Annotated in this window: 59 protein-coding genes and 1 pseudogene; 25 read left to right on the forward strand and 35 right to left on the reverse strand. The window is 67.5% G+C overall.

Going from position 1 to position 53,465, the window contains the following annotated elements; all coding sequences use genetic code 11:
- Positions 1-165 precede the first annotated feature (165 nt).
- A complete protein-coding gene (locus ACWIGI_RS38605) occupies positions 166-324 on the forward strand; it encodes a hypothetical protein (protein ID WP_454208577.1) in 159 nt (52 codons plus the stop codon).
- Between the two features lie 66 nt (positions 325-390).
- A complete protein-coding gene (locus ACWIGI_RS38610) occupies positions 391-1,263 on the forward strand; it encodes a GNAT family N-acetyltransferase (RefSeq protein WP_454208578.1) in 873 nt (290 codons plus the stop codon).
- Between the two features lie 99 nt (positions 1,264-1,362).
- On the opposite strand, the gene ACWIGI_RS38615 is transcribed toward ACWIGI_RS38610, so the two are convergent.
- Positions 1,363-1,833, reverse strand: coding sequence for a hypothetical protein (locus ACWIGI_RS38615; protein WP_454208579.1), 471 nt, complete (start codon positions 1,831-1,833; stop codon positions 1,363-1,365).
- 105 nt (positions 1,834-1,938) lie between these two features.
- Here ACWIGI_RS38615 and ACWIGI_RS38620 point away from each other — a divergent pair, with 105 nt between their 5' ends.
- A complete protein-coding gene (locus ACWIGI_RS38620; protein ID WP_454208580.1) occupies positions 1,939-2,295 on the forward strand; it encodes a YegP family protein in 357 nt (118 codons plus the stop codon).
- 1,168 nt (positions 2,296-3,463) lie between these two features.
- On the opposite strand, the gene ACWIGI_RS38625 is transcribed toward ACWIGI_RS38620, so the two are convergent.
- The gene (locus tag ACWIGI_RS38625) at positions 3,464-3,682 is read right to left on the reverse strand and encodes a hypothetical protein (RefSeq protein ID WP_454208582.1); all 219 of its coding nucleotides are present in this window, start codon (positions 3,680-3,682) and stop codon (positions 3,464-3,466) included.
- Between the two features lie 245 nt (positions 3,683-3,927).
- On the opposite strand from ACWIGI_RS38625, the gene ACWIGI_RS38630 reads away from it, so the two are divergent.
- The 4 genes from ACWIGI_RS38630 (at position 3,928) to ACWIGI_RS38645 (ending at position 6,984) form a co-directional block, all read left to right on the forward strand.
- A complete protein-coding gene (locus tag ACWIGI_RS38630; protein ID WP_454208583.1) occupies positions 3,928-4,509 on the forward strand; it encodes a nitroreductase family deazaflavin-dependent oxidoreductase in 582 nt (193 codons plus the stop codon).
- Between the two features lie 287 nt (positions 4,510-4,796).
- Positions 4,797-5,438: an LppP/LprE family lipoprotein gene (locus tag ACWIGI_RS38635; RefSeq protein WP_454208584.1), complete on the forward strand. Its 642-nt coding sequence runs from the start codon at positions 4,797-4,799 to the stop codon at positions 5,436-5,438.
- Between the two features lie 696 nt (positions 5,439-6,134).
- The gene (locus ACWIGI_RS38640; RefSeq protein WP_454208585.1) at positions 6,135-6,287 is read left to right on the forward strand and encodes a hypothetical protein; all 153 of its coding nucleotides are present in this window, start codon (positions 6,135-6,137) and stop codon (positions 6,285-6,287) included.
- A 211-nt stretch (positions 6,288-6,498) separates the two neighbouring features.
- Positions 6,499-6,984 carry an NUDIX hydrolase gene (locus tag ACWIGI_RS38645; protein WP_454208586.1) on the forward strand — a complete coding sequence of 162 codons (486 nt, stop codon included), beginning with the start codon at positions 6,499-6,501 and terminating at the stop codon, positions 6,982-6,984.
- Positions 6,985-7,104: 120 nt separating this feature from the next.
- On the opposite strand, the gene ACWIGI_RS38650 is transcribed toward ACWIGI_RS38645, so the two are convergent.
- Entirely contained in the window at positions 7,105-7,434 is a 330-nt protein-coding gene (locus ACWIGI_RS38650; protein WP_454208587.1) for a DUF397 domain-containing protein, read from the reverse strand.
- 9 nt (positions 7,435-7,443) lie between these two features.
- Complete coding sequence (locus tag ACWIGI_RS38655; RefSeq protein ID WP_454208588.1) at positions 7,444-8,307, reverse strand: helix-turn-helix domain-containing protein; 864 nt, start codon at positions 8,305-8,307, stop codon at positions 7,444-7,446.
- A gap of 187 nt (positions 8,308-8,494) precedes the next feature.
- Between ACWIGI_RS38655 and ACWIGI_RS38660 the strand changes: the two genes are divergently transcribed.
- The 4 genes from ACWIGI_RS38660 to ACWIGI_RS38675 all read left to right on the forward strand — a co-directional run bounded on the left by ACWIGI_RS38660 (position 8,495) and on the right by ACWIGI_RS38675 (position 9,846).
- Entirely contained in the window at positions 8,495-8,917 is a 423-nt protein-coding gene (locus ACWIGI_RS38660; protein ID WP_454208589.1) for a DUF4254 domain-containing protein, read from the forward strand.
- A gap of 33 nt (positions 8,918-8,950) precedes the next feature.
- Positions 8,951-9,151: a hypothetical protein gene (locus ACWIGI_RS38665; RefSeq protein ID WP_454208590.1), complete on the forward strand. Its 201-nt coding sequence runs from the start codon at positions 8,951-8,953 to the stop codon at positions 9,149-9,151.
- Positions 9,148-9,324 carry a hypothetical protein gene (locus ACWIGI_RS38670; protein ID WP_454208591.1) on the forward strand — a complete coding sequence of 59 codons (177 nt, stop codon included), beginning with the start codon at positions 9,148-9,150 and terminating at the stop codon, positions 9,322-9,324. Before ACWIGI_RS38665 ends, ACWIGI_RS38670 begins: the two co-directional genes overlap by 4 nt.
- A gap of 225 nt (positions 9,325-9,549) precedes the next feature.
- Positions 9,550-9,846, forward strand: a complete 297-nt coding sequence (locus ACWIGI_RS38675) for a DUF4193 domain-containing protein (protein ID WP_454208592.1) — start codon at positions 9,550-9,552, stop codon at positions 9,844-9,846.
- Positions 9,847-9,976: 130 nt separating this feature from the next.
- On the opposite strand, the gene ACWIGI_RS38680 is transcribed toward ACWIGI_RS38675, so the two are convergent.
- The 4 genes from ACWIGI_RS38680 to ACWIGI_RS38695 all read right to left on the reverse strand — a co-directional run bounded on the left by ACWIGI_RS38680 (position 9,977) and on the right by ACWIGI_RS38695 (position 13,659).
- On the reverse strand, positions 9,977-10,831 hold the full coding sequence (locus ACWIGI_RS38680; protein ID WP_454208593.1) for an alpha/beta fold hydrolase: 855 nt from the start codon (positions 10,829-10,831) through the stop codon (positions 9,977-9,979).
- A 182-nt stretch (positions 10,832-11,013) separates the two neighbouring features.
- Complete coding sequence (locus ACWIGI_RS38685) at positions 11,014-11,862, reverse strand: class I SAM-dependent methyltransferase (protein ID WP_454208594.1); 849 nt, start codon at positions 11,860-11,862, stop codon at positions 11,014-11,016.
- A 303-nt stretch (positions 11,863-12,165) separates the two neighbouring features.
- Entirely contained in the window at positions 12,166-12,930 is a 765-nt protein-coding gene (locus ACWIGI_RS38690) for a PRC and DUF2382 domain-containing protein (protein ID WP_454208595.1), read from the reverse strand.
- A 291-nt stretch (positions 12,931-13,221) separates the two neighbouring features.
- On the reverse strand, positions 13,222-13,659 hold the full coding sequence (locus tag ACWIGI_RS38695; protein ID WP_454208596.1) for an RICIN domain-containing protein: 438 nt from the start codon (positions 13,657-13,659) through the stop codon (positions 13,222-13,224).
- 487 nt (positions 13,660-14,146) lie between these two features.
- Here ACWIGI_RS38695 and ACWIGI_RS38700 point away from each other — a divergent pair, with 487 nt between their 5' ends.
- Positions 14,147-15,841 (forward strand): hypothetical protein, encoded by a 1,695-nt coding sequence (locus ACWIGI_RS38700; protein WP_454208597.1) that lies wholly within the window; start codon positions 14,147-14,149, stop codon positions 15,839-15,841.
- Here ACWIGI_RS38700 and ACWIGI_RS38705 read toward each other — a convergent pair.
- Entirely contained in the window at positions 15,822-16,859 is a 1,038-nt protein-coding gene (locus ACWIGI_RS38705; protein WP_454208598.1) for an MEDS domain-containing protein, read from the reverse strand. The genes ACWIGI_RS38700 and ACWIGI_RS38705 overlap by 20 nt on opposite strands.
- 338 nt (positions 16,860-17,197) lie before the next feature.
- Here ACWIGI_RS38705 and ACWIGI_RS38710 point away from each other — a divergent pair, with 338 nt between their 5' ends.
- Complete coding sequence (locus tag ACWIGI_RS38710; RefSeq protein WP_454208599.1) at positions 17,198-17,845, forward strand: arsenate-mycothiol transferase ArsC; 648 nt, start codon at positions 17,198-17,200, stop codon at positions 17,843-17,845.
- Between the two features lie 24 nt (positions 17,846-17,869).
- Here ACWIGI_RS38710 and ACWIGI_RS38715 read toward each other — a convergent pair whose 3' ends face one another.
- From ACWIGI_RS38715 to ACWIGI_RS38750, 8 genes are all read right to left on the reverse strand, one after another.
- Entirely contained in the window at positions 17,870-18,175 is a 306-nt protein-coding gene (locus ACWIGI_RS38715) for a hypothetical protein (RefSeq protein WP_454208600.1), read from the reverse strand.
- A 71-nt stretch (positions 18,176-18,246) separates the two neighbouring features.
- Positions 18,247-19,161 (reverse strand): alpha/beta hydrolase, encoded by a 915-nt coding sequence (locus ACWIGI_RS38720; protein WP_454208601.1) that lies wholly within the window; start codon positions 19,159-19,161, stop codon positions 18,247-18,249.
- A 14-nt stretch (positions 19,162-19,175) separates the two neighbouring features.
- Entirely contained in the window at positions 19,176-19,844 is a 669-nt protein-coding gene (locus tag ACWIGI_RS38725; protein ID WP_454208602.1) for an HAD family hydrolase, read from the reverse strand.
- 323 nt (positions 19,845-20,167) lie between these two features.
- Positions 20,168-20,989 carry a SigB/SigF/SigG family RNA polymerase sigma factor gene (locus tag ACWIGI_RS38730; RefSeq protein WP_454208603.1) on the reverse strand — a complete coding sequence of 274 codons (822 nt, stop codon included), beginning with the start codon at positions 20,987-20,989 and terminating at the stop codon, positions 20,168-20,170.
- Positions 20,990-21,102: 113 nt separating this feature from the next.
- Entirely contained in the window at positions 21,103-21,909 is an 807-nt protein-coding gene (locus tag ACWIGI_RS38735) for an MBL fold metallo-hydrolase (RefSeq protein WP_454208604.1), read from the reverse strand.
- Positions 21,906-23,513, reverse strand: a complete 1,608-nt coding sequence (locus ACWIGI_RS38740; protein ID WP_454208606.1) for a zinc-binding dehydrogenase — start codon at positions 23,511-23,513, stop codon at positions 21,906-21,908. Before ACWIGI_RS38740 ends, ACWIGI_RS38735 begins: the two co-directional genes overlap by 4 nt.
- A 20-nt stretch (positions 23,514-23,533) precedes the next feature.
- Positions 23,534-24,097 carry an ester cyclase gene (locus tag ACWIGI_RS38745; RefSeq protein ID WP_454208608.1) on the reverse strand — a complete coding sequence of 188 codons (564 nt, stop codon included), beginning with the start codon at positions 24,095-24,097 and terminating at the stop codon, positions 23,534-23,536.
- Positions 24,098-24,107: 10 nt separating this feature from the next.
- A complete protein-coding gene (locus tag ACWIGI_RS38750; RefSeq protein WP_454208610.1) occupies positions 24,108-25,217 on the reverse strand; it encodes a hypothetical protein in 1,110 nt (369 codons plus the stop codon).
- A gap of 93 nt (positions 25,218-25,310) precedes the next feature.
- On the opposite strand from ACWIGI_RS38750, the gene ACWIGI_RS38755 reads away from it, so the two are divergent.
- A complete protein-coding gene (locus ACWIGI_RS38755) occupies positions 25,311-26,033 on the forward strand; it encodes a TetR/AcrR family transcriptional regulator (RefSeq protein ID WP_454208611.1) in 723 nt (240 codons plus the stop codon).
- Here the strand turns inward: ACWIGI_RS38755 and ACWIGI_RS38760 are convergent.
- The 4 genes and pseudogenes from ACWIGI_RS38760 to ACWIGI_RS38775 all read right to left on the reverse strand — a co-directional run.
- Positions 25,978-26,118, reverse strand: a pseudogene (locus tag ACWIGI_RS38760) (SAM-dependent methyltransferase); the annotation flags it as partial. The gene ACWIGI_RS38755 and the pseudogene ACWIGI_RS38760 overlap by 56 nt on opposite strands.
- Positions 26,119-26,130: 12 nt before the next feature.
- On the reverse strand, positions 26,131-26,523 hold the full coding sequence (locus tag ACWIGI_RS38765) for a hypothetical protein (protein ID WP_454208612.1): 393 nt from the start codon (positions 26,521-26,523) through the stop codon (positions 26,131-26,133).
- A gap of 207 nt (positions 26,524-26,730) precedes the next feature.
- Positions 26,731-27,348, reverse strand: a complete 618-nt coding sequence (locus ACWIGI_RS38770) for a class I SAM-dependent methyltransferase (RefSeq protein ID WP_454208613.1) — start codon at positions 27,346-27,348, stop codon at positions 26,731-26,733.
- A 131-nt stretch (positions 27,349-27,479) separates the two neighbouring features.
- Complete coding sequence (locus tag ACWIGI_RS38775; RefSeq protein ID WP_454208614.1) at positions 27,480-28,565, reverse strand: S-(hydroxymethyl)mycothiol dehydrogenase; 1,086 nt, start codon at positions 28,563-28,565, stop codon at positions 27,480-27,482.
- A 217-nt stretch (positions 28,566-28,782) separates the two neighbouring features.
- Here ACWIGI_RS38775 and ACWIGI_RS38780 point away from each other — a divergent pair, with 217 nt between their 5' ends.
- Positions 28,783-29,868: an NAD(P)H-dependent amine dehydrogenase family protein gene (locus tag ACWIGI_RS38780; RefSeq protein WP_454208615.1), complete on the forward strand. Its 1,086-nt coding sequence runs from the start codon at positions 28,783-28,785 to the stop codon at positions 29,866-29,868.
- A 63-nt stretch (positions 29,869-29,931) separates the two neighbouring features.
- On the opposite strand, the gene ACWIGI_RS38785 is transcribed toward ACWIGI_RS38780, so the two are convergent.
- Both ACWIGI_RS38785 and ACWIGI_RS38790 read right to left on the reverse strand, forming a co-directional pair.
- Positions 29,932-31,014, reverse strand: a complete 1,083-nt coding sequence (locus tag ACWIGI_RS38785) for an NAD(P)H-dependent amine dehydrogenase family protein (RefSeq protein ID WP_454208616.1) — start codon at positions 31,012-31,014, stop codon at positions 29,932-29,934.
- Positions 31,015-31,046: 32 nt separating this feature from the next.
- Positions 31,047-32,093 (reverse strand): Rieske 2Fe-2S domain-containing protein, encoded by a 1,047-nt coding sequence (locus ACWIGI_RS38790; RefSeq protein WP_454208617.1) that lies wholly within the window; start codon positions 32,091-32,093, stop codon positions 31,047-31,049.
- A 115-nt stretch (positions 32,094-32,208) separates the two neighbouring features.
- Between ACWIGI_RS38790 and ACWIGI_RS38795 the strand changes: the two genes are divergently transcribed.
- The 3 genes from ACWIGI_RS38795 to ACWIGI_RS38805 all read left to right on the forward strand — a co-directional run bounded on the left by ACWIGI_RS38795 (position 32,209) and on the right by ACWIGI_RS38805 (position 34,034).
- Entirely contained in the window at positions 32,209-32,862 is a 654-nt protein-coding gene (locus tag ACWIGI_RS38795; protein ID WP_454208618.1) for a TetR/AcrR family transcriptional regulator, read from the forward strand.
- 76 nt (positions 32,863-32,938) lie between these two features.
- Positions 32,939-33,679, forward strand: coding sequence for a glucose 1-dehydrogenase (locus tag ACWIGI_RS38800; protein WP_454208619.1), 741 nt, complete (start codon positions 32,939-32,941; stop codon positions 33,677-33,679).
- Between the two features lie 121 nt (positions 33,680-33,800).
- Positions 33,801-34,034, forward strand: a complete 234-nt coding sequence (locus ACWIGI_RS38805) for a hypothetical protein (protein WP_454208620.1) — start codon at positions 33,801-33,803, stop codon at positions 34,032-34,034.
- A 226-nt stretch (positions 34,035-34,260) separates the two neighbouring features.
- On the opposite strand, the gene ACWIGI_RS38810 is transcribed toward ACWIGI_RS38805, so the two are convergent.
- Entirely contained in the window at positions 34,261-34,827 is a 567-nt protein-coding gene (locus ACWIGI_RS38810) for a hypothetical protein (RefSeq protein ID WP_454208622.1), read from the reverse strand.
- Positions 34,828-35,091: 264 nt separating this feature from the next.
- Between ACWIGI_RS38810 and ACWIGI_RS38815 the strand changes: the two genes are divergently transcribed.
- Positions 35,092-35,274 (forward strand): hypothetical protein, encoded by a 183-nt coding sequence (locus ACWIGI_RS38815; protein WP_454208623.1) that lies wholly within the window; start codon positions 35,092-35,094, stop codon positions 35,272-35,274.
- A 124-nt stretch (positions 35,275-35,398) separates the two neighbouring features.
- Positions 35,399-36,238, forward strand: a complete 840-nt coding sequence (locus ACWIGI_RS38820) for a SigB/SigF/SigG family RNA polymerase sigma factor (protein ID WP_454208625.1) — start codon at positions 35,399-35,401, stop codon at positions 36,236-36,238.
- A 125-nt stretch (positions 36,239-36,363) separates the two neighbouring features.
- On the opposite strand, the gene ACWIGI_RS38825 is transcribed toward ACWIGI_RS38820, so the two are convergent.
- On the reverse strand, positions 36,364-37,242 hold the full coding sequence (locus tag ACWIGI_RS38825; protein WP_454208626.1) for a hypothetical protein: 879 nt from the start codon (positions 37,240-37,242) through the stop codon (positions 36,364-36,366).
- 82 nt (positions 37,243-37,324) lie between these two features.
- On the opposite strand from ACWIGI_RS38825, the gene ACWIGI_RS38830 reads away from it, so the two are divergent.
- A complete protein-coding gene (locus ACWIGI_RS38830) occupies positions 37,325-38,032 on the forward strand; it encodes a hypothetical protein (RefSeq protein WP_454208627.1) in 708 nt (235 codons plus the stop codon).
- A gap of 17 nt (positions 38,033-38,049) precedes the next feature.
- Here ACWIGI_RS38830 and ACWIGI_RS38835 read toward each other — a convergent pair whose 3' ends face one another.
- Both ACWIGI_RS38835 and ACWIGI_RS38840 read right to left on the reverse strand, forming a co-directional pair.
- Positions 38,050-39,297 (reverse strand): alpha/beta hydrolase family protein, encoded by a 1,248-nt coding sequence (locus tag ACWIGI_RS38835; protein ID WP_454208628.1) that lies wholly within the window; start codon positions 39,295-39,297, stop codon positions 38,050-38,052.
- Between the two features lie 142 nt (positions 39,298-39,439).
- On the reverse strand, positions 39,440-40,573 hold the full coding sequence (locus ACWIGI_RS38840) for a helix-turn-helix transcriptional regulator (protein WP_454208629.1): 1,134 nt from the start codon (positions 40,571-40,573) through the stop codon (positions 39,440-39,442).
- A 111-nt stretch (positions 40,574-40,684) separates the two neighbouring features.
- On the opposite strand from ACWIGI_RS38840, the gene ACWIGI_RS38845 reads away from it, so the two are divergent.
- Together ACWIGI_RS38845 and ACWIGI_RS38850 are read left to right on the forward strand one after the other, a co-directional pair.
- The gene (locus ACWIGI_RS38845) at positions 40,685-41,155 is read left to right on the forward strand and encodes a grhN (protein WP_454208630.1); all 471 of its coding nucleotides are present in this window, start codon (positions 40,685-40,687) and stop codon (positions 41,153-41,155) included.
- A gap of 6 nt (positions 41,156-41,161) precedes the next feature.
- The gene (locus ACWIGI_RS38850; RefSeq protein ID WP_454208631.1) at positions 41,162-41,959 is read left to right on the forward strand and encodes an MBL fold metallo-hydrolase; all 798 of its coding nucleotides are present in this window, start codon (positions 41,162-41,164) and stop codon (positions 41,957-41,959) included.
- Between the two features lie 138 nt (positions 41,960-42,097).
- Here the strand turns inward: ACWIGI_RS38850 and ACWIGI_RS38855 are convergent, their stop codons facing one another.
- The 8 genes from ACWIGI_RS38855 to ACWIGI_RS38890 form a co-directional block, all read right to left on the reverse strand.
- Complete coding sequence (locus ACWIGI_RS38855) at positions 42,098-43,327, reverse strand: hypothetical protein (protein ID WP_454208632.1); 1,230 nt, start codon at positions 43,325-43,327, stop codon at positions 42,098-42,100.
- Positions 43,328-43,430: 103 nt separating this feature from the next.
- The gene (locus ACWIGI_RS38860) at positions 43,431-44,453 is read right to left on the reverse strand and encodes a prenyltransferase (RefSeq protein WP_454208633.1); all 1,023 of its coding nucleotides are present in this window, start codon (positions 44,451-44,453) and stop codon (positions 43,431-43,433) included.
- Positions 44,440-45,171, reverse strand: a complete 732-nt coding sequence (locus ACWIGI_RS38865; protein WP_454208634.1) for a class I SAM-dependent methyltransferase — start codon at positions 45,169-45,171, stop codon at positions 44,440-44,442. Before ACWIGI_RS38865 ends, ACWIGI_RS38860 begins: the two co-directional genes overlap by 14 nt.
- 28 nt (positions 45,172-45,199) lie before the next feature.
- On the reverse strand, positions 45,200-46,435 hold the full coding sequence (locus tag ACWIGI_RS38870; RefSeq protein WP_454208635.1) for a glycosyltransferase family 4 protein: 1,236 nt from the start codon (positions 46,433-46,435) through the stop codon (positions 45,200-45,202).
- Positions 46,426-48,054, reverse strand: a complete 1,629-nt coding sequence (locus ACWIGI_RS38875) for a GMC family oxidoreductase (protein ID WP_454208637.1) — start codon at positions 48,052-48,054, stop codon at positions 46,426-46,428. Before ACWIGI_RS38875 ends, ACWIGI_RS38870 begins: the two co-directional genes overlap by 10 nt.
- A 7-nt stretch (positions 48,055-48,061) precedes the next feature.
- On the reverse strand, positions 48,062-49,306 hold the full coding sequence (locus tag ACWIGI_RS38880) for a cytochrome P450 (RefSeq protein WP_454208638.1): 1,245 nt from the start codon (positions 49,304-49,306) through the stop codon (positions 48,062-48,064).
- Positions 49,307-49,348: 42 nt separating this feature from the next.
- Entirely contained in the window at positions 49,349-50,701 is a 1,353-nt protein-coding gene (locus ACWIGI_RS38885; RefSeq protein WP_454208639.1) for a cytochrome P450, read from the reverse strand.
- Between the two features lie 130 nt (positions 50,702-50,831).
- On the reverse strand, positions 50,832-51,428 hold the full coding sequence (locus tag ACWIGI_RS38890; protein WP_454208640.1) for a TetR/AcrR family transcriptional regulator: 597 nt from the start codon (positions 51,426-51,428) through the stop codon (positions 50,832-50,834).
- Between the two features lie 185 nt (positions 51,429-51,613).
- On the opposite strand from ACWIGI_RS38890, the gene ACWIGI_RS38895 reads away from it, so the two are divergent.
- Positions 51,614-53,083, forward strand: coding sequence for an aldehyde dehydrogenase (locus ACWIGI_RS38895; RefSeq protein ID WP_454208641.1), 1,470 nt, complete (start codon positions 51,614-51,616; stop codon positions 53,081-53,083).
- 34 nt (positions 53,084-53,117) lie between these two features.
- Positions 53,118-53,465 (forward strand): SDR family NAD(P)-dependent oxidoreductase (locus ACWIGI_RS38900; protein WP_454208642.1); only part of this gene is annotated, 348 nt, incomplete at its 3' end.

The following is a 53,465-nucleotide window of genomic DNA, read 5'->3' on the forward strand; positions in this document are numbered from 1 at the left end:
GGGCCCCCGCCCTCGCGCGCCCCCGGGGCCTGTAATACCCCCGCTGGGGGGGGGGCCACACCCCCCCCCCCGCCCCCGCGGCGATGCCCGGACTCGTTGTGCGCCCGCACCGCCCGTATCGGCACCGACAGCCAGTAGACGGCTGAACCCGGTGCACTGCTGCAGTTGCTACGCGACTGGCTGGCCGCCGACCGAACCGCCCGCACCAGCCTGGACACCTTCGCTGAGGCACCGTTCACCTCGGGTCGCCTGGGTGAGGACCTGATCGGGTTCACCTATCTGCTCGGCCATTTCGACCAACCCTCACGAATCGACCGGAGTTGAAAAGTGCTTGCCCGGCGCCGGGACTCGCCTCGAGGATATGACCACCGGTACGAGCAGAAGGACTCCATGGCCATACGACGTGATCTCGACGGGGCCCGGCACCTCGTTCGTCCGCAATCGTTGGTGCAGCGTGTCTGGTCACCCGAGCGCCGGTTCCACATCGGCGACATCGCCTGGGGCTGGCATTCGATTCCCGGTGCGCAACAGGCATTCCGCATGTCGTTGTGGGAGGAGGGCGGCGTAATCGTCGCCTGGGCTTGGATCGAATTACCTGGTCACCTCGAGATGCTCGTCGACCCGGCCGCCACCGAGCTGCTGCCGCAACTGCTCGACTGGTTCGAGATCGCCGCGGCGGGTTCCATGCTGTCGTGCCTGGTGATGGAGACCGACCGCCACGAACGCGCGGCATTGTCCCGCCGCGGCTACACCCCGCTCGAGAACGGGCCGTTCTTCCGCCGTCACGTCCACGACCTGGTCGAGCTACCGGAGCCGCGACTGCCGGGCGGGTTCGCGATCACCACTATCGCCACTGACAACGCCGAGCAGCGGGCCGCGGTCCACCGTGCCGGATGGTCGGACTTCGGGTCCCGGGTCACCACCGACAGCTATCGAAACATCATGGCCACCTACCCCTACCGTGAGCAGACAGACCTGGTCGTCGTCGCGCCCGACGGCCGGTGGGTGGCGTCGGCGCTCGGCTGGTACGACGAGGTCAACCGGGTCGGGCTGGTCGAGCCGGTCTCCTGCTCTCCCGCATTCCGCGGCAAGGGCCTGGCCAAGGCGGTCAATATCGCTCTGCTGCATGCATTCCGGTCCCTCGGCGCTACTCACGCGGTGATCCTGCCCCGCGGCGACCGCGCCTATCCGGCACCCGCACGCCTATACCGGGCCATCGGCTACCAACCGGGTCCGCGCACATTGCTCTACACACGGCACTGACGCCCAGCCGACATCGCCGTGGAATTCGCATACAACCCGCATGAGGCACTTTCGCTCACCCTCGGCCACCCGGACAGTCCGGTGCAGAGGTTTTCTCCACTACTCGGGAGAGATCAGCAGACCGTCTCGCGTCGCCCGCACGGTCACACCCGGCATCGGCTGCCCGCGATCAATAAACGATGCGGCCCACCCATCCGGGCCATCCGCCCAGTGCAACAACCAGGTCCCGGGATGCCTCGTGTCTACGGCAACACCCGGCGAGCGCTGCGCGTCGTGAAACGTGTAGCCCGGAAACGCTGCCCACACTGCCCGCAACACCTCCCCCGCCTGGTCCGCGGTCACCCGCCGATCCAACCCCGCGAGGAATGCGGCCTGCCCAACATTCGTGTGCTGCGCCGCCCTCCGCAGCTCGTTCCACACCGCAATCACATGATCCGGATCCAGGTCTGGCCATGCCGCGCCAACCGCCGCTGCGAACGTGCGCTCCGCCGTCCGCAGCGCGTACTCCGCCGCCTCATACGCGCGGGATGCCAGCAAGGCGTGTTCGCTCAACCGGCGTTGCTCATCCATGGCGGCAAACCTAGACGATTGGGGCGAGCGTCAGGCTTCCACGTCCGCGGGGTCTCGCCAAGGCGCGGACGGTCCAGGCCATGACCGAGGCCAGCTTTCACCGATGTGGCAGGCGAGTTCCGGTGGCGGCTCGAGGCCGCCAACGGGCAGATCACCGCCCAACCCCAGGGGTACGCGAGCAAGGATTCGGCCAAGAAGGGCATCGCCTCGGTGCAGGCGAACGCCGCCGGGGCGACGAGGGCACCACCACCTGAATCCCGTCCACGAAGGCGGGCCGAAGCACGATGTCCCGGAACCGATCGGTTCCGGGACATCGTGGCTGTTCGGGGTGTCGGCGTTCGACAAGCGCGTCTCGGCGGGTGGTCGCTCGTAGCGACGATGGGGTGGGGCCCGGGGCTGTCCGAACGCCGACACCCCATTCAACAGGCCGGTCTCCGAAGTGATTCCGAGAGCGGGGTGTGATCCGGACCGCGACCACGCCACGGCCTTGCGGCCCGGACCGTGCCGGCGGCCTCCGGCAGCTCGCGGGGGACCGCCGGCACGGTGCGGGTGCGCCCGGTCCTGTTACAGGCCAGAACCCGGCAGGAACCCGCTACCGCGAAGGATCGGCCTCCCGGCAGCGAGACCGGGAGCGGGATATCCCTGCGATCGCAGTTCAAACACCCTGCGCGCGAAACAGTTCCGAATGTCCGTTTCAGCGATCCTCAGGGCCGCGAACGCGGGCGACGTGCCTGCGTGGCAACGGTGCTGGAGGGGGTGTCGTCTCTAAGATCGCTGCAGGCCGCTGTCTGGGGCGGCCTTCTGTGGAACGTGTCCCGCCCAGTTCTTCTCCCGGAGGCCGGGCGGGATGCCGCGCGGCGCGGGCCGCGCGCACCGTGGGACGCCGAGCGGAGTTCCGAGCCGGGCAGCGCCTGCGGGCTCCCTTGCCCAGAATGCCGAGCCCGGAAATTGTTCATACGCGTGGACGAGGGCCCCACCCCAGGTCTTCGGACAGGCGCACAGGGGGCGTGACCCTCGTATCGGCTCGGACACCGGGAAGGGCTTCCTCGCTGCGCCGATACCTCCATCGCACACCCATCGCCCCTCCGCACACCAGCGCGATAACTCGATCGTTGCCTAATAGACGTTGCGGCGTAGCCGCGCGAAGCTGATGCGCCGCCGTGCCCGCGCGAGCGTGTGATCAGGTGAGTGCGGCAGTCGCCCCGGTGGGCCCGCCCGGATCACCGGATGTGCGACCCGGGCAGGCATATAACCGGGACCGCGTTGCAGGCACGGCCCACTTAGAGGGTAGAAACCACCACCGCGACGGTGCGCGCGCCACACCGAACAACCAGCTGCCGACGCCTCAACCCGGCCCGAGGTGTAGCGGCCGGGCGTATCGGGAACCCTCAGAGGTTGCAGCCGCCCGGTGTGGTCGCCGCGCGGGGCGCGGAACCGTCGGCGTGCCTGCTGCCGGCGAGCAAGCGGGCCCGACTGCGCCCCTGCGGGTTTCGATTCGGTGGACGGTTTCGGTCTACGGCGAGCGGGTGATTCGTTTCCCGCGTGTCGTCCAGCCGCAGAGGTGAGCCGGACCCTGACAGCCCATTTCGCATTTCTCCGGCGCACCGCGGTTTTCGGCTCGGTCCTAGCGTCAGCGGGTGGCGTCGGCTACCCACTTGTATCCGGTGGCACCGGTGTTCACGCAGATGACGGGTTTGCCGGTGCGTACGTCGTAGGTCTGGTGCATCGCTTCGCTGCGCGGGCACGAGGTGTTCACGATCGGTGTCGCAGACGCGGCCGCGGGCCCGGCCAGCCCGATGACCGTCGCGACAGCGCCGGCGATCAGTGCGGTGCTGGTGAGTGCCTTCATCGTGTTCTCCTCTGGTCGTGTGTTGTGACCAGGGTGCGGGTGCGGCGTTAACGATCTCTTGGCATCGCCTTGTGAACGAGCGCCAGGGTGTCCAGTGGCTGGGTTACACCCAAGATCCGAACTTCGCCTTTCTCGGAACAGGAAATGCACTCCCGGTCCAGGCCGCGAACAGGGGAAAATTGCCGCAGTCGGGCAGCGCGTATTGTCATGGTCGCCAGGCGTGTCCACACAGCAGGGGGTACACGATGAGCGAGTCGCCCGTGCCCGTCCCGCACGAGCTGCGTTACCGCGACGGCGACTATGTCCCTGAACGAGTCCGCCGCCGTGACGCCCGACCGACGTTGCGGCAGATTCGCCGTATTACCCGCCCACTGCGGGTCCTGCACACCGTGTGGTTCGCGATCCGGCTTCCGCACGGGGTCGGTGTGCTGACCACCACCGGCCGTGTCACGGGGAGGGCGCGCACCACCTACGTCAAGGCCGCCCAGCTCGGGGACCAGGCGTATCTGGTCTCGATCCGTGGCGAGCACGCGTTGTGGCTCAAGAACATTCGCGCACACCCCTCGGTCACCCTGCGCCTGCGCAGCGGTACCTACACCGGCGCCGTTCGCGACCTGCGGACCCCGGACGAACGCGCCGCCGCTGCCGCTGCGCTGTGCACGCGGGTGCGCCCCTTCGACTATGCGGAGAATCTGTTTCACCGCCGTGGCATGCCCACCGCTGCCAAGATCCGCGAACTGCATAGCGCCTGGTTCGAGGGCGGCACCCCGCTGGCCGTCGACCTTCACCGCGCATCGGATACGCGTGAGCGCCCCGTGCCCGAGTAGATTGCCGTGATCGAGCGGGGCTTGCACTCCAAAGCCTGCGGTGATCGTGTTGTTTCGTTGTTTCACAGGGGGTTTGATGGCCGGCTATGCCGACCGCACGCGTGGCGCAGATGGCGAGTCGTTGCGACGAGCGCCTCTCGGGGGGTGGTCGCTCGTAGCGACCATGGAGTGGGGACCGATCGCGCGATAGCGCCCAACTCAACTTCCGTTAACACGTGCCCGCGCCCCGACAATTCGGGTCGGATGCCCGATACCGTTGTGCCGGAATCGTTTCTACGCTGGTTCCCATGAAGAGAATCGTCGGCATTGTCGCGGCCGTGGCCGCACTCGCCCTGACCACCGCCTGTCAGGACGATGTGACGAGCCAGCCGCAGCCGTCCGCGCCGGGCTCGACCGTGGCCACCCAACCCGGTGGGTCCGCACCCGGCGGTTCCGGGTCGGGGGGCGGTGGGTCCGAACCGGGTACCACTTCCCCCGCCGGGAACAAGGCGCCCGCCACCGCCGGGCACGGCCTGTGCCTGGATGTGAACTCCGGGGTGGTCAATGCCGCGCTGCAGAAGCTCGGGCCGGGAGTCGGCGGCGAGAACTACACCGTGGAGAGCGGTACCGATGCCGCGCTCGGTGAGTGCCCGGATCTGCTGTGGGCGTTGGCCGGAACACCGCGCGGGACCGCCAGCTCGCCGTGGCACGTTCTGCTGTTCAACCACGACGGCTACCTGGGGACCGCCACCAAGAAGGCGACCTCGTACACCTCGGTGGTCGGCTCCGGCGATCGCACCGTCCAGGTGCAGTACCGCTGGCTCACCGGCGACGACGCCAACTGCTGTCCGTCCGGCGGACCGACGGTCATCACCCTCACGCTGGGCTCGGACGGCCGGACCATCACCCCGGATCAGGACTTCCCGGCCGAGGTGACCGCGCCGCGCTAGCGACCGCCGCGCAGCCGAATGGTTCGGCCCGGCAGCATGATCGACGACAGCACCCGGATGGGGCATGCATCCGGGTGCTGTTCCGTGTCCCGGGCCGCTCACAGGGCCACGGATCTACACCACACGCTCGCCACCATCGAAGCCATCGACCCCGCCGGACGAGTCACGCCCGGGCAGATACGCCACCGACCGCCGTGGATGCCAAAATGCTCACCACCGCAGCGCAATTCGCCGATGGTTCGCGCAGGCGGTCGGCTAACCAATCGCGACACCAGTCTGGGTCTGAGGTCGGGTGCGCGAAGGCTACTTTCCAGTCACCTGACACGCGCGGGATCGGACACACTGACATCGCGTGCCGAACAGCACCGATTTCCCGGCGTTGACGGGGGAGTTCGTTCTAGCCTGTGCGCGGGTGCCACATGATCATCGAACCCTCACACGGCGGATTCGCCGGGCGAACGGCTACCGCCGGGCGTGCGATGGTCGGCAGGTATTCCCGGGTCGCCCCGCCCAATGGTGGTCCCGGGGAGGCCGGCCTGCAACCGGCCCCCGCGGTTAACCCTGTCGGCGGGCGCGAGGACAGAACAGGCAGAACGCTCGACCCTCGCGTCCGTCGACGGCATGTCCAGCATTTCACGTATGCCCCGTCAGATCTGCGGATATCGGGGCTGTCCACCCACCTTGGGGGTTTGCGCGATGACGGCAGTGAACACCACCGGCGCGGGCCGGTTACTGATCGAGATCCTGGACCGCTACGACACTCTCGACGAATTCTTGGCCCACATCCGGGCGGGCGTCGACGCGCCCACTGATCAGTTGCCGCAGGTGTATTCCGACCGTTGGGGTTGAACAGTCAACGGACCAGGTGTGCCAGCATCGATGACCGCTCAGGCGGGTGACCGCGTCTTACCGGCCGCGTTGAAGCTCGGCCCGCATCGCTTCGTGCAGTCTCTGGCGCAACGCCACGCCGCAGCTGTACAGCTCCCGGTTGCGTTCCTCTGCAGCCTGGGCGAGATCCCACAGCCCCCTCTGGCATTGGGCGTGCGGCATCGTGGGGTACATGAGCGAATTGGTGGAACGTGTCGATGAGCATGACCGAGTTCTCGGTGTCGTCGACCGGGACATGGCCATTCGGGCCAGATGGTTGCATCGGGTCGCGACCGTGGTGTGCCGTGATGGTGAGGGGCGAGTGTTCGTGCATCGGCGCCCCGAGGGCAGTGCGCGGTTCCCTGGCTATTACAACTGGTTGATAGGCGGCGCGGTGGCTGTCGGTGAGTCATATGAGGAAGCAGCCAGCCGCGAGTTGATCGAGGAACTCCGGGTCGTGGGCCGGGCGCGGTTCGTCCTCAAGTTCCTGTGCCAGGGGACGATCGCACCGTATTGGCTGGGTGTTCATGAGGCTGTCATCGATCGGGAGGTTGCTCCGGATCCGACGGAGATCGGTTGGTATGGCTGGCTTTCGGAGGCTGATCTGCGGGAAGCGATGCGGCAGTGGCCCTTCGTGCCCGACAGCATCGAGGCTTTCGGCAAATATGCGGCTGGTTGAAAGGCAAGCTCGACGGTTCATTCGCTGTGAGTTGTCGCCGTTTCCAGCCAGTGGGTGAACGGAACCTCGGGGCGGTCTGGTAGCGGCCGACCAAGCTAGCCGCCGACGCGGGTTGCGTCATCAGCGATCGAATTGGCCGTCCGCTACGCCCTTCGTGAAGGCATCCCATTCGTCGGCCTCGTACGCCAAAATGGTTCCGGGGCACGCGATTACGGCGCTGCCCTCGACACTCACGGTGATCCGCGCGCTGCCCACCACCCCGGATTCGCCACTCAGTACAAGCCCGAGCAGGTCGGGCCACAGCGCGGGCGGAATCGACACGATCGGCTGATCGCCGGCGGGTCCGGTGTACTTGCTGTCGCGAATGCGCACGGCGTCGCTGTGGTGAGCGACCTCTACGCAGGTCTGGTCTCCGCCGCTGAATGTGGACTTGAAGAAGTTGGTGCGCACGGTTTTACCCTACCCATTGCCCGCCACTCGATTGATTACGTCGAGGGACCGCTTCGGGTCGAGCGCGATCGCGTGGATCTGGTTGAAGAGGTAGTCGAGGGCGGTGACGCGCTTGGGATCTTCGGCGATCTCGCCATAGGCGGCGGACTCCACCCAGCCGATGGTGGGGAGCCTCGAGCTCTGGAAGTCGAGCAGGTGGAATGTCGCGGAGTTGAGACTCGCGATCGCGCCGCCCGCCGAAAAGGGAATCACGCGTATGTCCAACGTATCGGGATGCTTCTCGGCGAGCGCGATGACGTGCCGCAACTGTCGGCGTTGCACGTCGGCACTTCCGACCTGGTACATCAGCGCGGCTTCGCCCATCACCACTGAGAGCTGCAGAGCATCGGGACCATCGAGCCGTCGCTGCCGCCGCAGGCGCGCATTGACTCGCTGCTCGACCTCCGTCGGGCGGCCGGTTGTCACCCTGGCCTTCATGAGAACGCGGATGTAGTCCTCGGTTTGGAGTAGACCGGGGATGACGCCGTTCTCGAAGCTTCGGATGCTTTGCGCGCCGGCTTCCAGGCCGTAGAACCGCATCAAATGTTCGTTGAACAGTGCCGAGTACTCGGCAAAAGGACTGCGCCCCTTCGCGATATCGCGAAGGGTAAGTAGCTCGGCCTGCTCGTCCCGATCGACTTCGAGCAGGTTGAACAGGATCTTGAGCTTGTCTTCGGCGAGCGTGCCCTTTCCCCGGGTGAGCGCGGACCAGTACTGCTGACTCACATCGAGGGTCTTCGCGATCAGGCTGGTCTTCACGCCGCGCTCATCGGCCCGAGTGCGGATTCTCAGCATCAACTCCCAGTTGGCGACCGTGGGCGACGCTTCAGTCATCTCGCTCCTTCCTCCTGGTCAGGCGCCAATACCGTACAACAACGCGGGCCTGCGTAGGAGTATCTCCACGCGTATTGCGTAGTTGTTACAACTAGGCGTACCGTGTGAATCGCGCCACATCGCTATCCGGCCACTTCGACCGGAATCCCGCAGCATCCCGTCTTCACCTGATGAAAGGTGATTCCCGATGGACCCGTTACCCCCCAAGCGTCTGGTCCTCGCCGCATGCCGGGGCGATGTGCCCCAGGATGATCCGCTACTCCGCTGGGTCGGCGAGCTGGCCGGGATCCATCGGCGGCTACTGGGTTGCGGGGAGTTCGTGCCCGTGGAGCTCGATCGGTTGCGTGCCGGACTGGTGCGCGACATCGATCTGTGGGTGGCCAGGCAACTGCCGCCGGCCCCGGGCGGTGCGCGTCTGCACACCGAAACTCTCGGGATGGTGATCGATCGCCTGGCGAGATTCAGCGCGTCCGCGCACGCGGCACTGGCCGGCACCGTCGACCTGGAGTTGTGGGATGCGTGGGAACGGTTGGCGGAGTTGGCCGTCGGCTATGAGGACCTCACCGACGAGGTGTCCTCCGGGCGGCGCAGACTGCCCTGCGCTCAATGAGAAGTCCTGAATTCCACACGTTCGGAGGGCGTGATGATCACAACGATATGGACATTCCTGATCGGCCTCGGTCTCGGCGGTGCGGCGGTGTGGGCGCTGTTGTCCGATGCCGTGGTGCATCCGCGTCCCTCTGCGCCGAGGGACGCGCGCTGGACCGTGAGCGGCATTGCGGCGCGGATCGAGCGCGAAAGACTCGAAGCGGCCCACCTGCCCGCCCTGCCGAGTCACCGATGACCCCCACGTCGGGTCACATGTTCGTCCACGCGGACGGACGGCTGGCCGAAATCCTCTGCAACGTAGAACTTGTGGCCCTGACCCCGCGTCGCGCCGAACAACTGCGCCGCATCCATCACGGGCACCGATCCGATTGCCGCGTCCTGGCCGCGGCCGTCGCGTATTTCACCTGATCGTTCGCTCACGACGCACGTCTGCGACGACCGCAAATGTGTCGGACCGGCGCCCTCGCGGAGCGAGCCAGCCGGGGCAGGTAAATCCCATAGGACACGCCCGCGCGGAAGGTCGAATAATCCCGTATGTCCGGGTATATACGGTGTGGTGATTCAAGGGGGTACCGGCTCGGCTTCGGCGGTCGCGGCGAAGCGGGGCCGGTCCGGACACGATGAGGGGAAACGATGGCAACCGATTACGACGCGCCCCGACGGACCGAGATCGAGGGCGAAGCCCAGAACTCGGTCGATGAACTGAAGTCTCGCCGTGAGGAAGCCGCGGCCGCGGTGGTCGATGTCGACGAGACCGATATCGCGGACCTGTTCGAGCTGCCCGGCGCGGATCTCTCCGACGAGGTCCTGGCGGTGCCCGTGGTCCCCAAACGGCCCGACGAGTTCACCTGCTCGAGCTGTTTTCTGGTCCACCACCGCAGCCGCCTGGCGAACGACGCCACGACGGAGTGCGCCGATTGCGCGGCATGATTCCAGCCTGAACCCCGCATGCCGCGCGCGACCGGACTACCCCCGCGCTTCCTGCTGCCGAGTGTGGTGAGAAGCGGCGGGGTTCCGCCGCCTCGGGTGAAGCCGCCGGTCTACTGCTGGAGTGCGCGAATCAGTTCGAGCCGGGTTCCTTTTCGATGGCGGCGCAGAACTCGACGATCCGCCTGACGGGTTCCGCGCTGTGGGTGCTGAGCCCGCCGTGTGCGGCGTGCGGGATCAGGACGTGCTTGCAGCCCGGGATACGTTGTGCGGCATCCCGTTCCGTTTCAGGCGGGAAGTACAGGTCGTGTTCGAAGGCGATGGACAGCGACGGGATATCGATCCGGGAGAGCTGATCGAGGTGGGACTCCCTGTCGCTGGTCCAATCGCGGGAGGCCGTCAATTGTCCTGTGAGCCCATCGATCCCGGTCCAACGGATGGTGTCGTCGGCGAGGACGGCGTGCCAGTCCCGCACCGCGTCGGGGTTCTGGAGCATCGTGCTGGGCAGCGTCGTCATGAGCAGCTCGAAGGTGCTCACCGAGGCCGGAAGGGTGCCGGTCGTCTCGATGAGCTCGAGCGCCATGTCGTCGGCGATCTCGACCAGTGGTGACGGATTCAAGCCGGCGACGAACACCACCGCCCGGAAGTTGTGCGGCCGGGCTGCGAGCAGTGCCTGCGCGGTGAACGCTCCGAGCGAGTAGCCGATGACGATCACGTCGCTGAGCAGATCGAGTTCGTCCAGGACCGCGGCTACGTCCGCCGCGAGATCGGAGACCGTGTACGGCGGCGGTGGCGCGGACGCCGGGGGGATGCCGCGCGCCGTGTGGGTGATGACTTCGAAGCCTGCCGCCACGAGTTCGGTGGTCAGCCCGGAGAGTTCCCACACGATCGAGGGCATCCCCATGCCGCCCAGCAGCAGGACCGGGGGTCCCGATCCGGTGCGGTCGACGCCCACCGTCACGCCGGTTCGTAGCTCTATCAGACGCACGGATTCCTCGAGGTAGTCGGACGGGCCGGAGTCCACCGCGCCCGTTGCGGCTCCAGTGGAAAGCGCTCTGCGCGTGCGGCTTTGTCCGCTGGCGTATGCGGCAGAAGTCTGGGTCGCATCGCAACTGTAGACATGTGTCCAGGAGGTCGTAAAGACATTCTGGCTCGATGCGGTATCTACAGTCAGCCCAGCGTGTTCGCGGCATCAGGTTCCGAGCGCATCGGCTTGCGTCCCGATCCCAGCCAGGCGGTCGTGGCCAGCGGCGTACCGGGCCGGTAGTGCTCGGCCAAATACTCGATCATGGTCCGCTCCTGCGCCGCCCACACCGCCGCCGGAGTCCGCGCGCGCGTGAGCCGCAGCGGGGCATTGCCGTAGGTCATCTTGTGCCAGAGCTGCTCGGCGCTGTCGTAGGTGAACTCCGCCGTATGCGCCTGGACCGACACCTCGGCGAAGCCCGCGGCGTGCAGTTCGGCCGCGAAGACCTCCGGGTTCTCCAGACTCGACGGATTGCGCCGCAGCGGCGGAAAATCCGGGATGCCCGCCTGGAACGCATCGAAAAGCAGTGTCATGAGCGAGGATTCATCACCCGGAGCCCAGCTCGACACCACCGCGATGCCGCCGGGGCGCAGCACGCGCGCGAGTTCGGCAAATCCTTTTGCGCGATCGGGGAAGAACATGAGGCCGAACAGGGAGAAGGCGGCGTCGAATTCCGCGTCGGCGTAGGGCAGCGCCTGACCGTCGCCGACCACGGCCTCGATATTGCCGTGCCCGGCCGCCGCCGCGTGCACGCGTAGCCGCTCGATCATCGAGGGCGAGAAGTCGATTGCCCGCACCGCGGCCACGCGTCCGGCGGCGGGAATGCTCAGCGTGCCGGGTCCGGCGGCGACGTCGACAACCCGCGCGCCGGGCGCCGGATTCGCGATGTCCAGCGCGTGCGCCGCGAACGGCAGCATGACCTCGGTGGTGACATCGTCGTAGCCCTCGGCTACCTCATCCCACGGCCCGGCGGCGGCGAGCGGACTTACGGACATCGGTCATCCTTTCGACCGCCCCAGCCTACGCACGGCGGGGACGGTCACGGAAACCTCAACGCCCGAGCAGGAATTCGGCATTCTCGTGGTCCTGGCCGGACTGGCAGTATTGGTCCGCGACGTTCTCGTCGACGAAGCGACAGCGTGTTCGGGTCCCGCTCGTAGGACCTTCCCCAGCATTTCCAGCCGCTTCGGACAACGAGCCCTGATCGGTAGTCACTCGACGTCGTATCGAGCGCCCGCGCCGCAGACGCCGCGGGTTCCGGAGCCTTCCCTGACCCCGGAACCGTTGCGGCCGATGATCTATCGCTTACGCTTCGGGTCCTCGTCGACTCCTTCGGTCTCGAACCGTTCCTTGCGCACGGTGCCTTCCACGGTCTGGCTGTCCTGTACCTCGTCGACCGCGAGGCGGACCCGCTCGACCGGCACCGCCTCCGTGGTCACCGTGACCCGGTCCTCGTGCAAGGTCACCTCGGTCTCCTGTTCGCCGAAATCCACGGCCGAGACCGCGTCGGCGTCTGTGATCGGCTCCCGTACGACGTGCACCTCTTCGTGGGTGGTGGGCACCGTGATGGTTTGCTCCTCCGTGACCACGTACTTGCGTAACTTGGCCGTGCCGGTCTCGGTGCGCTGCTTGTTCACCTCGAGGTGCTCCTCGGAACGCACGAGGCCCTCGTCGCTGACGCGCGGACGTCGTTGCTCGTCCGACCGCGCTTGCTGACCTGTCGGGTCCGCGAACGCGTTCCATCCCGCCCGCTGCGGGTCGACGTGGTAGTGCACGAACAGTTGCTGCTCCTCGTCGGCGGTGATGTCGTGGTCCATGGCGATATGCGGTGCGGACTTGACCTCATCCTTGGCGACCTGCACCTGGAGCTGGTCCGAACCCGCCTGGTGCCGCGCCCCGGCGAGTGGAACGAGGGAGTCGTCGTGGAAGAAGCCGGTGGACACCGCCGCCCACGTCGGCGCACCCGAGACGTTGTCGATGTAGATCTGCTTCACCTTGCCGATCTTGTCGCCACCTCGGTCGTACACGGAATTACCGATGATCTCGTCGAGCAACCCGGTCATGATTCCTCCTCGATCGTCGAATTCGATTGGCCCGCCGGTTCGCGGGCTGTAACTCGGAAGGAGAGAATGCGATTTGAGCTGTCGGTCCGGCTTCGCGTCAGCAAAGCCAGCGACATTCCGGCAACTACCCGGGTATCAAGCGAACAAACGTCGAGGCATGGGCTGGTGTTGTATGGCGGGTCCGGGAATCTCGGCATCAACTGGCGTTCTGCGGTGAAGGTAACTATTGGATCGAGGCTCTGGAATGCCTCCACCGGCGACCTGGACACAGGACCGCAGGGCTTGAATATGTCACTGCAAAGCCGGGTCGACCTCGAACGCCCATTGTTGCTCGTCTCCGCCGGAGTGTGGCTGCAACGACACCGTCAACGGCTGGTCGGATTCCGAGCGGTGGGCGGTCCAGAACAGGCCCTGGGAGGGCGATTTGATCACATACAGGCCGTGACCGCTCGGTTCGATCGACCATGTGGCCGTGGCCGGGTTGAATTCTTTGTGACACGCGACGTCGTCGGTTCCTTGCCCTGCCGCCAAGGAGCTCAAGGCTTCGTTCTTGATGGTGTAGCCGTCGTCGAACGCGCAGATCTGCCACTGCTGGAACAGTTGCCCGAATTCGGTGTCGAGGGTGATCCAGGAGGGGTCCGCCGCCGGGTCCGCGGGGAAGCTCTTCGCCCACGGCCGCTCACCGGCATTGTTCGTGATCTTGACGGGTGTGTCGATGGGAATGGACATCCGAACACTCCTTCGACCAGGTGTGGGGTGATGTCGCAGGACTCCGGGAGCCAGTCGCAACGGCCCCGCGCGAGTCCGGCGTTACACGGCGTGGCGCTGTCGGGGAGGCGATACCCGAGGATCGATCGAGGAAACCGTTCGTTGTTCTCATTTGTTGAGCGGCTCGGCCGGCCCTCACCACGTCGGCTAACGTCTCTGCCACTTCGCTGTCGTGGAGCAGGTGGCCGGGCAGGTGCTGCATCTGCATCGCCTGCGCCCAGCGGGTGCAGTTCCGAGGCCGCATCCTCCACCAGCATTACCGCCCGGCGTGTCGATAGGACGTTCACAACGTCGCGTGAGCCAGGATGTGTCGACTGTTACCCGCTTGACCGCTGCGAACCGTTGAAGCTCGTGGCCGGCTTTCGTCGCGCCTCACGCTCATCGCCCGGGAGCGGGCGTGGTGGTGTGTTCTTCCCCGATTTCATGTGGATCAAAGGAGACGGAACCGGTGCGCAAGGGTTGGGGCGGCGTGCTCGTGGCGGGGCTGATGGCGACGTCGGTCGCTGCGGCGCGTCCGGCGGCGGCGGACGAATGGTGGCCGTGGTCGGGCATCCTGCCCGAGGAGATCAGTTGTGCCGCACTTAGTTTGCCGGGGCGGGCCGGTGCGTGGCCGCTGCCGCTGTACAGCCCGGACGTGGGTATCGGCCTGCTGACGATGCCTCCGGTCCCGCCGGACGTCGCCGCGCGGCTACCCAATCGGATCGAACTGCGCACCGACAAGGGCGGATTCAACGAGGTGTGGCAGTACGCGCTGTTGGACAACAACCTGTACATCAAGGCCGTCGCGGGGGAGTCGGGCTGGCGCGTTCCGCCGGTGCCCAACTGCCTGCGCGGACAGATCACCGGTATCTCGGTGGACGGCAGCCGATTGATGGCCACCGGGCCCGAAGGCTGGATCTACACCCTGGAATCGGCCGACTGGACACCGGAACTGTGGTGGTGGACAAAGCGATTCGGCGCGCCGATCTGGCTTGATCCCACCGGGACGCGGGTGCGACCGGGCTCGCAGGCCTGGAGCCTGTCCTGGTTGAACCCGCGGTACGTTCAGGTGCTGCCGTTCCGGCACGACGGACGCTGGACAGACGCGTCCGGACACGAGGTCCCGGTGGGCGGGGCGGGCGTCACCACGGTGTACGTGCTCTCACCCGAAGGTAATCGGATCGCCATCCTGGACCCGTGGCTGCCCGCCAGTGACCCGCTGCATCCCGAGATCAGCGAACTGGCCGACGATTACAGCTACGAACTCCCCGGCCCGTTGAACGGACGATTTCGGGCGGTCAATCTCAGCTCGTCGGGTTCGACCACCTTCGTCATCAACGAGTACGGCGACATGTTCACGCGCCTGTGGGATTTCGATATCTCGGGCGCGGACACCCTGTTCTTCTCGTACTCCTACGAGGATCAATCGGCGTTCGACTCCGCGCCGAACAACTTCGAGCACGAGTTCTCGCGGTTCCCGCAGTTGCGTCCCCCGTTCAACCGCTACGCCGATATCCAACTCCCGGCACCGGATTGGATCGCGCAACCCAAGATCTCGGGCGAGATCACCTCGACCATCAGCATCCACCAGACCGGAGCCCGCTCGCACGAACGCGAACTGCGCGTGGAGGGCCGTGATGATGGGGGCCGTACCGGCTTCTGGCACAAGCCCATCGACCCGAACGCCGACTGGGCTTTCACCATCACCGACCAACCGCAGCAGGCCGACACCCTGGACAACCGCCCCGGCGACACCTCCCACCTGACGATGAGCCCGCCCACCGGAGTCCACTACAGCTACCGCGATGCCGAAGGCTGGACCGTGGAAACCCGCGATTTCGACTACGCCGGAGACCGAATCACCCTGCGCCTGTGTGACGCCGGCGGGGCGTGCACCGATGTCGCCGGGCACCTTGCCAGCGACACCCGCATGGGCTGGCAGCGCGAAGGACTGAGCGACATGCCGCGTAAGTATCACGGCATCGTGAGCGTCACCGCCGAGGAGATGACCTCGCTCGAACAACGATCCCCACGCCTGCACACACTCGTCGATCGGCTCATCGGGGAAGGACGGATGCGCAATATCACTGCCGAGGCATCGATTTCGAGCCTCACCCTGCGCACCAGCGAGGGCCAGGAGATGGCTATGACCCGGACCGGATAGTCCCGGGCGAGATCCTGCAGCGCGGGGCGACGTTGCCTGTCTCGACCACGGGAAGGTCGGCGATTTCGCTCCAGACGATTTTGCCGGCGGATCCGGTCCGCTCGACGCCCCAGCGGTGGCTGAGCGCGTCCACGAGCAGCATTCCGCGGCCGCCGACAACCGTGCGGTCGCGTACGCCGAGCCGGGGCTGCTCCGCGCTCAGATCCTCCACGGCGATCCTGAGTTCGGTATCGGACCGGGTGAGCGAGACCCGAAATACGCTCTGGGCGTGGGCGACAGCGTTGGCCGCGAGTTCGGACACCACGAGGGCGGCATCGTCGAGAACCTGATCGGTTCGTCCCCAGGCCCGGAGCCGTTCGGTGACGAAACCGCGCGCGGCCGACTCCGCGGTCGGCACCGGAAGGTAGATCGCGGTGTCTTCCGTCAGTGCTGGCACCTCCTCCCCGGATCCGTCGGACACGTAGCTGCGCGGGGCGATGACCTGTGAGTGCTGACCGCATACCGGTTGTATGAGGGCGAGATCGCCGGAGCCGGTGAGGATCTCACTCGGGTAGGCGCAGTAGAGGCTGAACCGATGGGTGCCGGCGAGACTGTTCCAGAGCGCTTCGAGCGCAACGGCTTCGGCGGCTCGATTCTCGGCCCACAACAGGGCCACCATCTCTCCGAAGGCGAGCACCGGTCGCCCGCCGGCGCGCAGTGCGCCGATTCTCTCGCCGATCACCTCGCGAAACTTCGCCTCGTTCGGGACGCCGTTCACGATCAGTTGCGCCAGGGTGTCGGCGGCGTCCAAACACAGCACACGGCCGGCGGCAGTCGCGGCCGGTAGGTCGATTCCACGTTCGCGAAGCAGTTGCGCGAGAGCGGCTCGATGGGGTGGTGTCGCCACGATCACCACCGCCGCGTCGCCGGCCAGTCCGTCGGCCAGGAAGGAGCCGACGTCCTCGATGAGATCCTGCTCGCCGTCGTAGACGTTCACCACGTGGTCGTGTGGTTCGAGTGCGCGGTCGACGAGCTCCATATGGCGACAGTACCCCGGGCCGGGACTGTGATTCACTCAGAAATTGGCGCGCGGGTTCAGACCTGGCCGAAGGAACTACGAGTCGGAGAACTTGATCTCCGCGCGTTTGGGTGCCCGAACGCCGGGTATGAGCAATCGCGAATCGATCGGCGCCCGCGAAAGGACAAGATAATTCCGATTTGCGAGCTTCGGTGTGTTTTGTAATTTCTTGTGCCGCTGAACAATTGGCTATTTTCGACACGGCGTGTGTCGAAGATGGGATTTCGTACCGCCCATCTCGCGCTGAAATCACTCGCTCCGTACAGCGGCGGCGTGAGTAACCAGGGGAGGAGTCGACAATGATGCACAGCACGGCAGGGCACTCGTCCGCGACGGTGGACGGTGAGACCACCGATGCCATTCGGGGCCGCCTCGCGATCGAATTCGCCGCGCTCGGCGCAAAGACCATCGACCGTACGGTTACTTCCTGCCGGGAGTTGCTGGTGAACGTCGCCGCTCCGGATCGGCTTCCGGAGCGGGTCGAGAGATTCGCGCGAGATCGCCTGCGCGCCTTGGCGAAGGAGCGCGGGTGGGCCGGCGTGGGCCCCGCGGTGCTTTTCCTGTGCCGGGACAACACGGGTCAGTCGCAGATGGCTCGGGGACTGTTCGCTCATCTCGCCGGGGACCGGGCGTTGGCCTGGTCGGGCGGGTCCGCGCCGGGTGCGGCGATCAATCCCGAAGTGGTGCGGGTGATGGCCGAGCGGGGGATAGACATCCGCGACGAGTTTCCCAAGCCGTGGAGCGAAGAGTTCGCCCGGGTCGCGGACGTCGTGGTGGACCTCGGCTGCGGCGACACCGACCCCATCCAGGCGGGGCACAGGTTCGAGCAATGGCCGATTCCCGACCTGGCCGGGCGGCCCGTCGAGCAGGTTCGACTGGTCGGTGACGATATCGAACGTCGTGTTCGTCGGTTGATCACGACGTTGGGGCTGCACATCTCGCCCTGATCCACCGATGGGCGATGTGCCGGGCTATCCCAGATCGCCCAGGAATCCCATCGTCTCCCGGTAGGCGAGCAAATGCTCTACGAATGGAATCGTGGGGTGTCCGCGCAGCTGACGCAGTGATTCGGTGTCGGTCCGGCCATCGGGCGTCGGTGGGAGTTCGAGTTCTTCGAACAGGATCGGCTGGAGTTCCATTTCCGAGTAGAGATCGACGTCCCTGCCGATTGCCTCGCACGCTGCCCGATGATGGGAAGCCGCTTCCTGCAGCAGGTGATGTCGTTCGAGCGATGAGAGCGAAGAGGGAGCCGATAGTCCGCGAACGGGTTCGGTCATGAATTGCATCATGTCTCGGCGTGGTCATGGATTCGCGAACGACACGCAGGTCCGGTCGAGTCGGGTCGTGATCAGGTGAGTTCGTCCAGCAGGAACTCGACCGTGTCGGTGAGTGCGTCTTCACCCCGCGGGTGGGTGGCGGTGTCCTTGAAGAATTGGATGAAACCGTGTTCCGCCGCGGGATAGACGCGATGTGTGGCCGGCACGCCCGCCGCAGTGAGCGCGAGAGCGTAGGCCAGGGTTTCATCGCGCAGTGGGTCGAATTCCCCGACCAGTATCAGGGTGGGCGGCAAACCGGTGAGTTGCGCCCGCGCGGGCGAGACTCGCGGATCGTCCACGGTTGTGCCGGCGGGAAGGTAGGCGCGCAGACAGGTGCCGTGTACCTCTCTGGTGGGAAAGCCGACCTCACCGAACTGCGTCCACGACGGGGTGTCCATCGTGTTGCTCAGGCTCGGATAGAAGAGCACTTGGGCCGTCAGCGGTGGCCCGCCGCGGTCCCGTGCGATCGCGGCGGCGGCCGCGACGAGGGTCCCGCCGGCGCTGTCACCGCACAAAACCGTGCGGGTGGTGTCTGCTCGCAGTTCGGTGCCGTGCGCGCTGACCCAGTCCATTACCGCGATCACGTCGTCCAACCCCGCCGGGAATCGATGCTCGGGGGCCAGACGCCAGTCGACCGAGATCACCAGCATCGCGGCGCGATTGGCCAGTGCCCGGCACAGCACGTCGTGGGTATCGAGATCTCCGGATACGAATCCGCCGCCGTGGGCGAACACCATGACCGGCAGCGCGGGGGAGTCGTCACCGCGCGGCCGGTAGGTCCGCACGGTAATGCAGCGATCCGGCTCCCCGGCGGGGATGGCCATTCTGCGTGACTCGGCGACCGGATCGGGCTCGCCGGCGTCGGGGATTCGCGTCCAATAGCTCTCGCGCATGCCCCGTACGAAGTTCATCAACTCGGGATCTTTGACGGCGCCAACGACTTCCACTCCGCGATCATCGCTCACAGCAGTCGTGCGATCGGGCTGGAATCGAGGTGTTGGAGCAGTTGCGCGACATCGTCGTAGACATCCGCCGCGCCTTCCTGTTCGAGCTCAGCGCGAGAGATACCGCCGCTGAGCACACCGATCGCCGGGACACCGACCGGGGCGCACGCCCGAATGTCCCATACGGTGTCCCCGACGAAGACCGCGCGATCGGCGGGAACACCGGCGCGATCGAGCGCGACCCGCACGATCTCGGGATCGGGTTTGGCCTTGTCCACATCGTCTCCGCTGGTCACCGCATGGAGCACGGCGTCGCTGTCGAGCAGTTCGCGCAGCACCGCGAGTTCGTCCGGCGGGGCGGAGGTAGCGAGCAGGACTCGTAAACCGCGCGAGTGCAGCCCGGCGAGAATCTCCCGGGCCCCCGGCAGGAGCGTGAGTTCGTCGGCGGAATCCAGGTGGAGACGGCTGTGTTGCTTGTCGGCGTGCGCGGCGCCCTGGTCGTCGAGCTCGGGGGCCACGGTGTGGATCAGGCGATCGCCGTCCATGCCGATGGCTCGGTGGATACGCCAGGTCGGCACGGTCACTCCCGCGTCGGCGAACGCCCGATGCCAGGCTCGCGCGTGCAGGTAGTTGGAGTCGACCAGCGTGCCATCGATGTCGAACAGGACTGCCGCGGGATCGGACATGAGAAAACCTCCTCAGCGTTGTCGTGCCGGCCTTTTGCTGTCTACCCGGCACACCCGCCGTCCAAGCGGAGCCCGGCGCGGGGCGATCTGCACACCCCAAAGGCCGGACGACTCAGAAAATCAACTGCCCAGCAGTGGCGGCCCGCGTGAGACGTGGTTGGCGGGGTAGCACCCGGGATGCCGGGGTGAGGTTCAGCAGCGTAGCTTCGCCCTGGTCTCGAATCCGAGGTGACCGTGCCCGAACAAGCACGTTCATACCTGCTGGCACACAGGCGGTTTGGCCCTCCACTGATCGGCCGGCCCGATGCGACCGTATTCCTGGTTCAGGCGATCCGGAGGGCGGGCCGGGTGTCCTGCGCTTGGGAGCGGAGTGTGGTCAGGATGCGGGTGAGCAGGCGGGAGACCTGCATCTGGGAGATGTTCAGGGCCTTGCCGATCTCGGCCTGGCTCATCTCCTGTCCGTAGCGCATGGCCAGGATCTGGCGGTCGCGAGCGGGGAGTCGCGCCAGCAGCGGGCCGACGCTGATCGAGTCCTCCATCAGCTCGTACCCCTCCTCGATACAGGTCAGGGCCGCCGGGATCGCAACGGGCAGGGTGTCGGAGTCCTGCCCCGGCGTCCGCGTATCGAGGGATTGGGTGGTGTAGGCGTTGTTGGCGATCAGCGCCTGGGTCACCTCGACGAGTTCGACGCCGAGGTGCTCGGCCAGCTCGCGGGCGGTGGGTTCGCGATCGAGCTGCTGGGCGAGCTGGGCGGCCGCGACGGTGACCTGCTGGCGCAGTTCCTTGGTGCGCCGGGGCACGCGCACGGCCCACGTGCTGTCCCGGAAGTAGCGCTTGACCTCGCCCATGACCGTGGGGATGGCGAAGCCGAGGAAGGGCGCGCCGACGGTGTGGTCGAAGCGGTCCACCGCGAGCACCACCCCGACCGCGGCGATCTGGACCAGGTCCTCGTGGTCGACGCCGCGCCCGCCGTAGCGCTGGGCGATGTGCTCACCGAGCGGAAGCGCGAGTTCGATGATGCGCTGGCGCTGACGCTCGTGTTCGGGGGTGCCGGGGTCCAGACGGGCGAGTTCCTCGAACTGCGGCTCGAGGTTCTCGTACGAATCGGCACTGTGCCGCCGCGTGCGGGTGGGTGTCGTCGACATGTCGGTTTCCTCGGGGCTGTTTCGACCAGGGGCACGAGGACATTTCCCGCCCTGGAGCGTTTCAAACCCTCCGTCTGTGAAAAACCATGCCGTGGTCGGTCCTGCGCGACATCTCAGCTCGGGTCGGCGTCGATCTGCAGGGCGCGCCGCAACAGGAACGGATCGTGCGCGTTGACCAGCAGCAGTTCGGTCGCGCGGGCGGTCCACAACTCGGCCAAACGAGCGTGGTTCCCGCGCACCGTGTCCCGGTCGTGGGCGACGAACCACTCCATCGCGGTCAGCGCGCGCGGCACCGGGCCGATGCCGTCGATCTGCCCGTGGTGGTAGAAGGAGTCCCCGGCGTGGAGGATCCATCGTGTGCCGGTGTCGACCGCGATGGCGGCGTGGCCGCGGGTATGGCCGGGCAGGCTGATCATGACCACGCCCGGTGCGACCTCGGTGAGTTCCTTGGCGGCGGCGAATCCGAACCAGCGATCCCCTTCACCGGGGTTGTGGCGTACCAGGATCGGGTGGTGGTCGCGGTGGGTGGGCAGGTAGCGGCCCTTCTCCACGACACTGCTCGGGTGCAGCGCCGCGTCGTCCTCGTCTGCGGTGAGATGCACTCTGGCCCAAGGGAAATCGGCGAGACCACCGGTGTGATCGGCGTCGAAGTGGGTGAGTACGATGTCGCGGACATCGCGCGGGTCGAACCCGCGTCGTTCGAGCTGGCGGATCGCCGACTCGTCGGCGTTGAACTCCGGGCGAACATAGAACCGTCCCGGACCGAACCGGCCCGCGGGGTCGGCGGCGTCACGCAATCCCAGCCCGCTGTCCACCAGGACCAGGCCGGTGTCGGTCTCGAGGAGAAGGACGTGGCAGACCAGGCCCTCGGGCGTGGCCCACGGGTGCATGGTGCCGCAGTTGAGGTGGTGAACCTTCATCCCAGTGCCTCGAGCATCGTTGTCATGACCGCGGGATCGCCGCCGATCAGACCGGCGTCGATGGTCTGGATCGGGTTGCTGCCGTCCCAGTTCGCGGCCGCCAGTTTCACGAGGTCGAAAATGAACTTCTTGGTGCCGCCGACATCGGAGATCTCGATCACGGTGCCGGGGTGATGCTCGGTTTCGAGGTAGGCGAAGCGACCGTCGGCGCCGCCGATGCGGCCTTCCTGTCCGACGGTGAATCCCGCGGCGATCGCCCGATCGTAGAACTGCTGGTAGTTCGCGCTCCAGTAGGCGACATGCTGCACGCCTTCGTGTCCGGCGGCGAGAAAGTCCCGATACATCGAGGGCGCGTCGTTGGTCGGGGTGATCAGTTCGATCTGGATGTCGCCGCTGTTGGCGACCGCGACATCCATCTCCATGTCCGACGGCTGTCCCCGGTAGGTGAAGTCCGCCGGACGCACCCCGCGCAGGAAGAACCACGGGCCGATGCCGCAGGCGACGAAGTTGCGCATCGAGGCCTCGATATCGCGTACGACGTAACCGATTTGGGCGATGCCGCCGAACATGTTGGCCACCGGGCTGGGCGCGGGAGCCGGCCCGGTGTGGGCGTCGGCGAAGGACAGGACGATCTTGCCGGTGGCGGCGTTGTCACGCAGGCGCTGTGCGGCGGTCGTCGCGTCGTCGACGGTGTAGACGCTGTCGAGCACGGGCCGGATCTCGTCGGCGGCGAGCGCGGGAAGAACCTTGTCGGCCAGGGCGCCGACGACCTCCGCGAGTTCGGTGCGGGTGCGAATACTGAACGTGGTTCCGAGCACGCGCTGGCGACGGAAGGCGAGGGTGTCGAGGTTGAGATCGGTGCCCGCGCCGGCGAGTCGGCCGATACTGACGATCGTGCCGCCGATCGCGGTGGCGGCCGGCAGCTGGGCGAAGAGGGCCCCACCGACATGGTCGAGGGTTATGGTCGCGCCGGTGCCGTCGGTGGCGGCGAGCACGGCGGCGGCCAATTCCTCTGTGCTGGTGTCGATCACGACATCGGCGCCCGCGCGCCGCAGCGCATCGGTCTTTTCCGCGCTGGTGGTCGTGGCGATAACCGTTGCGGCGCCGAGGGTTTTGGCCAGCTGGATGCCGATCAGCCCGATCGAGCTGGTGCCGCCGACGATGAGCACGCTGTCACCGGCGCTGAATCCGGCTTGGGTGACCAGGGCGTCGTGTTCGGTGATGAGACCGACGGGCAGGGTTGCCGCGGTGTCGAAGTCGAGGTGGTCGGGGATCGGCACCACCAACCGGGGGTGGCACAGGGTGTAGTCGGCGAAGGCGCCGACGGTGATGCCCATGACCCGGGTGCCGACGGGCAGGTGCGGGGCGAGCGGGCTCGAGGTCTCCACGACCCCGGCCACTTCCATGCCGGCGACGAACGCTCCGGCGTCCTGGGAGTTGGCGGTGTAGCTGCCCTCGAGAGCGTAGAGGTCGGCGCGGTTGAGACCGGCGGCCATGACCTGGATTCGGATGGCGCCGAGTTGTTCGGGTAGGTCGCGGTCTTCGAGGACCCAGTCGCTGGTCTTCCCGCCGATGAGTGCGCGCATTGTGATGGTCTTCTCCATGAAAGTGCCCCGGGTGGAGGTCAGTCGGTGAGATCGGCCGGCGGAGTGTTCAGCAGCCGGGGATCGGGATCGCCGCCCGCGCCGGCCGCGGCCCCGGCGAGGACGCGGGCGAGGGTGAGCAGGCCGCGGGGGTTGCGTTTGTCGATTCCGTCCAGCAGCTGACGCAGGACGGTGAGCTGGTCGAAGTAGATCCGCTCGATGATCAGGTGCTCGTGTTCGTCGAAGACGAAGTAGGCGTTCATTCGGGTGCGGTGTTTCGACCCGGTGGGCGGGATCTTGCCCAGCGGGCCCAAATGTGTTCCCAGTAGCCAGAATTCGACGATCACCGCGTCATGGCTGTGCCGCAGGGCGATGATCTCGTGGTCCTGGTCGGGGAAGGCGCGACGGGTGTCGCGGTAGTAGTCGCGGACCTCGGTGTCGCCATCGTGGACGAGCATCGGGGCGATCAGTTCGTAGTGCGGATGCGGGAACGTCGACAGGGTGGCGTCCCAGTCCTGGGTGACCTCGTCGTGGAAGTGGTCGAGGACGAGCTTCTCCCGTGCGCGCAGGACGTCTTCGGGAGGCAGGGTGAATCGTGCTGACATGAGCGGGCTTTCAGTGTCGCGGGCCGTGGGTGAGGTGGCCGTGGTGGAAGGTGGGATGGGTGCCGGGATTGGTCCACATGCCGGTCAGCTCGCTGGAGGGGAAGAACTGCAGGAACCGTGGGTCGGCTTGGCTGCGGTCGGCCAGGGTCTTCTCGAGGATGATCGAGTTGTACTGATCCGCCGTGGTTTCGATGGTGTTGGCGTTGAGCACGACCTCCTGGTCCCAGCGCCGCGCCCAGCGCGCCAGCCCCGGTAGCCGGGAGTGCTCGGGGGTCAGCGCCTCGGTCGCGATCACGTTCTCGCTGCTGACCCAGATACCGGTCGCGGTGTTCACCACCAGGCTCTGATTCCCGAACACGTGTCCGGGCGTCTTGACCACGGCGACACCGGGACCCAGCAGGACCGATCCATCGATGGGCAGGAACGCCTCGGCGGGCACGTCGCGGTAGGCGGCGGGCTGGTACCACGGCTTCTGCAGCGGATGCAGCTCGGCCATGGCGGCCAGCTCGTCGCGTTGCACGATGACCTTCGCGCGGGGGAACCGTGCCACCGGGGTGGTGCCGAGGTCGTCCTGATGGGTGGTGGTGCCGACCCAGCGCCGCAGGTCCTGGGTGTGCAGGTGGTCGAACATCAGATAGTCGACGTCGCCGGGGGTGATTCCCAGGCGCGCCAGATGGTCCGGGACCGTGCCGTGTTCGCGCACGGTGGCGCGTTCGAGGACGGCGGGAGTGCGTTGGGCGAGGGTGTCGAAATACGGTGTGTAGCGGCCGAGTTCGACGTCGGACGGCTCGAACAGCAGGATGCGGGGCCGGCCGTCGGAGTCGTGCCAGCGGATCACGAGCATCCTGTTGGTGATCGACAGGAACGGTGCGATCGCCCGCGAGGCCCGGAACAGTCCGAAGCGTGTCGGATAGGGCAGGGTCACCAGGTCGCAGGTCGTGATGCTGTCGGGGGTGCCGGTGCCCGGGAATTCGCGTCGGAACGCGAGTGCCTGTTCGCGGGCGCGCGCCAGGCGGGCGCCGGGTCCGCCCTCGACGTGCGCGAGGTCGGTGAGGGTATCGATTCGGGTCCCGACGGTCGGGAGGTCGACCACATCGGAAGTGCCCCAGGGGAAACGCATGCCGGACTCCAATATCCACAGCGTGGGTTTTATGTGTCACGACGATATACCCACGATGTGGATTTAAACAAGGGGGTGATGCAGAATGACGGCATGACCAGTACGCCACCCACCGCGCGCCGCGGACGACCCCCGAAAGGTTCCGGGCAACTCACCCGAGCGGGAATCGTCGGGGCGACCCTGCAGGTCATCGACAGCGAGGGCGTCGGCGCGGTGGGTCCCCGGGCGGTCGCCCGGGTGCTCGGCGTCGATCCCAAGAGCCTGTACAACCACGTCGACGGCAAGGACGGACTGCTCGACGCGGTGGCCGAGTACCTATTGGGTTCGATCGAGCTGCCTCCGCGCGCCGGTGATCTGCGCGGTGATCTGCGCGCGGTCGCCGACGCGTTCCGCGATCGCGCCCTACTGCATCCCGCGGCCGCGGCGCTGGTGCTCACCCGGCAGTTGTCCTCGGTGGAGGGCTTGGCGCCGGTTCAGGCTGTTCTCGACATCCTGCGTTCCGCGGGATGCGCCCCGCACGACGCTGTCCATCTGATGCGGACCCTGGTGGCCGCGCTCATCGGCACGCTGCTGCGCGAGGTGAACGCCGGCCCCACCTACGGGACCAGCGACCTCGTCGGCATAGCCGCACGCCAGGAGGTACTCGAGCAGTCGGGTCTGCCCGCTGTCGTCGAAGCGGCCCCCTATCTCGCCCGTTTCGACAGCCAGGCCGAGTTCGACTACGCCATGGACCTGGCGCTCGACGCGGTCATCCTCCGCGTCACCGCGGCGACTGGCGCGAGAAAACCGCCACCAGAAAATCGGATTCGTCGCTGAACGGCCGCAGATCCCATGTCGAGAGCCGCAGGTCGCAGTGGAGACCGGCGTCGGCCGCGTCAGCCAGGAACTCGTACTCGCGATCAGGGACGTGCGGTCAACGATGCTGCCAATGGCGCTGCAGCCTAAGTTGGTAACGTTCGATCGGCTCGCCTCCGCCGTGGACGAATCCTGTTCCGGGGGTGTGTGTTCCGGTGCGCACAACTAACGCTGCGAGCGATGGTTCACCCCGTTCGATGCAGTCCAGCGAAATCACGTCGAGAAGTCCGCCAAGACTGCGGTACGGATACAAACCACCGATCGCGGCGGATAGCCCTTTGTAGGTGATCGTCTGCCCTGTACAGGCGGTGGCGATCAGTGCCGCGCGTGCCCGGACCGCTGCGGCCATCATGCGGTCGTTGACCCGGACCGGGCTGTCTCGACGCCAATCGAATTCCAACCGATCGCCGACGGCGAAGGTCATCGGTGCATGCGTTTTGTCGGTGGACATGCTGCTGATGTCGCGATTGGCGGCGCAGATGTTTCGCGCCCGGTGGACCGAGCGCTGGCCCGTGCCCAGGAGATGATCTCGGGGCCCGCTGGGCAGCTCGAAATGACTCGGGGAGCGAGAGCCATTCTCTGAGTTACTGCTTGACGAGTGTCCGGCAACTGCTGGGCGCGCCGACCGGGGCGAGTGTCCGGCCGGCGAACTCGCGTCTCACGCGCTGTATCGCGAGAAAACCGCCACCAGAAAATCGGATTCGTCGCTGAACGGCCGCAGATCCCAGGTCGACAGCCGCAGGTCGCAGTTGAGACCGGCCTCGGCGGCGTCGGCGAGGAACTGCGGGAACTCGTACCCGCGGTCGGCGCCGAAGCCCACCACCACCCGGCCGGTGGGTGCAATGTGGCGGGCGAATCCGGCCAGCACCGCACCACGTGTGGAGGGTGCCAGGAACGTCATGACGTTGCCCGCGCACACAATTACGTCGAACTCGGCCGCGACGCCGCGGGCCGACAGGTCCAGTTCCGCGAGGTCGCCGACGAGCCAGGTCGGGCCGGGGTAGTCCTGCTCGGCCGCGGCGATCAGGACGGGATCGACGTCGACGCCGACCACCGTGTGGCCGACCTGATGCAGGTAGCCGCCGACGCGGCCCGGGCCGCAGCCGGCGTCGAGGACGCGGCTGCCGCGCTCGAGCATCGCGTCGATCATGCGTGCCTCACCGACGATGTCGGTGCCCTGGGCCGCCAGCGCGCGGAATCGTTCGACATACCACGACGAATGGGCCGGATCGGCCGCGGTGAGTTCCTCCCACTGGCTCGGGGTGCGTCCGGCCATGTCTGTTCCTCCTCGCTCGGTCCGATACCGCTCCCACTCTGCCACCGCCGTGCCGGTCGTCCGCGCGGGGAGGCCGGGTGAGTGCGAGGAGGCTTGCCGCTACAACCCCTCGGTCATAGCCCCCGCATCGGCTACCAGCACACCACCGACCGCAGTACCTGCCCGGACTTCATGGTGGCGAAAGCCTTTTCGACCCCGTCGAGCTCGATCCGCTCGGTGACGAACTGATCCAGGGGCAGCCGGCCCTGGCGGTGGAGCTCGATCAAGGTGGGGAAGTCGCGTTCGGGGAGGCAGTCGCCGTACCAGGACGACTTGAGGGCGCCGCCGTGGGAGAAGAAGTCCAGGAGGGGCATCTCCAGGCGCATGTCGGGAGTGGGGACGCCGACCAGGACCACCGTGCCGGCGAGGTCGCGGGCGTAGAAGGACTGGGTCCAGGTCTCGGGGCGGCCGACCGCGTCGATCACCACATCGGCGCCGAAACCGTTGGTGTACTCCTTGATTCGTTCGACCGTGTCCTCGCTGGACGCGTCGACCATGTGGGTGGCGCCCAGCTGGGCGGCGGCGGTCAGCTTGGTGGCATCGCGATCGACCGCGACGATCGTGGTCGCTCCGGCCAGGCGGGCGCCGGCGATCGCGGCCACGCCCACGCCGCCGCAGCCGATGACGGCCACGCTGTCGCCGCGGCCGACGTTGCCGGTGTTCAGGGCCGCGCCCAGGCCGGCCATGACACCGCAGCCGAGGAGACCGGCCACGGCGGGGTCGGTGGCGGAATCGACCACCGTGCACTGCTTCTCGTGCACCAGGGTCTTGTCGGCGAAGGCGCCGATGCCCAGCGCGGGCGTGAGTTCGGTGCCGTCGGCGAGTGTCATGCGACGCGAGGCGTTGAAGGTGTCGAAGCAGTACCACGGGCGGCCGCGGCGGCAGGCCCGGCACACGCCGCAGACCGCGCGCCAGTTCAGGACGACGAAGTCGCCGACCTCGACGTGGCTGACATCGGATCCGACGCGGTCCACCACACCGGCCGCCTCGTGGCCGAGCAGGAACGGGAACTCGTCGTTGATCCCGCCCTCGCGATAGGTCAGGTCGGTGTGGCACACCCCGCAGGCCAGCACCCGCACCACGACGTCGTGTGGACCGGGATCGGGGATGGTGATCGAGGTCAGTTCCACCTCGGCCCCCGACTCGCGCGCGATCACGCCCCGCACCGTTTCCGTCATAGTCCCTGCTCCTTCGAAGATCGATCGGCCGCCGCGGCGGCCGGGAGACGTGCGAATCCACCGCGTTCGCACGGCGATTCGCGGCCTGTTCCTCCCGCCGATGTGACGCTAACATGCGTCCTGGAATTAATTCCAGACTAGTGTCTGGATTGATGGACGGACTAGATTCCGCCTCGGATGGCGGCCGTCCTTCGCCGGGTTTCCCAAAGGAGTGAGAATGCCCATTCGCGTCGCACACGTCGGCACCGGCAACGCGGGCCGGCTGGCCCTGGCGGGCCTGATCGGCAGTCCCGAGTACGAGCTGACCGCGGTGTGCGTGTCCACGCCGGAGAAGGTCGGGGTCGACGCGGGCGTGCTCGCGGGCCTGGACACCGTCACGGGCATCACCGCGGTCGGCGACCTCGACGCGCTGCTGGCCACCGAGCCCGACTGCGTCGTGTACTGCGCGATGGGCGACACCCGGCTCAAGGAGGCGATGGCCGACTGCTGCCGCATCCTGGCCGCGGGCGTCGACGTGGTCGGCACCGCGCCGGGCATGCTGCAGTACCCGTGGCAGGCGCTGCCGCCCAAGTACATCGAGAAGGTGGAAGAGGCGGCGCGCGAAGGCGATTCGAGCCTGTTCGTCACCGGTGTCGACCCGGGATTCGCCAACGACCTGCTTCCGCTCGCCCTGACCGGTACGTGTCAGACCGTCGAGCAGGTGCGGTGCATGGAGATCGCCGACTACGCCACCTACGACGGCGCGATCGTCATGTTCGACGTGATGGGTTTCGGCAAGCCGCTCGAGGAAGTGCCGATGCTGTTCCAGCCCGGGGTGCTGTCGCTGGCCTGGGGTCCCGCGATCCGCCAGCTCGCGGCCGGCCTGGGCATCACCCTCGATGCCATCACCGAAGAATGCGAACGTGTGCCCGCCCCCGAGGGATTCGATGTCGCGGCCGGGCACATTCCCGCCGGCGGCCTCGCGGCGCTGCGCTTCGAGGTACGCGGGATGGTGGGGGACCGGCCGGTCATCGTCATCGAGCACGTGACTCGGCTGCGTGAGGACCTGTGCCCGCACTGGCCCTACCCGGCGCACGGCGGCGGCTCGTACCGCATCGAGATCACCGGCGAGCCTTCGTATTCGGTGGACATCTGCCCCACCAGCCGCAAGGGCGACCACAATCACGCCGCGATCGTGGCCGCAGCGGGCCGGGTGGTCAACGCGATCCCCGCGGTGCTGGCCGCGCCCGCGGGTATTCGCACGACCTTGGATCTGCCGCTGATCACCCGACCGGGTCTGGTCGACTTCGCTCCCGCGCACTGACGCACCTCGGCGCGCGCCGAAGTGGCGCGCGCCGAGCCGAAAGCGGTTGCCGCCCTGCGACTATCAGAGCGCGAATCGGCCCGCGAAGGCACGCAGCGGCAGGTCGGCGCTGGTGATGATGCCGGGCGGGGCCGCGACCACGGACCGGAGGGAGTTGAGCACCGGCAGGCCGGTCACGCTCATGCCGATCGAGGCGAAGTTCTCGGGCTTGGACAGGTCGAATCCCTTGCGGGGGAAGATCATGTGCTTGCTGTAGATGCTCGGGTCGCCGGTGACCTCGGTGATGTAGCAGCCCTGGATCTTCCACGCCGGATCGGTGCGCGGGGTCATCTGCCACTCCAGATGCGTTTCGACGCGCGGGATTCCGTCCACCATGCCCCGGTATTTGATGTAGCTCGCGCCGAGGGAGCCCTTGGGCATGAAATACCAGCCCAGGTCGACGTCCTCGGTGCAGGCGCCGAGTTCGTATTCGAAGGTGACTTCGTCGAGTTCGAGGCCGAACGCGTCGGCCATCAGGTACACCGAGTCGGAGAACACGGCGGTGTATTTGTAGAGCGAGTCGGGGATGCTCGGATCGTCGATCGGCCGCCCGTATCCCACCGCTTTCCAGGTGTCGACCGAATGATGACAGGACACGTCGACCGATTCGGTCACCTTGATATTCTCGATCTCGGCCACGTCCGCGGTGTGCACGATGCCCAGGATCTGGCACAGGCCCGGGTTCATGCCGGTGCCGTAGAAGGTGGAACCCCCACGCTCGCAGGCGGATTGCAGAATCTCGCTGACCTTGCGGCCCGAGGGGTGCGGGTGATTGCGGTCGCGATGGAAGCCCGTGATCCAGTCCGCGGTGGTGACCACGTCGATGCCCGCCTCGAGCACCTTCTCGTACAGGTCCTCGTCGGGGAACACCCCGTGGAAGGTCAGCACGTCCGGGCGGGCGGCGATGATCTCCTCGACCGTCCCGGTGGCGATCACCCCGATCGGATCCAGGCCGACGATCTCCCCGGCGTCGCGGCCGATCTTGTCGGGTGAATAGCAGTGCAGGCCAACGAGTTCGAGATCGGGATGTTTGCGCACGCGGCCGATCATCTCGGTACCGAGATTGCCGGTCGCGACCTGGAATACCCGAATCGGGGGAGTGGTCATCGGTGCCTCTTGTTCGGTTGTGCGGGTGGGGACTACGTCGTGGGGATGGGCAGGATCGCGCCGCTGTACGGCCGGTTCGGGTCGGTTCCGGCGGGCCCGCCGTCGGGGTAGAACTGGCGCGCCCATTCGCGCAGCGCGGTGAAACCGCGGAATTCCTTCGGGGACAGCGCCGGTGGATCGGTGTAGCGCTGGTGAGACCAGATCTCGATGTCGGCCGCGAACTGCTCGATGACGAACCCGGCCATGGTGGTGCCGTAGCGGTTGATCTCGGGCCCGTCGTCCCCGGGCCGGCGGCCGATCCACACGGTGAAGCGCACATCGCAGGTGTCCGCGTCCACCGGCGTGACCGCGGGCATCGTGCGGTTGTCGATCATGCCCCAGCTCGCGGTGATCGAGCAGCCGAGCCCGGCGTTGATCGAACGCACGCCACTGTTGACCTCGGACTCCTGGACGTTCTCGTCGAAGGCGATGGTGAAGTCCACGTAGGAGACCGGGCCGGAGAAATCGTGCCGGGTGAACTCGGGCACGAACGGGGTCTTGTGCACGACCTTGAAGTGGGCGAAGTCGACGCCGTTCTCCATCACGTACTGCGGATGCAGTTGCAGGCCGGGCCGGTACAGGGTGGCCGCGGGGACCGGCGGATAGTAGTCGGCGGCGCTCTTGCCGTCGTCGAACGCGGTGAAGATGTCCGGTACGTCGAAATACGGTGCGCGCCCGTCGATGTCGAACCACATCCACACCGCCTCGTTGCGCTCCACCGCCGGGTACGAGCGGATGCGGCGGCCGCGGTTGGGATGCTTCTCGTACGGGACGCACACGTTGCGGCCCTCGCGATTCCACTCCCAGCCGTGGAACGGGCACACGATGTTCTCCCCGTCCACGCGCCCGCCGTAGCCCAGGTGCGCGCCCAAATGCTCACAGTAGGCGTCGAATACGGCGATGCTGCCCGAGGCCGAGCGCCAGGCGACGAGCTCGCGGCCGAAGTACTTCATCGTGTGCACCGCGCCGAGGGCGATCTCGGCACTCCAGGCGACTTGAAACCATCCCGTCGGTTCCATCGACAGGGGTGTTCTTGCCATTCGATCCTCCACGCCATCGAGGGCTGTGCGCAGGGGCGTGGATCGGTGGATCACACGCTCGGCGATCCGAGAATAGAACCCTCTGTGAAACAATACAAGAGGGTTCTTTGAAACTATGCCACCCAGCTCAGCGCGGGTATCATCGGTCCCCGTGACGGATCTGGCGGTAACCGGGAGGCGGGTGAACAAGCGCGGCGCGCAGTCGCGCGAGTCCATGCTCGAGGCGGCGATCACCTCGCTGGCCACCGGCGATCCCGCCGCGGTGTCGGGCAATCGCATCGCCCGCGACATCGGGGCGACCTGGGGTGTGGTCAAGTACCAGTTCGGCGACATCGACGGACTGTGGGCCGCGGTCCTGCGGTACACCGCCGACAAGCGCGGCGACATGCCCGCCAGCGTGAAGATCGATGGCACACTGCGCGAACGCGTTTCGGCGCTCATCCACGCGATGGCGGCGGGCCTGCGCCGACCCGAATCCCTGGCGATCGAGACCCTGCGCGCCGCGCTGCCGCGCGATCACGCCGAACTCGAACGCGACTATCCGCGTACCGCGGCCGAGCTCGCCTCGTGGAAACCACACTGGGACACCGCGTGTGAGCGTGCTTTCGCCGACCTGAACCTCGATCGGGTCAAGATCCGGCACGTGGCCGCGCTCATTCCCGCCGCGATGCGCGGCATCACCTCCGAACGCACACTGGGCACCTACGGGGATCTGGACGACGCCCTGGCCGGGCTCATCGGCGGCATCGTGGCCTACCTCGAGTCCTGATCCGCCCGGACGGTACCCGAGCATATTTCCGGACACTAGTCTGGAAACTATTCCAATCGCGTGTTAGCGTCGCCGCATGGGACGTGTAGATGGCAAAGTCGCCCTCATCAGTGGCGGTGCGCGCGGGATGGGCGCGGCACACGCGCAACTGCTGGTCGCCGAGGGCGCGAAGGTCGTGATCGGCGACATTCTCGACGACGAGGGCAAGGCACTGGCCGATTCGCTCGGCGACGCCGCGCGCTACGTGCACCTGGACGTGACGGACCCCGACCAGTGGACGGCCGCGGTCACCGAGGCCCAGACCGCATTCGGCAAACTCGATGTCCTGGTGAACAATGCGGGCATCGTCAACGGCGGTCCGCTGCACAAGTTCGATCTGGACAAGTGGCGCACCATCATCGACGTCAACCTGACCGGAACGTTCCTGGGCATGCGCGCGGCGGTCAAGCCGATGATCGCCGCCGGCGGTGGCTCGATCATCAACGTCTCCTCGATCGAGGGCCTGCGCGGCGCGCCCTGGGCGCACGGCTACGTGGCTTCCAAGTGGGCGGTCCGCGGCCTGGCCAAGTCCGCCGCCCTGGAGTTGGCGGCGCACAACATTCGCGTGAATTCGCTGCACCCCGGCCTGATCCGCACACCCATGACGACGGACATCCCCGACGATCTGGTGACGATCCCGCTGGGCCGCCCCGCCCAGTCCTCGGAGGTGGCGACGTTCGTGCTGTTCCTGGCCAGCGACGAGTCCTCCTACGCCACCGGCTCGGAGTTCGTCGTGGACGGCGGTCTGGTCGCGGCGGTTCCGCACAAGACGTCCTGACCGCCGGCTGCCCGTCCGGGTTGCGCGCGGGCCGGTCGGCGAGCATGGCTTTCCAGGGGGATGCGCGCCCTGCCGGGTACCTCGACGAGTTGCTCGGTCAGGGCGGGAGCACAATCACCCTATGGAAACTGTCACCGCTTCGGACCTGCGCAGACTGCTGGCGGCCAACGACAGCACCGCCTCCCTGACCCTGCTCGAAGGCCGCGTGGGCGTGGCTTCGGGCCCCGATCCGGCCGGTCTCGTGCTGATCGATCGCGCCGGCGTAATCGAGCAACTGGGTCCCGACCCGGAGGAACGGGCGCTGGTCGAGTACGCGTCACTGCTCACCGCAGAGCTGCGACTGCAGGGCGGCTGAACCCCGGCCCGATCGCCCCGACCGGATATCGAGGTCGGCACGTCTGGGTCGACCGAACCGGACTGTGCCCGGCGTGCTGAGTCGGTGGATGCGGCGACGCTGCGGGCGCGGCTGAGATCGCCGGGGTCGCGGCGACCATGTCGCCGGGGGCGATCCGGTTGCCGCACACCTCACACACGGGCGCGATCATGTCGACGTCGAGATGGTCTTCGCCGGCCGTTGAGCGTCAACTCGGGTCGATCGCCGGCCGGTGCCAGAGCGTGATGTCGCTGCTCGTGGCGACCGCCAGTGTGAGCCCGGAGGGCGAGAACCCGGCGGTCCGGAAGGTCGAACGGTCGGAGTGGAAGATGTGCCACCAGCCCTGGCCGGGCGGGTGGCGGTAGATGTTGCCGTCGGCGACGAGCAGTACGCGGTCGTTGGGCCATTCGGGGGCAACGACATTCAGGGACCATCCGTCGGTGGTGGTGTGGTGCAGACCGCCGCCGAACAGGCCCGCGATGTGCACCCGGGTGCCGGCGATCGGTCCGAGGCCGGGGCATGTCAGGTCCGGTGCCGCGTCGGGTGTGCTGGAGTCGATGCCGGGGGTGCGGTCGCGGGCGATCTTCGCGCCGGTGACGGCATCGAAAAGCCCATGGCCGTCGAGTGATACGACCATGACCAGGTCGTGTCCGGTCTCCGGGTGTACGGCGAAGCCGATACCCTGCAGGCCCCCGATCGGCATCTTGCCGCTGTGCACCTGCCGCCAGGGCTCCGGCGCCAGGACAACGGGGGCGGCGAGAAACCGTTCACGCAACCGTTGTTGATACTCCGAAAGCACTGTTCCTCCCAGAACTTACGGCCGTTGACCAGGAGCGAACGCATCCGGAGTCCGGCCGCGAGGCAACATTTCATCCCGCCGCGTTCGCGCCGGCGGCGGTGAAGGGATGTCGCCGTACCCGACCACCGTAACCCTGTGGGGCAGAACACATCCCCGAACGTGTTAAGGCCGAACCGTTCTGGGAATGCGCGCGGTATGGCCGCAGGGTGGCGGGAGATCACTCCCGGAAGGGGAACGCTCATGAGCGCGCTGTTGATTGTCGCGATGCTGGTACCGGTGGTGGCGGTGGCCGCGGGGTACGCGACGGCCGCATTGAGCTGGTGGTGGGCCGCGCGGGGCAACCGGTCCGTGCTGTACCCGCCGCGGTTCGGGTACGTGCGGGTCGAGGAAGTCCCGGTCCGGGACCGGATCCGCTGGCCCTGAGAGTCGCGCGGGCCGGGCGGGTGCCGAATTTCGATTGATCGGTCGATGTCGGTTTCGATGCTTTCGGGCGGGGCACTGTGGGGGTGAGATCCGTTGGTCGACCCCCGTTTTTGAGGACACCGATATGTCTGCCACGCACGAAACATCGATTGGAACCGAGCATGACGCGCGAGTCAGCGGCGACTCGTACGAACACCTCGAGCCGTTGCTCAAGGAACTCGCCGGCCTGGACCCGGGCAGCCCGGAGCACGCCGGTCTGCGCGACCGGATCATCGAGATCGCGCTCCCGCTCGGCGAACACATCGCCCAGCGCTACGGCGGTCGCGGCGTCGACCACGAGGATCTGGCCCAGGTCGCCGCGGTCGGCGTGGTGCTGTCGGTGGACCGTTTCGACCCTGCCGTGGGCGCACCGTTCCTGGGGTTCGCGATCCCCACGGTGATGGGCGAGGTCCGGCGCTACTTCCGTGACAGCACGTGGGCGGTGCGCGTCCCGCGCCGTATCAAGGAACTGCGGCAACAGATTTCGGTAGCGGTCCCGCAGCTCGCACAGCAGCTCGACCGGGAGCCGACCGCCCGCGAGATAGCCGCCCACCTCGACGCCGACCTGCTCGAGGTCACCCAGGCCTTGATCGCGAACAACGCCTACGTGACCCAATCCCTGGACGCGCGCCTGCCCAACGAGGACAGCGACGCCGCACCCGCCATGGCCCTGGAAGCGCTCTCGATCACCGAGGACGGCTACGAGCTGATGGAGGATTCGATCACCATCGGCCCGCTCCTCGCGGAGTTGTCCGAGCGCGAACGCCAGATCCTCATCATGCGGTTCGGACAGGAGATGACCCAGGTCCAAATCGGCAAGGCCCTCAACATCTCTCAGATGCAGGTCTCGCGCCTACTGGCCCGGACCCTCGCCGTACTCCGCGACCGGGCCCTGAGCGAGCAGCAGGTCGCAGGGGTCGCCTGACGCGTGCGGTACGCGGTTGCCGACCCGGCATCGGTCGGCCTGGGCGGCGTGCCCTGCCGGGCGGCGACCGCTACCGACCAAGTCCGACGAGGAGGGTTTCGGCAAACCTGCGCCGAGTAAGATGGTCAGTCGCGGTGCCGAACTTCCCCTCCAAAGATGGACGCGCGCCGACGATCCCCATCGACGTCGAGATACGGGCAGTCGGTGACACCGGTCCGGAGGTTCACGTCCGGATCATCCCGCTCCACCCAGAGCAGCTTTTCGCCGTCGACCCAGGGCCGGAGGTCGAAATCCAGTTCGTCGAAACGTGATTCGTGATCATGCCAGCCGCGCCAGGAGCCGTCGTCACCGTAAACGTCGTAGTAGTTGGCGCCCCACGTGTTGTCGAGCATCACGCCCGCCGGCCACGGACCGAAATAGCTGATGGCCCAGCCGCAGTGAGATCCCACCTGGATCTCGTTGATCACCGCGCGGACTCCCTCCGCGGCCAGGATTCGGGGGATCACATAGGGTGCGCCGGGGCCCGGCCGGCACCAGAAGCGCGCCATCGCAACGGGTTCCCGCAGCAGCATCGCCCCGCACATCGTCAGCCAGGTTGCCGGAAGTTCGGGAAGCCGTCGATGAGGGTTGTCGTAGTCCCAGAACCAGCCGTCGAGATCCACCGTGTCGATCGCGTGTCGCACGATGACGTTCGAGTCCGGGCAGCGCGTGACCGCGACATCCGGCAGCAACTCGACATAGCGTTGCTTGACCGCGTGCAGTTCCCTGAGCGCGGCCCGCTTGCCTGCGGAGTTCCCGGCCGCTTTGCATCGGTCCGCCTCGTCGATCAGTTGGTCTCCCAATCGGAGCAGATCGGCACGGGTGGTAGCCAACTCGCTCATCGACACGGTTCCCCCTCCCGAGTGAATCACGCCGGCCCTGCCCGCGTCTTCCGTGACCACTTCGGACGCCCCGAACCCGATCACATCGCCGGAAAGTGTAGCGACATAGGCTTGTACAGACATCACGCCACCGAACGGGGACGTACCGGTGTCCACGGGAGTGGCAGCCGAGGAGACGACAGTGCCGCACGCGGAAGGAGAGACGTTGACCGGCCGCGATGCTGTGCTGGCAGAAGGTAATCGGCTGCTCGCGTTGTATCGAGAGGTCGGGTACACCCCGGACGGCAAGGCCGCGATCAATCGCGTGTTCGAGTTGCGGGCGTTGTACCGCTCCACACTGCCCGACGTTGTCCTGTCCCGCTGCCCACTGACGGGGCGGGTCGTGCGCAGGCCGTTCGACGACGTGGATCTCGATGGCTGGTACTGGGATTGGGACGGTCCTGTCCGACCGCCGGCCCGAGGTGGGCCATCGACGTGGCTGACCATGGGCGGAGCTGTCCGGCTCGCGGACGCGGTGACCCCCGCACCCTTCCGATGCATGCCCGGTCCGGACGCGCCCTACGTTCTTCCCGACCTGCTGAACGAGCCCGGTGTGCGCGCCGTGATCGCCGAAATCCCGATCGGCCCCCACACCGGCTGGGCGGTGACGTACTTCGGGCGGCGTCGCCCGAGCGATGTTCCACTCGAAAACATCTGGGGCAGCCAGAGATACGATCAGTACGAGACGTTCACACACACGATCCATGATTACGACTTCGCGCTGCGCCCCTGGGTCGACACCGGCAAACTGCTGTGGATCGCACCCGGCGACAAGGATGCCGTGCTCCACGTAGGCCCAGCGCACTGCCCGTACCTCGATATCGAAGGTCGCAATCGACTCCAGTGGGTTCACCGGGGTGAGGTGCACACCTGACCTGCGCGCCCGATTGCTCAGTGCCCCTTCATCGTATCGTCGAGCCAATCGAACATGCGCTGGTGCACGAGCCGTCGCGCCATCGGCTGGCAGTGGAAGTTCGCGCCCTCCGCCGCGGTGAACCTGCACCGTTCGACGGGGCCGCTCACCCTGTCCGCCAGGCGTTTCGACTGGCCGGGCCAGAACTGCTCGTCCTCCGGATCGGCGACGAACAGGGGCGTCGTTATGCGGGCCGCGTCGGCGTCCGTGAGCACGTACCGGTGGACCTCGGTCAGTGTGTCGAAGTAGCTGTCCTGCCGGTACGGGCGGGCTCGGAACCGCCAGGTGCGGGCCGTGCTCTTGGACGCCTTCATGCCCCAGCCCATGTAGCGGTCGAAGCGGCGTCGTCTGCCGGTGTCGTAGAGCTCGAGCAGGCGGGCCGGGATGCTGTCCCGCCACGAGGCCGGCACGTCGACCACGCCCGGGTCGGCGATCGCGGCCGCCGCGCGGTGCTCGGTGGTCAGTGCCGTGGCGAGCCAGTAGCCGCCCTGGCTCAGGCCGTAGAGCGCGATGCGGCCGGCGTCGACGTCGGCGCGGCCGGACACGAGATCGAGGACCGGCGTCACCACCGGTCCCCAGTCGGGGCGGAAGCCGACGCCGCGTTCGAACAGCATCGACTGCTGTCCGGGGCCATCGAAGGCGAGCACGTTGTAGCCGCGGTCCAGGGCCGCGGCGCCGCCCGCGCCCCAGACGCCGCTGACGGGCGCGTCGCTGCCGTTGATCAGGACGAACGTCGGGCGCGGCGTCGAGTCGTCCGACGCACCGAAGAAGTAGCCCGGCATATCGGTGTCTTCGTAGGGGATCGTGACGCGCTCGACCCGCCGGGCCGCGGTGTCGACGAAGCGATCCCAACTGGACCGGTGCGCGCGGAAGGTCGGCAGCAGCAGGTCATCGGAGGGCAAGGCGCTACTCGCGTTGACCGCGACGGCGTAGTACGTGGCCGCACGCAGATACGCCTGCGCCGCGCTCTCGGTGTGCCCCGCCGCCGCGGCGGCATCCGCGACGGCGCGCAGCCGCGCGCCGAGTTCGGTCCATGCGCGAAACCACCCGTCGTGGTCCCCGCTGGCGACCGGTGCGATCGCGGCCAGCACCTCACCGGCGTCCGCGCCCCCGTACGCGCATTCCCCCAGTAGCGATCGAACCGTGTAGTCGAAATCCGCGTCCGGGTAGAACCCCGTCGCGAACGCCGTATGCGACCGATCCGAACGAAAAGGCAACTCGGGCACCGGGTCCTCCCTCGGCCGAGTAGGAGAAATCTTCGATTCCGACACGCTGAAACGATCTTGTGCTTCGACCATACGCGCACCCGATAGCGAGGACGCGACGAAATTCCCGTTTCATACCCGCCGGTACGGACGTGCCGACAACCTACGGCGCCCAGGGTTCGCCGCGCAGCGGCCGCTCGTCGAGCGCCCGGCGTTCGTTGTCGCGCAGCCGCGGCTCGTAGTAGGCGAAGAACACCTTGCCGACGAGATCGCGCCGGCTGCGGACACCGGTCTTGTCGAAGACGTTCTTCAGGTGCTGCTGAACGGTGTACGCGGACAACACCAGGTCAGCGGCGATCTGCGAGGTCGAGGCGCCCTGGAGTACCAGCCGGGTGACGTCCTTCTCCCGTTCGGTCAGCCCGTACGCGGACATCAGCAGCGAGTACAGCCGACCGGGAGCGGCGGGTTCGATGATGACCGCGACGCGCCGGTCGCCGGTCGAACTCAGGCACGCACCGTGCAGCACCACCCAGGTGCCGGTACGCGAGAGCACGCGCGCCACCGTGATCTCCCCGCGCTCGGGGTGGTCGGCGGCCCGCAGGGTCCGCCCGGCGAGCGTGAGCACCGAGGACGGCAGCCGGCCGGAATCCCAATCGCCATCGGGCAGTTCGCAGAGCCAGCGGTCGACGCCGGGCGTGGTGGATTCGACGTGTCCCGCGGCGTCGAGAATCAGCAGGCCGGGGGAATCCACGGAATCGGGTTCGCGGGCCTGCCCGAGCAGCAACGCCGTCCGTGCCCCCTCGGCGAGCACCGGCGCGACCGTTCGCACGAAGCTCTTCTCGTCGTCGCTGAACATCGCCGCGCCGGGCTCGCGATAGAGCGCGAGCGCTCCCCACACCTCACCGGACCGTGTGCGCAGGCCGGTGACGAGTTCCTGGTCTCCGCCCATCACCATGTTCCGATGCCAGCGCGGACTGCTCGAGGGGTTGCCGCCGGTCGCCTCGTACAGGGTGGACATGCCCGATTTCGACCGGGCGACATCCGCGAGCTGATTGACATCGCTGGTGTAGTACTCGCTGACGAGCCACTCGCCGGGAAACTCGTCGAGACCGCGATGAAAATGGCTCGTGATCAGCAGTGAGGCCGGGTCCAGCGTGTAGAAGCACGGTGTCCAGTAGTGCGGGACGGCGACCGCGAGGACCTCGGTCGAGGCTTGCCACAGCGAGACGAGATCACGGGGCTCGGCACACAGCCGAGTGATCTTGTCCGCGGCACGCTGCCGGGCATCCGCGCTCATGAAACAACGGTACGACCCCCACGCCGACCGCGAAATGCCACATTTCTGGTATTACCCGGCCGCGCGCTGCTCCCTAACGTCGTCGTCATCGGAACCACTCAGGAGCTCGTGATGACCACAACGACACCCAGGGTCCGGTTGGCGCCGCCTCCGCCGGCCCTCATGCGCATGATCAATCCGTTCGTCCGGCGGATCATCGCCGATTCCCGGCTCGGCAGCCGGCTCACCCTGCAGGTGGTGCTGGAGTGCACGGGCAGGCGCAGCGGCCGGACACTGCGGATACCGGTCTGCCTGCACACGATCGACGGCGTGCCGACGATCTTCACCGAACGCCCGTGGCGACTGAACTTCGCCGAACCCGCGCCGGTCACCGTCATTCGACAGGGCCGACTCCGGTCCGGCCGTGCGACCCTGCTGCATCCGACGCAGCGCGAACTCGGCGCGGCGCTGCGACAGGCTCTCGACCACGGTACGAGCCCGTTCGAACTCGGGCTGAAGGTCGATCACGGGTACGACCCGACCGCCGAGGACCTGTCGGCGATCGCCCGCAGCATGATCCGCATCGATTTCGACCGGGAGTGAACCGTCATGGACATCAACAGGATCGGGCACGACGTCAGCGTTCTGAGCGACTGCCAGGAGGTGCCGGGCATCGGATTCATCCCGATCAACTCCTTCGTCCTGCACGCGGCCGAGCCCGTGCTCATCGACACCGGCCTGGGGCTGCCCGGCCGCGGATTCCTGGACGCGCTCGGCTCGGTACTGCACCCGGCCGACATCGAGTGGATCTGGATCACCCATCCCGACCGGGACCACACCGGAGCCCTGCGCGCTCTGCTGGACCTGGCGCCCCGAGCGCGTCTGATCACCACGTTCCTCGGCATGGGCCTGTTGTCGATGGAGGGTCCGCTGCCGATGGATCGGATCTATCTCCTCAATCCGGGCCAATCCCTCGAGGTCGGTGATCGCCGCCTCACCGCCTTCCGGCCGCCGCTGTTCGACAACCCCTCGACCACAGGCTGTTTCGACGAGCTGACCGGCACCTGCTTCACCTCGGACTGCTTCGGCGCACCCATGCCCTCCGCCGAGTTGGCGACCTGCCCCGACATCGGTTACATCGACAGGACCGAACTGCGCGCCCGCCAACTGCTGTGGGCCACCGTGGACAGTCCCTGGGTGCACACCGTGGACAAGGCCCGATATCTCGAAACCCTCACCCCGCTCACCACATTCGACCCCGCGCTGATCCTGGGCACCCACCTGCCGCCCGCACCGGGACGCACACCGGAGTTCCTCGACATGCTCCACGCGGCGCCCGAGGAGAAGCCGTTCATCGGGCCCGACCAGGAAGCTCTCGAACAAATGCTCGCTACGTTCGAGCCGTGACCCGCTTGCCGTTCGCAGCGTCCTTAACGTGCACCGCGAACGGGCCTTTCGGCTACGACCAGGCCGACCCTGGGCGGTGCTCGTCCCGTCGGATCATCGAGCTGTTCCACCGGAAGGCCGAGGGGTGCGCCGGTTATCTCAGTTCAAGCCGCCGGCGCCACGCAGCCGTGCCATCTGATCCGGGCCGGGGTGGAACTCGGCACGGTAGCGCGGCGGGTAGAGGCCCTCGACCGGGGCGAGGGGTACCACGCTCGTCAGCGCCTCCCACGAGACCGGAAAGCCATCGGTGCCGTCGCGGTCGACCAGCATGACGTTGCGGGCGTGGGGGAGCAGCGAGGGGACGGTATCGGTCCAGGTGGTGATCGTGGTCTCGGAACCGCTCGGGGCGCGCACGTGCATCACCTGGGGCGTGAATTCCACGATGCCGGCCTCGACGTCAGCGCTGAGATGGTCGTGCTGCTGCGCGTACACGTGATTGGTGAGGGTGGCTTCGGCGGAGGCGATGTCGCGCGCGGCGAGGTGGTTCGGCGGTACCCGGTACGGGACCAGGCGGCCGGAATCGTCCACGGTGTACGGGACGGGCGAGACCTCACGGACAGCGTTGTCGAACAGCTCGCGGGCGGCGCCGACCAACTGCAGCACGTGCCGTTCGGAGTAGGCGGCCCCGACCAGCACGCCGGTGTTGGCGGCCACGAAGACGATCGGGCGCACACCGGCTTTCGCGCCGATCCCGGACAGCCATCCCGGCACCAGGGGCAGCGAGCCCGCGTACGCGTCGCCGCTGGTATCGGGGATGTGCAGCATCCCGCCATCGCGTGCGGGGTTGTAGTTCGCGACGGTGTCCAGGGCGAGTCCGGTGAGGTTGGCGCGGGCCGTGGCGAACACGGTGTCGGCGTCGACTTCCCATTCGTCGAGCTGGCTGGGATGCACCCGGGCCATCGAGGTCGGCAGGTCGATGACCAAGGTCTCCATCAGGCAGGGCAGGATCGGCTGCCAGAGGATCTGTTCGGAGGTGAGGAAACCCTCGAACCGCATGGTGAGCTCACCCGCCTGCCGAATCAGCGGTCGTATGCGCGGCGCGACGGCTTCCCACCCCTGGGGCCGGGCGGTAGAGCCCAGCCCGGGACCGTCGCTGACGAAAGTGCGCAAGATCTGTTCGGCCTCGGCATCGGAAACGCCTTCGCAACGGCGCAGTGCGGTCGTGAGGTTCATTCGCCCCCATCCGCCGTCCAGACCCTGATAGCGGATCTCGAACCGATCGCTGTGATACTCCGCTGTTGCGACCGCGGGATTGGACCGCACCATCTCGAATGCAAACTGTCCGAGTCGTTTACGCCTGGAGCCGAACACCCCACCCAGAAAACTCATGAAGCAGAACGTACTCGACCATTCCGACAGCGTTCGCGGCAGGAATCGGGTGGGGTTGTCGAGGGCTTCCACGAACCTCGATGCTGCTGTAGCGCAGCGAGGTTCACCCGAATGAATCTCGGAATATGCCGTTCCCCGATGTGGTCCGCGACAGGGCATCGGTTGCCAGGATGACCGCGGCGGCGGTCCAGGTCGTGCGCTCCTCGGGCCAGCGTTTGCCGTCGGTGAATACCAGGCCCGTCCAGTAGGACCCGTCGACCTCGCGCAGGTGCTGGATGTCGGTCAGCAGCTCGAGGGCGGTGGTGCGCTCGCCGATCGCGTCGAGGGCCAGGACCAGCTCGCAGGTTTCGGCGCCGGTGACCCAGGGGGCGTCCGACACGCAGCGGATGCCCAGGCCGGGGACCACGAAATCGTCGCGGTAGTGCGCGATTCGGGCGTGGGCGGCCTCGCCGCGCAGCGCCCCGCCCAGGATCGGGTAGTACCAGTCCATCGAATACCGGGACTTGTCGAGGAACGCCCCGGGGTGTTCGCGCAGCGCCGCGCCGAGTCGGGCCCGCGCCCGCGCCCAGTCCGGGCGTGGATCGCCGACCTGCTCGGCCAGGGCGATCGCGCAGGCGAGGCTGTGATGGATGCTCGAACACCCGGTCAGCAGCGCCTCGCCGGAACTGCCGGACTCACCTGTGGACCAGTAGATCTCGCCGTGCTCGCCCAGCTGCTGGGTGAGCACGAAGTCGATGCCGGCGCGCACCGCGGGCCACATGCTCGCGGCGAAGCCGTGATCGCCGGTGACGGCGGCGAAGTGCAGGACGCCGGTGGCCAGGTAGGCGCAGAAGTTGGTGTCGCTGTCGGGATTCTCGATCACGCCCGCCCGGATCTGCGCGGGCCAGGAGCCGTCGGGGCGCTGGGTTTTGGCGGACCACAGGTAGGCATCGCGGGCCTGGTCCCAGAGTCCGGCGGCGGTCAGGCCCATCGCGGACTCGATGTGATCCCACGGGTCGGTGTGGCCGCCGGTGAACCACGGCAGGGCGCCGTCGGGTTCCTGTGCGGCGGCGATGGATTCGCCGGTGCGGCGGATGTCGGCCGCGCTCAGCAGTCCGGGCAGCGACGGTAGCTCAGCTCGGGTCATGCACGACCGCCGGTTTGGTGAAGTACAGGGCCACGCTCTTGCCGATGAGCGGGTTCAGCAGCCGTTCGGCGGTGCGGGTGAGCCACGGCGCGGACATCATGTCCCACACCAGCATTCGGTGATAGGCCGTGACGAGCGGATTCTTCTCGCGGTGCACGCCCACCGCGCATTTGAGCCACCAGTACGGCGCGTGCAGGGCGTGCGCGAACTCACGATGCCGGTAGCGCACGCCCCGCGCGGTGACCTTGTCCCGCAGCTCCGAGGCCCGGTAGATGCGCACGTGGCCGCCCTCGTTGGCGTGATACTCGTCCGAGAACGCCCAGCAGATCCGTTCGGGGAGCCAGCGCGGCACCGTGATCGCCAGTACGCCACCGGGTTTGAGCACCCGCACGAGTTCGGCGATCGCCCGATCGTCGAGCGGGACGTGCTCGAGGATCTCCGAGGCGATGACCACGTCGAATTCCCCGTCCCCGTAGGGCAGGTCGAGCGCGTCCCCGGCCACGGTCTGCGCCTTGGCGTAGTCGGGGGCCTGACCCTCGGCGGCCATGGCCTCGAACATCACCGCCACCTCGGCCAGGTCACCGGTGTTCTGGTCGAACGCCACCACGTCCGCCCCGCGCCGGTACGCCTCGAACGAGTGCCGTCCCGCCCCGCATCCGACATCGATGACCCGTACTTCGGGCCCGACGCCGAGGCGATCGAAATCCACGGTCAGCATGTGTTCTCCTGTTCCACGATGGTCCCGATCACCCGGGGATCCGGTGTGCGCGCCGGGCGATGGCGCGCTCGTACACCTCGACGGTCCGCGCGGCGACCGCCGCCCAGCTGTACACCGTCTCCGCGCGCTGTCGCCCCGCGATTCCCATGCGGGACAGTCGATCCGGGTCGTTCAGCAGCGACCCGATGGCCTGGGTGAGCGCTCCGGCGTCGCCGGGCGCGACCAGTTCGGCGCACGCGCCGGTGACCTCGGGAATCGCGCCGGCCCGGCTGGCGACCAGGGGCGTCCCGCTGGCCATGGCCTCGACCGCGGGCAGCGAGAACCCTTCGTACAGTGAGGGAATGCACCCCAGCTGCGCCGAGGCCAGCAGTTCGGCGAGCTGCTCGTCGCCGAGCCCGTCGACCACGGTCACGATGTCGGCCAGGCCGAGTCCGGCGATGCGTTTCTCGGTCGGCCCGTTCGGCTCGAGCTTGGCGACCAGGCGCAGGTCGATGTCGTGGCGATGCCGCAGCCGCGCCACGGCCTCGAGCAGATGCGCGATTCCCTTGAGCGGCTTGTCCGCACTGGCCACGGCCACGATGCGGCCGGGCACCCGGGCCTGCTCGCGGGGCCGGAACAGCTCGGTGTCCACCCCCAGCGGCACCGTGTGCAGCTGGCGCGGCGACACCCCGAAGTCGGCGGCGATGTCGGCCGCCGAGGACGACGACACGGTGATCAGGTCCGGAATCCGCCGCGCCACCCGCTGCTGCATGCCCAGGAATCCGTACCAGCGGTGCACGAACGGCCGGCGTCGCCACGGCGCGGCCGCCAGATCCACCGCCCGGTCCCGGGTGATCGGATGGTGCACGGTCGCCACCAGCGGCAGCGCGTACTCGATGTCGAGCAACCCGGACCCCAGGCACTGATTGTCGTGCACCACATCGAAGTCGGCGACGCGCGACAGCAGCAGCCGGGCCGCGCGCATGCTGAACGTGCGCGGCTCGGGGAAACCCGCGGTCCACATGGTGGCCAGCTCGAGCAGGTCGATCCGATCGCGGATCTCTCGCGGATGCGGCGTCCGGAACGGGTCGTCGTCGCGGTACAGGTCCAGGCTCGGCACCTCGGTCAGCCGCACCCGGGGATCGAGATCCTCCGGGTAGGGCTGACCGGAGAAGACCTCGACCTCGTGCCCGAGTTCGGCGAGCCCCCGGCTCAGGTAGCGCACGTACACCCCCTGCCCACCGCAGTGCGTCTTGCTGCGGTAGGACAGCAGCGCTATGCGCACGCGCCCTCCTCGATCACCATGCGCGCGCACATCTCCCCGATCATCAGGGCCGGGGCGTTGGTGTTGCCGCCGGTGATGCTGGGCATGATCGAGGCGTCCGCGACCCGCAGGCCCTCGATGCCGCGCACCTTGAGTGTCGGGTCGACCACCGCCGCCTCGTCCACGCCCATGCGGCAGGTGCCGACCGGGTGATAGATCGAGTGCGCGCGATCGGGCAGGGCCGCCCGCAGGCCGGCCTCGTCCGCGAAGGCCGGGCCCGGCGAGTACTCCTCCTCGATGTCACCGGCGATCGCGCTGTGCGCCATGATCTCTCGCACGGTGCGCATGCCCTCGACCAGGAAATCGACGTCACGCTGATCGCTGAGGTAGCCGGGATCGATCAGCGGCGCGGTGAACGGGTCGGCCGAGGCCAGGCGCACCTCACCCCGGCTCTCGGGGTAGATCAGACTCGGCATCACCGTGAGCGCGGGCCGCCGCTCGACCAGGTACATCTTGTCCGCGTCCTGATTGGGCGTGGGGTAACTCCACGGCAGGCTGTGGATTTGCAGATCCGGATGCGCGCCGGTGGCGAACCGCGTCTTGACGAATCCGACCGCCTCGAACACGGTGCGCCCCATCCACGAGCTGCCGGGCTTGCGCAGCTCGCTGGCCAGCGCCTTCGCGAAGTACGTCGGAATCCCGCGGTGCACGGCCTTCTTGGACACGAACGTCATCGGCACGAAGACGTGATCGTGCAGGTTCTGCCCGACCGGGAGGTTCGCGTGCACCGCGATGCCCAGGTCGCCCAGATGCGCGGCGGGCCCGATCCCGGACAGCATCAGCAGCTGCGGTGAGCCGATGACGCCGCACGAGACGATGACCTCCTTGCCCGCGCGCACGATCCGGCGTTCCCCGGCCCGGGTGATGATCTCCACGCCGGTGGCCCGGCCGTCCTCGATCACGACCCGGGTGGCGTGCGCGCGGGTGATCACCCGCAGGCGGGGATCGGGCCGATCGGTGATGTAGCCCCGGGAAGAGCTGTAGCGCAACCCGTTTCGCACGCTCTGCTGGAAGACCGAGATGCCTTCCTGGGACTCGCCGTTGTAGTCCTCGATGATCGGCGCGCCGAGCGTCTCGGACGCCGCGGTCATGAACTCCTCGGTGATCGGGGTCAGATTCCGTTGCCGGGTCACCTCGATCGGCCCGCCGGTCCCGCGGTACTCGTCGTCCCCGCCCTCCCAGTTCTCGAGCCGCCGGTAGGCGGGCAGGACGTCGGCGTACGACCAGCCCTTGTTGCCCGCCTCGGCCCAGCCGTCGTAGTTGGCCCGGTTGCCGCGCACGAACAGCATGCCGTTGACCGAGCTGGATCCGCCCATGACCTTGCCGCGCGTCATGGGGATCCGCCGGTTGTTGGCGTGCGACTGCGGCACCGAGTACTGCTTCCAGCACACCCGCGACTTGAGCGGGGGGATGGTGTGCACCATGGTGATCAGGCCGGGGCTCGAGACCAGGCGGGTGTCGTCGTTGCGCCCGGCCTCGAGCAGGATCACCTCGTTGCCGTGCTCGGCCAGTCTGCTCGCGACCACCGCGCCGGCGCTGCCCGCGCCCACGACGACGTAATCGGCTTCGTTCACGCTCATCCCGTGTCTACTCGTACCGGACTTGCCAGTGCTTGATGCCGTTGATCCAGCCGTTGCGCAGGCGTTCGGGTTCGCTCACCTGGGTCAGATCGGGCATCGCGTCGGCGAGCGCGTTGAACATGAGGTCGATTTCCAGGCGCGCGAGGTTCGCTCCGACGCAGTAGTGCGCCCCGGTGCCGCCGAAGGCCAGGTGCGGGTTGGGGTCGCGCAGGATGTCGAACTCGAACGGGCGCTCGAACACGTCCTCGTCGAAATTGGCCGAGCTGTAGAACAATCCGAGCCGCTGACCGGCCTTGATCGCCTGTCCGCCGAGCTCGGTGTCCTGGGTGGCGGTGCGCTGGAACGCGGTCACCGGGGTCGCCCAGCGAATGATCTCGTCGGCCGCGGTGCGCGGGCGTTCCTTCTTGAACAACTCCCACTGTTCGGGGTGGTCGATGAACGCCTTCATCCCGTGCGTGATGGCATTGCGTGTGGTCTCGTTGCCGGCCACCGCCAGCAGGATGACGAAGAACCCGAACTCATCCGAGCCCAGCGCCTCGCCGTCCACGTCGGCGTGCACCAGCCGGCTGACGATGTCGTCGAGCGGATCCGCGCGCCGCTGTTCGGCGAGATTCCAGGAGTAGCCCAGGATTTCGACCGAGGCGTTGGTGCTCGAATCCGTCGTGGCGGTGTCGCCGTACTCGGGATCGTCGTAGTTGAGCATCTGGTTGGACCACTCGAAGAGCTTGCCGCGATCGGCCTGCGGGATGCCGAGCAGTTCGGCGATGGCCTGCAGCGGCAACTCCGCCGCCACCTGCTCCACGAAATCGCCGCCGCCGGCGTCCTTGGCCGCCGCCACGATCGCGGTGGCGCGCTCGCTCAGCGCGGCCCGCAGGCCCTCGACCGCGCGCGGGCTGAAGCCCTTGGAGATGATGCGTCGGATCTTGGTGTGCTTGGGCGGGTCCATGTTGACCAGCAGTGCGCCGGTCAGCTCGATCTGCTCGATGGTGACCTGGCCGGGCAGCCGGATCACCGCGCCCTTGAGCTGAGCGGAGTACAGCTCGTGGCTGCGCGAGATCTCTTTGATGTCTTCGTGTTTGGAGACGACCCAGAAGCCTCCGTCGTGGAAGCCGCCGGACTGCTCGTCCGTTTGGGCGTTCCACCACACCGGTGCGGTGGAACGCAGTTCGGCGAATTCTCGGACGGGGTTACGGGTTGCCCAGAGTTCGGGATCGGTGAAATCGAATCCGGCGGGGATGGATGGGGCCGACACAGCTACCTCCAGATAGGCCGACGTCGTTGTGGACCGGGATGATCAGCGCTGGCGGCGGCGGTAGCGCACACGACAGGGCTGCTGCAACTGCACGACCATCTTGGAGTGGTCGTTGCGGTAGGTGTCCGAGGGCTGGGCGAGCTCGAATTCCCAGTCCCGCAGCAGAATCGAGAAGATGGCCTTGAGCTGCATGAGCGCGAAGGGCGCGCCGACGCAGCGGTGCCTGCCCGCGCCGAACGGAATCCAGTTCCAGCGGTTGACGGTGTCTTCCTGGCGGGGATCGAGGTAGCGGGCGGGATCGAAGCGATCGGGCTCGGGGAAGTCCTCGGGGATCCGGTTGGAGATCGCAGGGGTGGCCGCGACCATGTCGCCGGGGGCGATCCGGTTGCCGCACACCTCGAATTCGTCGCGCGCGATGCGCATGAGGATGATCAGCGGCGGGTGCATGCGCAGGGTTTCCTTGAGGGTGGCCTCGAGGTGGGGGATCTGGCGCAGGGCGTTGTGGCTGACCTCGGACCCGTCGGCGTACAGCTGATCGAGTTCGGCCACGACGGTGGCCATGAGCTCGGGGTTGCGCAGCAGTTCGATGATCGTCCAGGCGGCGGTGCCGGAGGTGGTGTGGTGTCCGGCGAACATCATCGAGATGAAGATGCCGGTGATCTCGCTGGCGGAGAAGCGCGGTGTGCCGTTCTCGTCGCGCACCGAGATGAGCACGTCGAGCATGTCGCGCTCGTCCTTGCCGGTCGGCGGATTCTCCTCGCGCTGATTCATGATCGCCTGCACGAGTTCGACGAGCGCGACGCGCGCCTCGTCGCGGCGGCGGAAGCTGTCGATCGGCGCGTAGGGGTCGACGTACGCGAGGGCGTCGGTGCCCTGCTCGAGCTCGTGGTACAGGTGCGCGAAGCGCCCGTCCAGCTGATTGCGGAACTTCACGCCGATCAGGCAGGACGAGGAGGTGTAGATGGTGAGTTCGGCGAAGAACTCGAGCAGGTCGATCTCGCCCTCGTCGCCCCAGCGCGCGAGCATCTGGTCCACTTCGCTCGCGATGGTGGCCGCGTGCCCGCGCATGTGGTCCGCGCGCAGGGCCTGGTTGTGCAGCATCTCCTTGCGGCGCTCGGGCGGCGCGTCGAAGACGACGCCCTCGCCGAAGATCGGCTTCATGAACGGATAGGCCGCGCCCTGATCGAGGTCCTCGTCGCTGGCGCGGAAGAAGAACTCGTTGGCCTCGGCGCCCGACAGCAGGATGACATCGCGACCCGCGAGCTCGAACGAGCCGACGTCACCGCACTCGGTGCGCACGCGCTGCATGAGCGCGATGGGATCGGTGCGGAACTCCTGCAGATGTCCGTGCTCGTCGTGGCCTCCGGACACGCGCTGCGGTTTGACCAGCGTCATTGCAAATCCTTCCCGGAATGAATGTCCAGACAGAGAATGGACATGTGTCCGGACAGTACTACGGTTATGCAAGCACGACAAGGTGTGAGCGGAGCCGTTCGCAAGCCGGTATGAAAGTGGTAGTCGCGCTTCAGGATTCGCCGGGACGGTGGGCGGACAGCACGCGCCGCGCGGAGGCTTCCAGGAGGTCGGCGACCTCCTGATAGGACAGCAACCCCATCCCGGCGCGCAGCAGCGCGCCCGAATAGAGCAGCTCGAGCATGGCCACGCCCTCGGGATCGTCGACGCCCCAGGCCGCGGTGATGCGCCCGTGGATCTCGCGCCCGATGCGCACGCGCAGATGCTGCACGTCCGGGTCGTCGCCGAGCAGGGAACTGCTCACCGCGCTGGCCAGGGCCGGCTCGTCGGCGACCAGCATCGAGATCTGGCGCAGGACCGCGACCACGCGTGTCGCGGGATCGGCGCCGGTGGTGTCCAGGGCGGGCGTGGCGATCAGTCGCCGCCAGAACACCTCGGTGATCAGGTGTTCCTTGGAGGAGAAGTAGGTGTACGCGGTGGCTGTTCCGACACCCGCGGCCGCGGCCACCAGGCGCACGGTCGTGCCGGAATAGGCCTCGCGGCCGACGACATCGACGGCGGCCGCGACCAGGCGCTCGACGGTGTCGGCCTGCTTCTCGGTGAGTCTTCGGCGGGTCGCCTCAATGTTGGTGGATGTCAGTTCGGACATGTGTCTGGACAGTATCACCGCAGGATGGTCGCGACAATGGCGTCGTCGAATGCCGCTGCGTTCCAGCCGTGTTGACGCGATCCTCGTGGACCGGCGGCTCCCGGTCCCGTTTTGCGGTCTTGCGTCCGAACGAATATCCGAACTATATTCCGAACACCTGTCCAGACATGCATCGGAGCCTGACTATGAACGGCCTCGTCCCTTCCGAGGGCACACCCCTGCTGATCGACGGCAAGCTGGTGCCCGGCGGCGCGGGCGTCTTCGCGACCGTCAACCCCGCGACCGAGGAGGTCCTGGGCCACGCCGCCAACGCCACGGCCGCGGACCTGGACGCGGCGATCGCCGCGGCGCGCACCGCGTTCGACGACACCGACTGGTCCCGCAACCACGCCTTCCGCGCGCACTGCCTGCGGCAACTGCGCGACGCGATGCGCGCGCACGTCGAGGAACTGCGCGAGATCACCATCGCCGAAGTCGGCGCACCCGTCATGCTCACCTCCGGCCCCCAGCTCGAAGGCCCCGTCGGTGACCTGTCGTTCGCCGCGGACCTGGCCGAAAACTACTCGTGGGAAACAGATCTCGGCGTGGCCGAGCAGATGGGCATCTCCAGCCGGCGGGTCGTGCGCCGCGAAGCGGTCGGCGTGGTCGGCGCCATCACCCCGTGGAACTTCCCGCACCAGATCAACCTCGCGAAGATCGGCCCCGCGCTGGCGGCGGGAAACACGGTGGTGCTCAAGCCCGCTCCCGACACCCCCTGGTGCGCGGCGGTGCTGGGCACGCTGATCGTCGAGCACACCGACATCCCCGCCGGGGTGATCAACATCGTCACCTCCGACGACCACCAGCTCGGCGCGGCCCTGGTCGCCGACCCGCGCGTGGACATGGTCACCTTCACCGGCTCGACCCAGACCGGCCGGGCGGTCATGGCGAGCGCGTCGGCCACCCTCAAGCGGACCTTCCTCGAACTCGGCGGCAAGTCCGCGGCGATCGTGCTGGACGACGCGGACATCGTCGGCGCGGCCAGCTACACCGCGTTCTCGGTGGCGGTGCACGCCGGTCAGGGTTGCGCGCTGACCACCCGCCTGCTGGTGCCGCGCGCGTCCTACGAGGTCGCGGTCGATGCGGCCGCCAAGGCGCTGTCGAACCTGCGCGCGGGGGATCCGACCAAACCCGGAACCATTTGCGGGCCGGTGATTTCCGCGCGTCAGCGCGATCGGGTCGAACGCTACCTCGACATCGCGCGCGAGGAGGGCGGGCGCATCGTGGTCGGCGGCGGCCGTCCGGCGGACAAGGAGCGCGGCTACTTCATCGAACCGACCCTGATCGCCGATCTCGGTAACACCGCGACCGTGGCCCAGGAGGAGATCTTCGGGCCCGTCCTGGTGGTGATCGCGCACGACGGCGACGCCGACGCCATCCGCCAGGCGAACGAATCACCGTACGGCCTCTCGGGTTCGGTGTGGGGCGCGGACCCCGAGCGCGTGGAACGCGTCGTCGCCGGCGTGCGCACCGGAACCCTCAGCGTGAACGGCGGTCTCTGGTATCACGCGGACGCCCCGTTCGGCGGCTACAAGCACTCCGGCATCGGCCGGGAAATGGGCGTCGCGGGCTTCGAGGAATACCTCGAGACCAAGCTCGTGGCCACGCCCGCCTGACATCTACTTTTTCTCATCCAGGAGCTGAATTCACATGGCACGTTTCACCGGTCGCACCGCGATCGTCACCGGCGCGGCGCAGGGCATCGGCGCGGGCTACGCCAAGGCGCTCGCGTCCGAGGGCGCCAACGTCGTCGTCGCCGACCTCAACGCCGAACGCGGCGAGGCGACCGCCAAGGAGATCGTCGCGGACGGCGGCACCGCGGTCTTCCACGCCGTCGACGTCTCGGACGCCGAATCCGCCACGGCCCTGGCCGATTTCACCATCGCCGAGTTCGGCGCGATCAACCACCTGGTGAACAACGCCGCGATCTACGGCGACATGAAGCTGAATCTGCTGCTCAGCGTCGACTGGGACTACTACAAGAAGTTCATGAGCGTG

The organism is Nocardia sp. NPDC055321 (assembly GCF_053645575.1).

Bases quoted from the DNA above. Each gene is read 5' to 3' on its own strand.
- ACWIGI_RS38610 (WP_454208578.1), top strand. From the start codon at position 391: ATGGCCATACGACGTGATCTCGACGGGGCCCGGCACCTCGTTCGTCCG.
- ACWIGI_RS38615 (WP_454208579.1), bottom strand. From the start codon at position 1,833: ATGGATGAGCAACGCCGGTTGAGCGAACACGCCTTGCTGGCATCCCGC.
- ACWIGI_RS38625 (WP_454208582.1), bottom strand. From the start codon at position 3,682: ATGAAGGCACTCACCAGCACCGCACTGATCGCCGGCGCTGTCGCGACG.
- ACWIGI_RS38630 (WP_454208583.1), top strand. From the start codon at position 3,928: ATGAGCGAGTCGCCCGTGCCCGTCCCGCACGAGCTGCGTTACCGCGAC.
- ACWIGI_RS38635 (WP_454208584.1), top strand. From the start codon at position 4,797: ATGAAGAGAATCGTCGGCATTGTCGCGGCCGTGGCCGCACTCGCCCTG.
- ACWIGI_RS38640 (WP_454208585.1), top strand. From the start codon at position 6,135: ATGACGGCAGTGAACACCACCGGCGCGGGCCGGTTACTGATCGAGATC.
- ACWIGI_RS38645 (WP_454208586.1), top strand. From the start codon at position 6,499: ATGAGCGAATTGGTGGAACGTGTCGATGAGCATGACCGAGTTCTCGGT.
- ACWIGI_RS38655 (WP_454208588.1), bottom strand. From the start codon at position 8,307: ATGACTGAAGCGTCGCCCACGGTCGCCAACTGGGAGTTGATGCTGAGA.
- ACWIGI_RS38660 (WP_454208589.1), top strand. From the start codon at position 8,495: ATGGACCCGTTACCCCCCAAGCGTCTGGTCCTCGCCGCATGCCGGGGC.
- ACWIGI_RS38665 (WP_454208590.1), top strand. From the start codon at position 8,951: ATGATCACAACGATATGGACATTCCTGATCGGCCTCGGTCTCGGCGGT.
- ACWIGI_RS38670 (WP_454208591.1), top strand. From the start codon at position 9,148: ATGACCCCCACGTCGGGTCACATGTTCGTCCACGCGGACGGACGGCTG.
- ACWIGI_RS38675 (WP_454208592.1), top strand. From the start codon at position 9,550: ATGGCAACCGATTACGACGCGCCCCGACGGACCGAGATCGAGGGCGAA.
- ACWIGI_RS38685 (WP_454208594.1), bottom strand. From the start codon at position 11,862: ATGTCCGTAAGTCCGCTCGCCGCCGCCGGGCCGTGGGATGAGGTAGCC.
- ACWIGI_RS38690 (WP_454208595.1), bottom strand. From the start codon at position 12,930: ATGACCGGGTTGCTCGACGAGATCATCGGTAATTCCGTGTACGACCGA.
- ACWIGI_RS38695 (WP_454208596.1), bottom strand. From the start codon at position 13,659: ATGTCCATTCCCATCGACACACCCGTCAAGATCACGAACAATGCCGGT.
- ACWIGI_RS38705 (WP_454208598.1), bottom strand. From the start codon at position 16,859: ATGGAGCTCGTCGACCGCGCACTCGAACCACACGACCACGTGGTGAAC.
- ACWIGI_RS38710 (WP_454208599.1), top strand. From the start codon at position 17,198: ATGATGCACAGCACGGCAGGGCACTCGTCCGCGACGGTGGACGGTGAG.
- ACWIGI_RS38715 (WP_454208600.1), bottom strand. From the start codon at position 18,175: ATGACCGAACCCGTTCGCGGACTATCGGCTCCCTCTTCGCTCTCATCG.
- ACWIGI_RS38725 (WP_454208602.1), bottom strand. From the start codon at position 19,844: ATGTCCGATCCCGCGGCAGTCCTGTTCGACATCGATGGCACGCTGGTC.
- ACWIGI_RS38730 (WP_454208603.1), bottom strand. From the start codon at position 20,989: ATGTCGACGACACCCACCCGCACGCGGCGGCACAGTGCCGATTCGTAC.
- ACWIGI_RS38735 (WP_454208604.1), bottom strand. From the start codon at position 21,909: ATGAAGGTTCACCACCTCAACTGCGGCACCATGCACCCGTGGGCCACG.
- ACWIGI_RS38740 (WP_454208606.1), bottom strand. From the start codon at position 23,513: ATGGAGAAGACCATCACAATGCGCGCACTCATCGGCGGGAAGACCAGC.
- ACWIGI_RS38745 (WP_454208608.1), bottom strand. From the start codon at position 24,097: ATGTCAGCACGATTCACCCTGCCTCCCGAAGACGTCCTGCGCGCACGG.
- ACWIGI_RS38750 (WP_454208610.1), bottom strand. From the start codon at position 25,217: ATGCGTTTCCCCTGGGGCACTTCCGATGTGGTCGACCTCCCGACCGTC.
- ACWIGI_RS38755 (WP_454208611.1), top strand. From the start codon at position 25,311: ATGACCAGTACGCCACCCACCGCGCGCCGCGGACGACCCCCGAAAGGT.
- ACWIGI_RS38765 (WP_454208612.1), bottom strand. From the start codon at position 26,523: ATGTCCACCGACAAAACGCATGCACCGATGACCTTCGCCGTCGGCGAT.
- ACWIGI_RS38770 (WP_454208613.1), bottom strand. From the start codon at position 27,348: ATGGCCGGACGCACCCCGAGCCAGTGGGAGGAACTCACCGCGGCCGAT.
- ACWIGI_RS38775 (WP_454208614.1), bottom strand. From the start codon at position 28,565: ATGACGGAAACGGTGCGGGGCGTGATCGCGCGCGAGTCGGGGGCCGAG.
- ACWIGI_RS38780 (WP_454208615.1), top strand. From the start codon at position 28,783: ATGCCCATTCGCGTCGCACACGTCGGCACCGGCAACGCGGGCCGGCTG.
- ACWIGI_RS38785 (WP_454208616.1), bottom strand. From the start codon at position 31,014: ATGACCACTCCCCCGATTCGGGTATTCCAGGTCGCGACCGGCAATCTC.
- ACWIGI_RS38790 (WP_454208617.1), bottom strand. From the start codon at position 32,093: ATGGCAAGAACACCCCTGTCGATGGAACCGACGGGATGGTTTCAAGTC.
- ACWIGI_RS38795 (WP_454208618.1), top strand. From the start codon at position 32,209: ATGCCACCCAGCTCAGCGCGGGTATCATCGGTCCCCGTGACGGATCTG.
- ACWIGI_RS38800 (WP_454208619.1), top strand. From the start codon at position 32,939: ATGGGACGTGTAGATGGCAAAGTCGCCCTCATCAGTGGCGGTGCGCGC.
- ACWIGI_RS38805 (WP_454208620.1), top strand. From the start codon at position 33,801: ATGGAAACTGTCACCGCTTCGGACCTGCGCAGACTGCTGGCGGCCAAC.
- ACWIGI_RS38815 (WP_454208623.1), top strand. From the start codon at position 35,092: ATGAGCGCGCTGTTGATTGTCGCGATGCTGGTACCGGTGGTGGCGGTG.
- ACWIGI_RS38820 (WP_454208625.1), top strand. From the start codon at position 35,399: ATGTCTGCCACGCACGAAACATCGATTGGAACCGAGCATGACGCGCGA.
- ACWIGI_RS38825 (WP_454208626.1), bottom strand. From the start codon at position 37,242: ATGTCTGTACAAGCCTATGTCGCTACACTTTCCGGCGATGTGATCGGG.
- ACWIGI_RS38840 (WP_454208629.1), bottom strand. From the start codon at position 40,573: ATGAGCGCGGATGCCCGGCAGCGTGCCGCGGACAAGATCACTCGGCTG.
- ACWIGI_RS38845 (WP_454208630.1), top strand. From the start codon at position 40,685: ATGACCACAACGACACCCAGGGTCCGGTTGGCGCCGCCTCCGCCGGCC.
- ACWIGI_RS38850 (WP_454208631.1), top strand. From the start codon at position 41,162: ATGGACATCAACAGGATCGGGCACGACGTCAGCGTTCTGAGCGACTGC.
- ACWIGI_RS38855 (WP_454208632.1), bottom strand. From the start codon at position 43,327: ATGAGTTTTCTGGGTGGGGTGTTCGGCTCCAGGCGTAAACGACTCGGA.
- ACWIGI_RS38860 (WP_454208633.1), bottom strand. From the start codon at position 44,453: ATGACCCGAGCTGAGCTACCGTCGCTGCCCGGACTGCTGAGCGCGGCC.
- ACWIGI_RS38865 (WP_454208634.1), bottom strand. From the start codon at position 45,171: ATGCTGACCGTGGATTTCGATCGCCTCGGCGTCGGGCCCGAAGTACGG.
- ACWIGI_RS38875 (WP_454208637.1), bottom strand. From the start codon at position 48,054: ATGAGCGTGAACGAAGCCGATTACGTCGTCGTGGGCGCGGGCAGCGCC.
- ACWIGI_RS38885 (WP_454208639.1), bottom strand. From the start codon at position 50,701: ATGACGCTGGTCAAACCGCAGCGCGTGTCCGGAGGCCACGACGAGCAC.
- ACWIGI_RS38890 (WP_454208640.1), bottom strand. From the start codon at position 51,428: ATGTCCGAACTGACATCCACCAACATTGAGGCGACCCGCCGAAGACTC.
- ACWIGI_RS38895 (WP_454208641.1), top strand. From the start codon at position 51,614: ATGAACGGCCTCGTCCCTTCCGAGGGCACACCCCTGCTGATCGACGGC.